The organism is Candidatus Latescibacterota bacterium, from assembly GCA_020633725.1.
GTDB lineage: Bacteria > Krumholzibacteriota > Krumholzibacteriia > JACNKJ01 > JACNKJ01 > VGXI01.
Genome location: JACKDC010000001.1, coordinates 1 through 57,671, shown reverse-complemented (window position 1 = coordinate 57,671; position 57,671 = coordinate 1). Strand labels below are relative to the sequence as shown.

Below are 57,671 nucleotides of genomic sequence, written 5' to 3'. Positions count from 1 at the left end.
GATGTGCCCCGCGTCGCGGAAGGTGGCGGTCACGCCGGGACGCACGGCGAAGGGCGTGCGGTAGCGCTGCGGCTCGACGAGCTTCAGGCAGCGCTCCACGTCGCGCAGCGCGTAGAGGGGCTCGACCTTCTCCTGCCCCCGCTTCCGCCGCTTGTTCAGCCACTCGGCGTCGCGCTCCTGGATGTGCGCGCTGTCGCGCAGCATCACGCCGATGAGATCGGCCGTGGCCGGCGTGCAGTGGATCTTGCCGCGGAAGCCGCGCTTGACCAGCGTGGGCAGGTTGCCCGCGTGATCCATGTGCGCGTGGCTCAGCACGACGGCAGCGATGTCCTTGGCCCTGAAGGGCAGTTCGCGGTTCTGCTGGTTGGCCTCCGCCCGGCGCCCCTGGAAGAGCCCGCAGTCGAGGAGCAGCTGCTCGCCGTTCGCGTGGAGCAGGTGGCGGCTGCCGGTGACGTTCCGTGCAGCGCCCCAGAAGGTGAGGGTCGGCTGGTCCATCGGGGTCCTTTCCACTAGCTGTCCAGCGCCGGCAGGCGGTAGCAGATCACGCTCATGGGCACGGCGTCCTCGAGGTCTTCCTCCGCATCCTCGCCGTCGCCGCCGCGCATGGCGCGCATCGCCGAGTCGAACTCCTTGAGCACGAGGAGGCGGTCGCCGGCCAGCACGAAGCGGTCGGCGTCGATGTCGCCGTCGCCGGCGAGGCGCAGCCGGTGCAGGAGCCGGCCGCTGGCGTCGAAGACGTCGAAGGCGCCCAGGTGCGTCGCGTCCTGCGCCTTGGCCCCACGCCCCGAGAGCACCCAGAGGCGGCCGGCGGCGTCCACGTCCATCCAGCGCACGCCGGGCTCGCGCGGCTCCACCTGCACCTGGATGTCCATGTTGCGCCGCCCGCGGAAGCGCATGCCGCCCTGGAGGCGCTCCTTCACGGCGGCGAGCTCGTCGCCGCTGCGCGCGAGGTCGGGGTAGTCCACGGTGACGACCCGCTCGAGCGCGCCGTCCGCGCCCCAGAGCCGAAGCCGATAGTCGAAGGTCTCGGCCGCGGCCACGCGGCCGCCGGGCAGCAGGACCCACTGCAGGTACTCGTCGAGCTCGCTGCGCTCGGGCTTCGCGAAGTCGAACTGCGTGCTGTGGGACAGCAGCTCCTTCGTCTCGCCCTGGCCGTCGGCCGGCATGAGCACCAGGCGCTGCGTCCGCTCGCCGCCGGTGTCCCCGCGGCGGAACTCCATGCCCTGCAGGGCCAGGGTGTTGCCGCGCGCGTCGGCGCGCTGGACGAAGCGGAAGCCGCCGTCCTCGGGCGTCGGCAGGACGAGATCGCCGGCCGGCGTGCCGTCCGTGTGAAAGAGCACCACGCGCGCGGGACGTCCCTGCAGCACGCCGAGGCGGCCGTCGTCCATGAGGAAGAGCGCGGTGGGGAAGCGGAACTCGCCCGGCCCCTCGCCCTCGCGGCCGATCGTGCCGAGGAACTCGCCGTCGGCCGAGTAGCGCTTCACCTCCACCAGCTGGCTGTCGAGCAGGTAGACGTCCCCGGCGGCGTCCACCACGGCATCGGAGATCACGCCGAAGAAGTCCTCCGCCTCCTCGTCGTCGCCGGCGCGCCAGAGCTCGTCGAGGACGAGCTCCTGCTCGGCGTCCGCGGGCGCCGCGGGGTTCTGCACCTGCTGCACGCCGTCCAGCATCTCCGTGCGGCCCTGCCAGGGAGCGGCGGCGGCGAGGGTCGGCATGAGCAGGGCGATCGAGAGGGCGACCCGGCGGAGTCTCGGCATTGGGCTCTCCTTGCGTTGGCGCGGCATTCAGGTCCCGAGGTCCAGGCGCAGGCCGAGCTGGACGCTGCGGCCCGGTTCCACGAGACCGGTCTGGGATTCCACCACGCTGTCGAAGACGTTGTCCACTCGGATGCGCAGCTCCAGGCTGCGCAGGCTGCCCGCGCCGAGGTAGCGGCGCCAAGCGGCCAGCAGCGCGAGGCGGCCCTGCGTGGGCAGCGGGCGCAGGCCGTCCACGTCGTCGGTGGCGTCGGCGCTGAAGCGAGCTCCCAACACCCCGGTCTCCGCGCCGAGTTCCAGCCCTCGCGGGCCGCGCCAGTTCAGGGAGAGGGCGCCCACGGCGGCGGGTCTGTCCTCGACGCGCCCCGTGTAGTCCCCCGCGATCCGCCGCCGCGCGTGCAGCTGCAGCCAGTGCGCGCTCGCGCTGACGCCCCCGCCCGCCTCGACGCGCAGCTCCAGCTCGGCCCCCAGGCTGCGGATGGCGTCGACGTTCGCGCGGCGGAAGGTTTCGTCGGCGTCGCTGACCACTTCCTTCTCGATGCCGCCGTCGAGCCAGGCCGCGAAGACGTCGGCCTCCAGGCCCAGGCGGCCCCGCTCGCTGCGAAGACCCAGTTCCACCAGGGTCTGGCGCTCCGGCTCCAGCGCGGGGTTGGGGATGAACTGGCCCAGCGCCCCCGAGTAGAGCTCGCGGAGCGCGGGGAAGCGCGAGCGCTGCGACAGCGACAGCTCGAGGCGGCCGCGCCCGGCGAAGTCCCGCCCCAGGCCGGCGAGCCAGTCCCAGGCGACATCGGGATCGCGGGGGGGCTTGTCGCCGCTGGAGGGCGTGCTCGCCCGCAGCCAGGCCAGGCCGCCGCGCAGGCTCCATCCCGCGCCGAAGGGCAGGTCCAGCTCCAGGGTCTCGACGACGCGGCGCTGGGCGTAGTCGAGCGTCGGGTCGTCCAGCGCCAGGGCCTCGCGATGGCGCGCGTCGCGCAGCTCGCTGGCCAGGCTGAGCCGCGCGGCGCCGAGCTGGCGGGCCAGGAGGGCGCGCAGGTGCAGGGTGCGGTCGTCGTCGGTCTCGTGCTCCACGCCGGGGACGAGCGCGGGGCCGCTGTAGCTGGCGTCGTCGAAGACGCGGATCTCCGTGTGCGACAGATCCGCCGCCGCGGTGACGCCGAGGCGCCAGCGGCCATCCGCGTCGAGGGGCTGGTCGAGGCCGGCGCCGAAGAGCGCGCGGCGGCTGTCGGGATAGCGCCAGAACCGCGCCTTGCTGCGATAGGTCTCCGGCGGCACGCCCTTGTCGACGTGGCTGCCGCCCGCGTGCAGCGAGAGCCGTCCGCCGCGCGGCAGGTCGCGCCCCAGGGTGAGGAAGGCGCTGCGCCGGGTGAGGTCGCTGTTCAATCGCAACCTGGAATCCGGCTGGTGATGCGGATCGTCTGCGGCGGCAGGACGCAGCCAGCCGTCGCGCTCCTGCTGGGCGAGGCTGAGCAGGAGCCCCCAGCGGCCGAGCCGACGCGCGTGAAGCAGCGTGCCGCGGCGGGCGCCGGCCTCGCCGACGCCGAGGTCCACGAGGCTCTCGGCCCCGCTCGCCGGCGCCGCGCGCGAGGAGAGCTCCACCGTCCCCGCCAGCGCGCCCGTGCCGGCGAGGAGCGTCGGCACGCCGCGCCGCGCGCGCACCGCCCCCAGCGCCTCGGCGGGCTGCAGCTCGAGGTCGCTGCGCTCGTCCCAGGCGAGGTTGAGCGGGATGCCGTCCTGGCTCACGAGCAGGTGACGCTCCGAGGCGCCACGCAGCATGAACTGCGCCTCGCCGCGGGAGTTCAGCGCGAGACGCACCGAGGGCAGCAGGGGGGCGAGCGCGGCGGCGTCCGGCTGGCTGCGCACGCGCAACGCGGCGCCGGTGACGACCCGCTCGCGCGGCGACACCGGCGGCGTCGCCGGCTCCGCGGTGACCACCACCGGCGGCAGGCTGTAGATCTCGAGGCTGTCGGGCGCCCCGGCCTCGGCGGCCCGCAGGGGGGCGGCGCTCCCGCCCAGAGCCACAGCGATGACGAGCAGCCAGGCGCCTCGGGGGATCGCGGGTGTCGAAGGCATGCTGCTGCTCCCCGGCTGCGGACAGGGCCGCGGCGGGCTGCCGCGACCCCGTCAGGCTAGCACGGAGCGCCGGTGGACGCCACCGTCGAACGCCCTAGGCGCCCTGCTGCAGCGCCTTGCGGTAGAACGTCTTGCGCAGGATGTCCTGCATCAGGCACCAGCCCGTGAAGGCGCTCTGGATCAGATTGACGCCCACGAAGGCGGTGAAGAGCAGCCACCACGGACTCACCCAGGTGGCGAGCGCGAGGCTCAGCAGGACGAAACCGCCCGCGATGGCGCGGATGGCGGCTTCCATTGGCAGCGGGTGCATGGCGTCCTCCTAGAAGCTGTAGCGCAGGCGCGCGTAGACGAGATCGTTGCCGGCGAACTGGCCGAACTGGGTCCAGGCGTGGTCACCGTCCAGCAGGCTCGCGCCCAGCGTGAGCTTCACGGCTTCGGTCAGCTTGTGCGAGAGGCTCGGCCGGAGGTGCCACTCGCCGTCAGTGACGCCGGCGTAGGCGAAGAGCGAGAGCACGAGCCGCTGATCGAGCGCCATCTTGGTGAGGCGGAAGGTGAGCGTATGGCGCAGCGCGTCGACGGTGGGTCCGCCCGGCATCACGCCCTCGAGGTAGGCGTCGTGGTTCATCATGCCGATGGCGAACCACTGGGCGCCCAGCATCCAGTCGCCGCCGAGGGAGCGCTCCACGCCCGCGATGCCGCGCAGCTCGGAGTTGGGCAGGGTGGGATCGTCGCCGGCGCCGTCGTCCAGCGAGGCATAGTAGGCCGACTCCAGGCTGACGAGCCAGGCCCCCACCGGACCGCGGAGGCTGGCGCCGCCCGAGGCCAGGCGCGGGTAGCCCAGCGCCGGCGCCGACTCGGCGTCCGCGGGCATGAGCACGGCCTGCGGCGTGGGCCAGAAGCCCTTGTAGCCGTAGAGCGCCCACTCGAGGCTGCCTCGCGTGCCGTAGAGGCGGCCGAAGATCTCGCCGTGCCTCAGTCCGGGCGCGGGCCGACGGACTTCCGGCATCGCGCCGGCCGCGGCCGCCTCGCCGAGGAAGGGGTTGTAGACGGCCAGGCGCGTGCCGTCGGGCAGGTTGTCGGGCGTGAAATCCGGCGACAGCGCGAGCTCGGCGGTAGCGCCGCCCAGGTAGGCGCTCAGGCGGAGCAGGTCCTGCGGCGGCTTGAGGTAGGCGTCGTCGAGGCCGGTGAAGAAAGCCTGCCAGTCCTTGGCGAAGAGGTCGTTGGCGAAGACGAGATCGCCCGTGCCCCAGGTGGCCACCTGGCGGCCGGCCTTGATGTCCAGCCAGTCCGTCAAGTAGAGCTTCACGTAGGCCTCGCGCAGGTCGAGCTGGGTTCGCTCGGACGCGCGCGCGTCACTGACGAGGTCGAAGCGGAGGAAGACGTCCGCGTCGCCCATGCCGTCCTGCAGCGTGAGCTGGCCGCGCAGCTCGTCGCGCGGGTAAGCGCGCTCGATGAAGCCCAGCTCGCTGCCCGCGCCGTCGAGCGCGGGATTCTGCTGCGTGCGCACGGCCCAGGCCCCCTCGACGAATCCGCCGAGGAGGGGTTCGGCCTGGGCCGTCGCCGCCGCGGCCCCGATCGCCAGGGCCAGGATCAGTTTCCGCATCCTCATCACCTCGTGTATTCGCGCGGGGGGTTCTTGAGCAGGCGCTCGGTGAAGTCGTCCGGCTTCATGTTCAGCGTGTAGCTGATCTCGTCGAAGCGGATGGTGCTGTGCTTGCCGCGCTTCTCGTCGCGCATGCTGCGCACCGTGGCGGTGGGGAAGCCGTCGACCGTCTCGATGGCGTCCACCGTGAAGACCCGCTGCAGCGCGCCGCCCTTGTAGTACTCCTCGCGGAGGGGCAGCTTGCTGTCCTGGTCGATCCAGGTGAGCTTGCGGTCCCAGTCGGCCGTGCCGGCGTCCTTCGGCGCGCTCTCGATCTTCCAGGCCTTGCGGTCCATCACGGTGTCCTCGCCGACGAGCGTGTGCGCGTCCAGCGCGGGCAGGCGGCCGGAGACGTCCTCGTAGCTGAAGTCCGAGCCCACGAAGCTGCTGCCGCGGTCGTCAGCGGCGATGCGCTTCACCAGGTCGAGCGCGGGAATGTAGAGCCAGCGGTCGTCGTTCCCATCCGCGTGCTTGTGGACGAGGAAGCCCGTCTTGCGCACGTCGGCCGGCGTGATGAAGTAGGTGTAGTAGTTCTGATCGCCCATGTCGGCGATGTCCGCGCGCAGCATCCAGAACTCGCGCTCGCGCTCGCGGCCCTGCTTGTCGGTCAGGACCATGTGGACCTTGGCGCTGCCGCCGTCGCCGGCGTAATAGTAGGCCGCATGGGCGGCGTTCATGAGCGCGGCGGCGTCCTCGGCCGCGGCGGCGCCGGCGCTCCCCAGCGTGAGGACGACGGCGGTCGCGAAGAGCAGGGACAGGGTTTTCATCGGCTAGCCTCCTTGGCCAGATCGTTGTTGATGGACACGGCCGGGGCACCCTTGCGGGCGCCCCAGGGCATGAACGCGGCCTCGCCGCGCAGGCGGATGAGGCCGGGCAGGATCAGGAAGGTGGCGCTGCCGGACAGCGCCATGATGGCGAGGAAGAAGACGCCCACGGTGACGTAGGGCACCAGGGCGGCGAAGAGCAGGGGCACGAAGCCCAGCGCGATCACCACGATGTTGCGGCTGATGGCCCGCGCCGGCTCCTGGAACAGCTCCTCCATCGCGGCGGCGATCGAACCGTGGCTGCGGTGGAGTTCCTGCCCGCGCTTGAGGAAGTGGATCGCGAAGTCCACTGAGAGCCCGAGGGTGAGAGAACTCAGGACCGCGATCGGCATGTCGTAGGCCTTGCCGCTGAGACCGACGAAGCCGTAGACCATGGCGATGGTCACCGTCAGCGGGATCATGGAGATCAGGCCCATGAACACCGAGCGCAGCAGGAAGATCATCATCAGCAGGACGACGACGAAGGAGCCGAGCAGAGCGTTTCGCATGCCGGCGACCATCTTGTCCTGCCAGACGACGTTGATGTAGGTGAGCCCGCCCCAGTCGAAGGTCATGCCCATGGGTACGGCGCTCGCGGCCATGTAGCTGGAGGCCGCCTCGACCGTCTCCAGCACGGCCTGGTTGTCGCCGTCCTTGAGCTGGATCCAGAGCACCGCCTTGTCGCCGTCGGGCGTGATGAAGCGGTAGAGGTCGTCGGGGTCGCCGCCGGCGATCTCGTAGAGGAAGAGCTCCTGTGAGATCTCGTTCGCGTCATCGGGCAGCGCGTAGCGCGCGGAGTCGCCGTCGCTGAGCTCGAAGCGCACCTTCTTGACGATGTCCGTGATCCCCGTCGTCGCCCCCACCTGCGGCAGGGCCGCCAGGCGCTGCTGCAGGCCCTCCATCAGGCGCAGCGTCGCGGGGGTTTTCACGCTGCCGTCCTCGGTCTGGCCGGCGTCGAACTCCAGGTAGGCCATGTAGGTGCCCGCGAGCTTGCTGCCCAGCTCGCGCTCGGCCACGCGGATGGGGTGGTCCGGCTTGAACCACTTGGTGGGGTTGTCGTTCACGACGATGCGGCTGATCCCGATCGCGCTGATCGCCAGCAGGACGGTGGTGACCGCCAGCACCGGCCAGCGCAGATTCACGGCCGCGCGGCCCAGGCGGGGCAGGAAGCGGCCGAGCGGGCCGTGGGCGTCGTCCTGGCGTCCGAAGTTGGCCAGGCTGCGCTCGGGCAGCAGCATGGCGTAGGCCGGGTTGAAGGTGACCGAGAGCAGCCAGGCCACCGCGACGCCCGCGGCCACGAAGGCGCCGAAGACGCGCACCGGCGGGATCGACGCGCTCATCAGCGAACCGAAGCCCACCACCGTGGTCGCGGTGGTGAAGATCATCGGCTTGAACAGCTCGTCCATGGCGTCGGTCATCGCCGCGCCGCGCGAGTGCGAGGTCTGGTAGCGCTCGTGGAACTCCGACAGGATGTGGATGGAGTTCAGCACCGCGATCGGCAGCAGGAAGATCGGGATCATCGAGCTCATGATGTGCACGGTGAAGCCCATGGCGATCAGCGCGCCCATGGTGATCGTCACCGTCATCACGGCGATGATCATCGGCGCGGCCACCACCGGCATCTTGCGGAAGAAGAGCAGCATGAGCAGGAAGATCAGCAGGCCGGCCAGCGGCGCGGAGATGCCCATCTGCTTGAACATCTCGCCGCCGAAGGTGTCCTGCGCCACGGGCAACCCGGTGATGTGGTAGTCGCCGAAGCCGCCGATCCTCGCCATCTTGCCCTCGATGGCCTCGGCCACCGCGCTGGCGTAGCGCTTCTCGCTCAAGGGGATGTAGACGGCCACCACCTTCCCGTCGGCGGAGGCCAGCTTGCCGCGCAGCATGGGGTTGGCGTCGATCTTCTCGGCCACGCCGGGCTGCGCGTCCCAGCCCGTGCGCGCCTCGTCGAGGCCGCTGACCACCAGCGAGCCGTCCGGCGTGCGGTAGATGTCGTCCACCGTGGAAGGCGCGAGGATGTCGTCGCCGATCACGCCCTCCATGGACTCGATGTTCGTCACCAGCTCCCCGAGGCGGGCGGTGAAGTCGGGCGTGAGCAGGTTGCTGTCGCCCGTGAAGCCCAGCACCAGGTAGTCCGACAGGCCGAACTCCTCCTTGATGCGCGAGTGGCTCACCCGCACCGGCTCGTCGGCCTGCAGCATGTTCTCGGGGTCCGTGTCGATGACGGCGCGGGGAATGAAGGCCCCCATCGCCACCGTCACCAGGATCGCCAGCGTCACCACCCAGCGCGGGTGCTTGATGGCGAAGTTCACCAGGGCGTGCTTGGACGTTTGCATCCTCACCTCTCGTCGAGTGTCGCGTTTCGTGACGGGTCAGCTGGCGCGCGGCGCCTAGGATTCGACCGCGTGACCGAGCTCGGCCCACTCCAGCGGTCCTTCCGCGAGTCGTCTCGCCTGCACGCCGCGCTCGCGCAGGGCGCGCACGGCTTCGTCGGCGAGGACGCAGAAGGGACCGCGGCAGTAGGCCACGAGTTCGCGGTCGCGCGGCAGGTCGGCGAGCCGGTCCACCAGGTGGTCCAGGGGCACCGAGATGGCCCCCGGCAGATGGCCGGCCCTGAACTCGGCCTCGGGCCTCACGTCGATCAGGCAGACGGTGCCGGCGTCGAGGCGCCGCTGCAGGTCCTCGGCGTCGATCGCCTCGGACCCCTCGACGCCCTCGTGCTGGGCGCGCAGCAGTTCGCGCACCTCGGCCATGCGCCCCAGCGCGAGCTTGCGGAAGCCGTTCCAGAACGCCGCCACCTCCGGGTCCGCCACGTGGTAGCGGACGTGGAGGCCGTCCTTGGTGAAGTCCACCAGGTGGCAGGACTTCAGGACGCGGAGATGCTGGGAGACGTTCGAGGCCCCCAGGCCCGTCTCCTGGGCCAGCTCGTCCACGCCGCGTTCGGCCTGGCAGAGCAGGTCAAGGAGCTGCAGCCGGCGGGGGCTCGACAGCGCCCGGCCCAGGAGGCCGAACTGGTCGAAGAGCTTGTCCCGGTACTCGGTCAGCGCTTGAGGGTCGGGGTGCATGACGGCTCCTGCCTTAGTATTTGCGTAACTGCGCAGATACTAACAAAGGCGTCACGTTCGCGCAAGCCCTTTTCTCCGACTCGGGTTTGGCCTTGCATCCCGTTGCCATGCTGGTGCTTACTCGATCGCCCCCCCTCCAGGAGCGCGCGTGCCGCCCGATCCGCACACCCCGAACCGGTCCCTCGGCTGCCCCAACTGCGGCGCGGCGGGCGGGAGCGACTTCTGTCCGGACTGCGGTCAGGACAACCGGCGGGGCCGTCTCGACGGCCGCCATCTCCTCGGGGAGTTCCTGCAGAACCTGGCCGACCTGGACACCTCGCTGCTGCGCACCCTGCGCGGGCTGGTCCGCTCGCCGGGCGGCCTCGCCGCGGACTACGTCGCCGGCCGGCGCGCGCGCTACGTGAGCCCGCTGCGCTTCTTCCTCGGCGCGACGGCCCTCTTCCTCCTGGTGCACCGCCTCACGGGACTGGACCTGGACGCGGGACTCGGCATGGGCGTCTCGATCACGGGAGGGCCGGGCGACGCCGCCGGCAGGGCGGAGGCGGCGCGGGGGTTCATCGCCTCGCACCTGGACGCGGTCGTGGTGATCGCCCTGCCGGTGATCGCGGCCTTCCAGCGCCTCCTCTTCCGGGGCTTCGACCGCAACTACGCCGAGACGCTCGTCTACCTGTTCTTCGTGCAGGGACAGCTCTTCCTCTACGACATCGCGCTGCTGAGCGTGGGCTTCTGGAGGCAGGAAGCGGTGGTGCCGGCGCGGCTGGCCCTGCACCTGCTGATGCTGTGCACGGCCAACCGCGCGTTCTACGGCGCGAGCTGGCCGCGCAGCGTGACGCTGGGACTGCTGGGAACGGCGGGCTACCTGCTCATCATGGGCATCGTGGCCGGCCTGGTGGTCGCCCTCACCCTCTTCTTCGCCTAGGCGCGGCGGAAGGGACGCAGCACCGCCTTGGCCCGCCGCAGCATCCACGCCTTGGTCGGGTCGATGGTGGAGTACATCACCGGCACCACGACGAGGGTGAGGAAGGTGGCCACGGTCAGGCCCCAGATCACCGCGAGGCCCATGGGGCCCCACCACTGGCTCGACTCGCCGCCGATGGTGACGGCATGGCTGAAGTCGCCGGTGAAGATCCCCTCGAAGTTCACCGAGAAGCCCGTGGTCAGCGGGATCAGGCCCAGCACCGTTGTGACCGCGGTCAGGATCACCGGGCGGAAGCGGGTCTTGCCGGCCTCGACGATCGCCTCGATGGGCTCCATCCCCTCTTCGCGCAGCTTGAGGATGTAATCGAGCAGCACGATGGCGTTGTTCACCACCACGCCCGCCAGGGAGATCACGCCGACGCCGGTCATGATGATGCCGAAGGGCGTGCGGTGCACCATGAGCCCGGTGAAGACGCCGATGAAGGACAGGATCACGCTGGACATGATCACGAAGGGCACCGTCAGGCTCGTGAACTGCGAGATCAGGACCAGCAGGATCAGCATGAGCACGATGGGGAAGCTCCGCTTGAAGAGGAAGGTGTTGCTCTCCTCCTGGTCCTCGCTCTCGCCGGTGAAGGCCAGATGATAGCCCGGCGGCAGCTCGAAGCCGTCGAGCCGCTGCTGGACCTGGGCCAGGATCGCGTTGCCGTTGTAGCCCTCGCCCACGTCGGCCGACACGGTGACCACGCGCTCGGCGTCCTTGCGCGTGATCGCGCCCAGACCGGTCTCGAAACGGATGTCCGCGAAGGCGGCCAGCGGGATGTACTTGCCCTCGTAGAAGAGCGTCAGGTTCTCCAGGTCCTCCACGTTCTTGCGCGAGGGCTCCGCGAAGCGGACGACGATGTCGTACTCGTCCTCCCCCACCCGGTACTCGCCGACGTCGTCGCCATGGATCGCCGTGCGCAGGGTGCTGGCCAGGTCCATGGTGCGCAGGCCCAGCCGCGCCGCCTTCTCGGGATCGGGGATGATCCGCAGCTCCGGGCGGCCGCGGTCGTAGTCGTCCTCCAGGTCCACGAGCCCGGGGAGATCGCGGATGCGCTCGGTCACGGTCTCGGCCAGGTCGCCCAGGGTGGCGAAGTCGTCGCCCGAGATCTCGATGTTCACCGGCGCGCCCGTGGGCGGCCCCTCCTCCTGCTTGTCGATGCGCAGCTCGGCGCCAGTGAAGCCGGCCAGGCGCTCGCGCAGCTTGGTCATGCTGTCGCGGGAGTTCACGGTGCGGTCCTCGGCCTTGATGAACTCCATGCTCACGGTGGCCAGGTTGCCGCCGCCGCCGCTGCCGCCGAACATCTCGCCGCCGGTGCTGCCCACTTCCGTCCAGTAGGCCACCAGCTCGGGCACCTTGGCCACCTCGACCTCCACCTGGCGGGCGTAGGCGTCGCTCTGCTCGAGCCGGGTGCCGCTGGGTGCCTCGATGTTCACGTAGGCGAAGGTGGGATCGGTGTCGGGGAACAGCTCGACGCCCGCGTTGAAGCGTCCGAAGAGCACCAGCACGAGGATCAGCAGCGCGAACATGCCGAAGAGCGTCAGGGCGCGATGCCGAAGCGCCCAGCGGACCGTGGGCTCGTAGGTGCGCAGGCCGAGCTGGAAGAGCTTGTCGCCCAGGCGTTCGCGCCCGGGAGCGCGGGGCGTGGGCACCTTCATGAACGTGGAGCAGAGCACCGGGTTGAAGACCAGCGCCACGAAGAGCGAGGCCACCAGGGTGACGATCACGGTGATGGGCAGGTACTTCATGAACTCGCCCATGATGCCGGGCCAGAAGACCAGGGGGCCGAAGGCGCAGATCGTCGTCAGCGTGGAGGCGATCACGGGCGCCGTCACCTGGCTCGTGCCCTGCAGCGCCGCCTCGGTGCGGCTCATGCCCATGCCGCGGTGCCGGAAGATGTTCTCGACCACCACGATCGCGTTGTCCACCAGCATGCCCAGCGCCAGGATCAGCGAGAAGAGCACCACCATGTTCAGCGTGATGCCCATCGCGCGCAGCACGATGAAGCTGAGCAGCATCGAGAAGGGGATCGCCGAGCCCACGAAGAGCGAGTTCGTCCAGCCGAGGAAGAGGAAGAGCACGGCCACCACGAGAATCAGGCCGCTCAGGATGTTGTTCTCCAGCTCGCGCACCATGTCGCGGATGTAGACCGACTGGTCGCCGGTCATGGTGAGCTGGGTGCCCGCCGGCAGGTTCGCCCGCTCGGCCTCCACGATGCGCTTGATCTCGTCCGCGATGCGGATGATGTTCTCGCCGCTCCGCTTCGTCACCGACAGGCTCACCGAGGCCACGCCGTTGAGGCGCGACTCGGTCGCGCGGTCGGCCAGGTCGAGGCGCACGCTGGCGACGTCGCCCAGGCTCACCGGTTCGTCGGCGGCCGGATTGAGCACGATGCGCGGGATCTCCTCCAGCGAGCTGAACTCGCCGGGCACGCGCACCTGGTAGTCGTAGGTGCCGAGGCCCAGCTCGCCGCCCGGGATGTTGACGTTCTCCAGACGCAGCGCGTCCATCACGTCACCGAGACCCAGGCCGTAGTAGCGCAATCGCTCCGGATCCACGTCGACCCGGACCTCCTGCTCCACCGCGCCGCTGATGCCCACGGAGAGCACGCCCTCGACGCGCTCGATCTCCTCCTGCAGGTCCTCGGCCACCTTCTTCAGGCGCACCGGGTCGTAGTCCGCCGAGAGCAGGATCTGGAGGATCGGCCAGTCGCTCGAGCTGAGCTCCTGGATCACCAGGTCGTCGCGGACGTCGTCCGGCAGGTCGGGCTTCGCCATCTCCACCGCGTCGCGCACCTTCTGCAGGGCGTCGCTCATCTCGACGTCCGTGCTGAACTCCAGCGAGATCTGCGACGCCCCCTCGAGCGAGCTGCTGATCATCTCCTCGAGATCGGGGATGCCCTTCAGCTGCTGCTCGAGCTTGCGCGTGACGAGGTGCTCCATGTCCGCCGGGCTCGTGCCCACATAGGGCGCGACGACCATGACGTAGGGAATCTTCACGTCCGGCGACGACTCGCGCGGCAGGCCGAGATAGGACGCCACGCCCACGATCAGCGTGATCGCCATGAGGGTGAAGACCGTCAGCGAGCGGTGAACCGAGATCTCGGTGATCTTCATCGGCCGCCGCCCCCCGCCGACGCCGCCGCGCCGAACTCCGCGGGATCGCCGGCCAGGCTGCCATCCGGCCGCTCGGTGGTCTCGGTGACGTTGACCGGCCCGCCGGCCACCAGCTCACGCTGACCGCGCACCACCAGGCGCTCCCCCGCGCTCAGACCGCGGGTGACCACCACCATGAGTCCCTGGTCGGCGCCGAGCTCCAGGTCGCGCTCGACCGCGCGGCCGTCCTGCACCACGAAGGCGGCGGGGCCGCCGCCGCGCTGCAGCACCGCGTCCCGCGGGATGCTGATCACGTTCTCGTGCCGCGCCTTCAGCAGCAGCGCCCGCCCCATCACGCCCGGCCGCAGGGCCAGGTCGGGGTTGTCCACGCGGATCTCCACGGGGAACTTGCCGCTCATCGGGTCCGCTTCGAGGCCCACCCAGTGCACGCGGCCCTGGGAGCGCGGGCCGTCGACGCCGAACTGCACGTCGGCGCGCTTGCCCTTCTCGAGCAGCGCCACGTCGCGGTCGCTCACCGAGCATTCGAGCTTCAGCACGCTGGGGTCCACCACGCGCGCCACCGGCATCCCGGGGCTGATGAGCTGTCCCAGTTCCACGTAGCGCTCGGTCACCACGCCCGCGAAGGGCGCGGGAATGCGCGCCCGCTCGTGCCGCAGCGTGGCGACGTCCAGCGCGGCCTCGGCCTGACGCAGCTGGGTGCGCGCCGCGCGCGCCTCCCACTCGCTCACCATGTTCTCGGCCAGCAGCGACTCCTGGCGCGCCGCCTCGAAGGCCGCGAGGTCGCGGGCCGCGCTCGCCGACTCGAGCTCGGCCGCCAGCAGCCGGCGGTCCAGCGCCACCAGCGTGCCGCCCGCGTCGACGCGGCTGCCCTTGCCGGCCGGCAGCGACTCGACGCGCCCGCCCTCCTCGGCGCTCACGTCGGTGCCCCGCACGGGCGCGGCGCGCCCGGTCAACTCGAGGTACTCCTCTAGCGGCGTGGGGCCGAGCACGAGGACGCGCACGTTGCGCGGCTTCTCGGAGGCTGGCACGTCGGCGTCGGCCTGGGCGTCCGCCTTGCCGCCGCAGCCCGCGGCGAGGCCGAGGCCCACCAGGCCCAGGGCGAGCAGCCAGGCCGCCGGCCGCGCGAGCCGCGCGCGAGTGTTGGATCCCATGGGTTACCTCCCGGAGGCCGCTGCGTCGGCAGCGGGCAAGGCGTCGAGCACGGCGCCGAGCGCTTCGCGGGGATCGTGCCCCAGCAGTCGCTTGACGGTGGCGGTGAGGCCGAGCACCTGGCTGCGCGCGGCGATGCCGTTCTGGCGCGCGAGACGGTGCTGGGTCTGGGCATCGAGGACGCTGAGATAGTCGGCCTTGCCCAGGCCATAGCGCTGCTGCGTCTGGGCGAGGGCCTCTGCGGCCGCCTGCTCGTTCAGCGACGCGGCGAGCAGGGTCTCCCGCGCCGCCGCGAGCGCGCCCAGCGTGGACTCCAGCTCGAGTTCCGCCTGCCGCAGCGCGTCGCGGTACTCGATGCCCGTGCGCCGGATCGACGCCTCGGTCTCCGTCACCTTGCCGCGCGTGGAGAGGCCGTCGAAGAGCGGCACCGTGAGCGTCACGCTCGCGCTCCAGAAGTCGTGCCCGGTGTCGAAGAGCTGGTCGAACTCGCTGGTGACGTAGCCGTAGGACGCGTCGGCGGACAGATAGGGCCGGTGCTGGGCCTTCTGCGCCCCGCGATTCTTGCGCAGGATCGACTGCAGCAGCTCGATCTGCCGCAGGTCGGACCGGGCCGCCACCGCCGCCGCCGGCACCCGCGCGGGCAGCGGATCCAGCTCCACGGCCTGCTCGCCGGTGACCGTCAGCGGCGTCAGAGGCTCGCGCCCCATGGCCAGGTTGAGACGCGCCCCGGCGTCGCGCAGGTTCTGCGCCGCGTTGCGGCGCTCCGGCTCGAGGTTGGCCAGGGCGACGGCCGCGCGCAGCGTGTCCAGCGGCGTGGAAAGGCCCAGCGCCTGACGCTTGCGCGTGACGCTCAGGAACTCCCGCTTGGCGGCGAGGTCCGCGTCGAGGGCGGCCAGGTTCTCCGCCTGGGCGACCAGCGCGTGGTAGGAGGTCATCACGGTCTCCACGGCGCGGTGCTCGGCCCCGCGCACCGCCGCGTCCTGGCGCTCGATGCCAAGGCCCGCGGCGCCCACCGCGTTGAAGACCAGGCCCGGCCGCAGCTCCCAGCGGGCGTTCAGGCTGCTGCGCCAGAAGGTCTGGGCGGCGATGTCCTCCGGCGCCGGAATGAAGCTGAAGCCGGCGAGAAGGCTGTCCAGGGTGGCGTTGCCGGTGCCGCCGGCGTCGACGCCGTCGCCGCCGAAGGTCGAGTTGAAGGCGAAGCTGGGGTCGCGGCCGCGGCTCCAGGTGCCGGAGAGATCCAGGGTGGGCAGGCCGGTGGCGCGGGCCTGGCCCATCTGGCCGTCCAGTTCCCGGCGGCGCTCGCGCTCGGCGCGCAGGGCGGCGTTGCCCTCGACCCCCAGGGCGAGGTCGATGCACTGCTCCAGGCTCAGGTGCTGGGCGGACGTGACTTCAGTGCCGGGGATGGCCGTCACCGCCTCCGCGCGGAGGGTCGACGGCCGCCCGAGCAGCGCCAGACCGACCGCGAGCAGCAGCGCGGGCAGGCGCCGCATGCACCGCGAGGGCACGCGAGTTGGGCGTTGTCTCGAACTGCGGATTGTCATCATACTCCAGGGAGTTCGGCGCGGGGGCCGAGGGTGGCGGCAGGGTCCGGGCAGTCTACGACGTCGCGCCCCAAGGTTTCAAGATTTCGTACCCACCGCCAGCCCCTGGCGGCGGAGCCGAGGAGATTTGTTGAACGCTTCACAGCGCCGCGTCGTGACCAGCGCCTGCCCGCGCAACTGCTACTCCACCTGCGGCCTCAGCCTGCAGGTGGAGGGCGGGCGCCTGACCGCCGTGGAGCCGCTCGCCGCCAACCGCGCCACCGCGGGCGGGCCCTGCCTCAAGGGGCTCGCCTACGTGGAGCGCGTGGCGTCTCCCGACCGGCTACTCCACCCGCTGCGCCGGCAGCCAGGCGGCGGCTTCGCGCCCATTCGCTGGGACGACGCCCTGGACGCGATCGCCGAGCAACTCGAGGAGGCGCGGCGGCGCCACGGGCCGCGGAGCGTCCTCTACTATTCAGCCAGCGGCACCAAGGGCCTGCTGAACGGCGCCGGCGAGGCCTTCTGGCGACTCTTCGGCGGCGCGACCACCACCTACGGCGACCTCTGCTGGCCCGCGGGGCTGGAGGCCGGGCGCCTGACGCTGGGCGCGAACGTCCACAACGCGCCCTGGGACCTGCCCAACGCGCGGCTGATCGTGCTGTGGGGCAAGAACCCCGCCGAGACGAACCTGCACCAGATGGGCTTCATCGAGGCGGCGCGCACGCGCGGCGCGGCCGTGGTGGTGGTCGATCCCCGCCGCACCGAGAGCGCGGAGCGCGCGGACCTGTTCCTCCGCCCGCGGCCGGGCAGCGACGGCGCCCTGGCCCTCGCGGTGGCGGGTCAGCTGATCCGCGAGGGCAGGGTCGCCCGCGACTTCGTCGACGCGCACGTGCACGGCTTCGACGACTTCGCCAGGCTCGCCGCCACGTGGACCCCCGTGCGTGCCAGTGAGGTTTGCGACATCCCCGCCGCGCAGATCGAAGCCTTCGCCGCGCTCTGGGGCGAGCGCCGCCCGGCGACGCTCATCGCCGGCTACGGCATGCAGCGCTACGCCAACAGCGGGCAGACGCTGCGCGCGCTCATCGCCCTGCCCGCGCTGACGGGCGACATCGGCCGCCCGGGCGGCGGCTGGCAGTTCGCGAATCTGCAGAGCCACGTCTTCGGCCCCCACGACCCGCTGCCGCTCTATCCCGAGTACCGGCCTGAGCAAGGGAGTGACGACTTGCTGCGCCCCACGATCGCCACCGCGCGACTCGGCGCCGACATGCTCGCCGCCGACCCGCCGCTGGCCGTCGCCTGGGTCGAGCGCGGCAATCCGCTCAGCCAGAATCCCGACAGCGGCCGCGTGCGGCAGGCGTTTCGTGCGCTCGACTTCCGTGTGGTCGTCGACCAGTTCCTCACGGACAGCGCGCGCGAGGCGGACATCGTGCTGCCGGCCAAGAGCTTCCTCGAGCAGGCGGACGTCCTCACCGCCTACTGGCACCCCTACCTCCAGTACCGCGCCAAGGTGATGGACCCGCCCGGCGAGGTGCGCACCGAGACGTCGATCTACCGCGCGCTGGCCGCGCGCCTGGGTTTCGATCCCGCGGCGGTCGACGCGGCCATCCCGGGGCCCGACGACCAAACGGTCGAGCGCTGGCTCGCCGCCCGCGTGGCGGCGCTGGGCCTCGACCTCGAGACGCTCAAGGCCGGCCCCGTTCTCTCCCCCGACTTCGCGGAGGTGGCCTTCGCCGATCGCGTCTTCCCCACGCCCTCGGGCCGCATCGAGCTGCGCTCGGAGGAGGCGGCCGCGCGCTGGGGCGCGAATCCGCTGCCGGAGTTCAGCGAGCCGCTGGAGGCGGGCCGTCGCGATCCGCAGCTCGCCGCGCGCTATCCGCTGTTGCTCATGACGCCCAACACCAAGAACCGCATCCACTCGCAGTTCGGAAACCTGGCGATGATCCGCGCGCTGGACCCCGCGCCCACGCTGCAGGCGCACCCCGACGACGCCGCCGCGCGCGGGCTCGTCCACGGCGAGCGCGTGCGCGTCTTCAACGATCGCGGCGAGCTCACGCTGCCGCTGGCGCTCACCTCCGCGCTGAAGCCGGGCTGCGTGCTCGCGCACAACGGCTGGTGGGAGAGCGAGGGCGGGGGCGTCAACCGGCTGTCGGCGGGGCGCGAAACGGACATGGGCCACGGCGCCGCCTTCCACGAGAATCGCGTCCAGATCGAGCGGGCCGCGCAATGACGATGAGGGCCGGCTTCCACCTCGATCTCTCGCGCTGCACGGGTTGCCAGGCCTGTCAGCTCGCCTGCGGCATCGAGAACGCGCTGCCCTGGGGCGAGAGCTGGCGCCGGGTGGAGACCTTCAACCCGGGCGCCCTGGCCGGCGCGCCCCGCTACCACCTGTCGCTGGCCTGCATGCACTGCGCGGACGCCCCCTGCGCCATCGCCTGCCCCGCCGACGCCTACGCCCGCGACGCCACCACCGGCGCGCTGATCCTCGATCCCGCGCGCTGCATCGGCTGCCGCTACTGCAGCTGGGCCTGTCCCTACGACGCCCCCCGCTTCGACGCGCGCGCCGGCACCATGAGCAAGTGCACGCTCTGTCAGCCGCGCCTCGCTGAGGGCCGCGAGCCCGCCTGCGTCGCGCTCTGCCCCACCGACGCGCTGAACCTCCTCGACCTCGACGCCCCCGCCGCCGCGCTCCACGCGCGCGAGGTGCCGGGCTTCGATGCGTCGCAGGTGCGTCCCGCGCTGCGCTTCACGCCGCTGCCGCCGGGAGCGGACGGGCCCGAAGGTCCCCCACCCGGCGGGGGCGGCGCCGCCCCGCCCGGCAGCGGCGACGGCGGCGGCCGCCGCCTTTCATTGAGAGACGAGTGGCCGCTGCTGCTCTTCAGCACCGCGCTGCCCCTGCTCGTGGCGATGCGCCTGGACACGCTGCCGCCCTGCCGGCTGGACCGTCCGCTGCCGATTCTCTGGGGCGGCCTGGCGGCCATGGCGCTGAGCACGGCGCACCTGGGCAAGCCCTGGCGCGCGTGGCGCGCGCTGCTGGGGATCCGTCACTCCTGGCTGAGCCGGGAGATCGCGGCCACGGGGGCGTTCGTGCTGCTCGCGGGCGCGCTGCCGCTGCTCCTCGCGCCGAACCTGCTGCTGTCGCTGGCCGGGGGCATGGCGGGTTTCGCGGCGCTCTACGCGATGGACCGGCTCTACGAAGTGGCGGACGTGCCGCGGGGCAGCGTCGGCGTGCACAGCGCGGAGGCGGTGCCCAACGCCATCGTCTACACGCTCGCGTTCAGGGGCTGGGCCTGGCCGCTGGCGGGCGCGCTGCTGCTGCTGGCGCTGCTGTGGCTGGGACGCTACCGCGGCGGCGCGCGGCCCGTCGGGTGGGTCGGCGGCCTGCGCGCGGCGGCGCTGATCGCCGCGGGCATCGCCGTGGCCGCGGGCGCGGCGCCGGCGGGGCTGCCGGTGATGGGCCTGATGGTCGTCGGCGCGCTGCTCGACCGCGCGGCGTTCTATCGCGAACTGCGGTTGCCGTCGCCACGGCGGACGCTCGACCGGGCGCTGGCGACGCGTCTCGGCCCGCGCTAGTCGCCCCGCAGCGCCTCCACGGGGTCGACGCGCGCCGCGCGCCCCGCGGGCAGGGTGCCGGCGAGCAGGCTGAGCGCGAGTCCGAAGCCGAAGGCGCCGGCCACCAGCCAGAGCGGCGTGGCGAAGAGTTCAAGGGCGGGCATGTCCTGGCGCGCCATCACGATCTTCGCCACCGCGGACGCCGCGCGCGCGACACCCCAGCCCAGCAGGATACCCCCCGCCGCCCCCAGCGCGCCCATCAGCGCCGACTCGGCGAGGAAGAGCCCGCGGATCTCGCGCTCGTCCGCGCCGAGGGCCTTGAGCACGCCGATCTCGCGGCGCCGCTCGCTGATGGACATCAGCAGCGTGTTCACGATGCCGAGCGCGGCCGTCACCAGCGCGACCAGGGCGATGGCCAGCAGCCCCAGGTCGAAGATGAGGAAGGCGCGACGGATCTCACCCAGCTGATCAGCGAAGCTGAAGGTGTGATAGCCCAGGGCGCGCAGGCTGTCGCGGACGCTCTCGTAGGGCGAGAACGGATCGAGGTCCAGCGTCACCTGCGGGTACTGCTGCGCGCTGTCGGCGGCGGCGACGTCGAAGAGGCTGCCGGCCTCGAGCGCTCGAAACAGCGCCAGCGGCTCGGCCGGCGGGCCGGCGCTGGCGAAGCGCAGGGCGTCGGCGGGGCGCAGGATGAGGGGCCGGGTGCGCGCGCTGCGCCCGCGGGGGACGTCCAGCACGCCGCGGATTCGCAGCGTGTCGGCGACGACGCGCCCCTTCAGCAGTCCGTCCAGGAAGCGCTGGGCCGCCTCGCCGAACTCGTCGGCGGCGACGCGCCGGCGATAGTCGGGACTCCCGAGGGAGTCCGGGCGCAGACTGCGCGAGAGCGCGGCGAAGCGGCCCTCCACCGTGCCCAGCACGCGCGCGAGCCCGCTGTCCACGCTCGCCACGGTGAGGCTGACGAACAGCGTGTCGCCGATCACGTCTTCGGGTCGATTGACGGCGAGCCCCATCTCCTCGAGGAAGCGCTCCGTGACCAGCGCCTCGCCGGGCGCGCCGCGCAGGGTTTCGCCCGCGCGCAGCTGCGAGAAGAGCTTCGTGGACAGCGCGGCCTCCGGCAGCGCCTGCGCCTCGACCGTCTGGCTGCGGCCCCGAAAGCCGACCGTGAGCGTGAGCGCGTCCAGCGGATAGGCGAGCCGCACGCCGGGCAGGCGCTGGAAGCGCGCGACGGCGGCGGCGTCCAGCGGCGGCGACTGGAGGCTGTCCTCGGGCGTCGAGGGCGTCACCTGAATTGTGTTGAGCAGGCCCAGGCTCTCGGCGCGCTCGGTGATGAGCCGGTGATTGCCCGCGCCGAAGCTCAGCATGGCCACCATCGCCCCGATGGCGATGACCACGCCGGCCACGGTCAGCCCGGCCCGCAGCTTCATGCGGCGCAGGTTCGCGCCGGCGATGCCCAGCGCGTCGAGCAGGGTCATGGCGCCACCTTGCCGTAGTCGAGACGCAGCACGCGGGTCGCCGTCTCGGCGGCGAGTTCGCGGTCGTGGGTCGCCAGCAGCACGGTGACGCCCGCGGCGGCCTGCTCCGCGAGCAGCGCCGCGATGGCGCGGCTGTTCTCGCGGTCCAGGTTGCCGGTGGGTTCGTCGGCGAAGAGCAGCTCGGGGCCCTTCACCAGGGCGCGCGCCACGGCCACGCGCTGCTGCTCGCCGCCGGAGAGATCGCCCGGGCGATGCTCGAGGCGATCGGCGAGCCCCACGCGCTCGAGCATGGCGCGGGCGGCGCTGCGGCGCTCGCGGCGGGGACGTCCCTCCAGCGTGAGCGCCAGCTCCACGTTCTCGAGGGCGCTGCAGTGCGGCAGCAGATTGAAGGCCTGGAAGATCATCCCGGCGCGCCGTGCGCGGTAGGCCGCCAGCTCGCGCCGCGACAGCGTGTCGAGACGGCGGCCTTCCAGCGCGATGCTCCCGCCGCTCGGCGTGTCCAGACCCGCGAGCAGGTTGAGCAGGGTGGACTTGCCCGAGCCCGAGGCCCCCACCAGGGCGAGGCATTCGCCGCGGGCGACGTCCAGGTCCACGCCGTCCAGGGCCCGCACCGTGTGCGGGCCCCGGCGATAGTGGCGGGTGAGTCCGCGGCAGCTCAGCCAGGCCTCGCTCACGCGTCGTCGTTCTCCTGATTGGGGTTCGCGTCCGGGCCGCCCTTGCCCTGCTTCCGCTCCCTTACCGCGCGCTGCAGGAGGAATTCGATCTGGGCGTTCACGCTGCGCAGCTCGTCGGCGGCCCAGCGCTGCAGATCGTCCCACAGCGGGTCGGGAATGCGGAGCAGGAAGCGCTTGCGGGCGGCCACGGTCGCTCCGATCAGTAGAGCGAGCCGGCGTTGACCACGGGCGACGCGGAGGACTCGCTGCAGAGGACGACCATCAGGTTGCTCACCATGCTGGCCTTGCGCTCCTCATCCAGATCCACCACGTGCTTGGCGGCCAGGCGCTCCAGCGCCATCTCCACCATGCTCACCGCGCCTTCGACGATCTGCGCCCGCGCGGCCACCACGGCCGTGGCCTGCTGGCGTCGCAGCATGGCCTCGGCGATCTCGGGGGCGTAGGCCAGGTGGCTGATGCGCGCCTCGATCACCTTGATGCCCGCGCGGCTGAAGCGCTCGTGAAGCTCCTTCTCCAGCACGTCGGCCACCTCGTCCTTGCCGGCGCGGAGGGTGAGGCCCTGGTCGTCGTCGTCGTTGAAGGTGTCGTAGGGATAGGCGCCGGCCATGTGACGCACCGCGGCCTCGCTCTGGACCACCACGTAGTGCTCGTAGTCGTCCACCTCGAAGCTCGCCTTGTAGGTGTCGGCCACCTGCCAGACCACCACCGCCGCGATCTCGATGGGGTTGCCCGCCGCGTCGTTCACCTTGAGCTTCTCGCCGTTGAGGTTGCGGGCGCGCAGGGTGATCTTCTGCTTGCTGTAGAAGGGGTTGGCCCAGAAGAAGCCGTTCGTCTTGACGGTGCCCTTGTAGGTGCCGAAGAGCACCAGCACGCGGGCGTCGTTGGGGTTCACCACGAAGAAGCCGGCGAGGCCGAGGATGGTCAGCAGCAGGCCCGGGAAGAAGCCCACGAGCCCGATGGGCGCCTCGTTGCGGATCGTCCAGATCAGGAGCCACGTGGTCAGGGCCAGCAGCACAAGCTCAACCAGCAGCATGGGATAGCCGGATGCGGCGCTGCGCGTGCGTTCGGTCGTCATCATCTCCTCCTCAATCGGCCTGGGGGGCCCGGGCGCGGGGTGGCCGGCCGGGTGATTACAGTGTGATATCACATGGATATCTCGTCAAGGGGGATCTACCGATGGAGGAGGGGGCGATTCGAGGAAATCGTCAGCGCCCGGGCGGGGCGAACTCCACGGCGAAGAGGCTCGGCCAGAGCTTGCCGGTGACGAAGAAGCGCTGCCCGGCCGGATCCCAGGCGATGCCGTTCAGCACGGCGCCCGGCGCCAGGCCCGCGGGACGGATGCTGGCGCAGTCGATCCAGGCCGTGACGGCGCCGGTCTCGGGGTTGATCTGGGCGATGCGGTTCGTCGGCCAGACGTTCGCGTAGAGCGAGCCGCCGCCGAACTCCAGCTCGTTGAGACGGTAGACGGGCTGCCCGCCGTCGCGCACGGTGACGCGATCGCGCTCGGCGAAGGTCACCGGGTCGAGCCAGCGGAGGGTGGCCGTGCCGTCGCTCATGACGAGCTGGTCGCCGGCGGCGTCGTAGGCCAGGCCCCAGCCCTCTCCGGGGTAGCTGAAGGTGGCCAGTTCGTCGAAGCTGGCCGCGTCGTAGACGAAACCCAGGTTGCTGGTCCAGGTCAGCTGCACGATGCGGTCCCCCACCAGGGCCACGCCCTCGCCGAAGTACTGACTGTCGAGCTGGATGCCGTCGAGGACGGCGCCGGTGGCCAGCTCGACGCGGCGCAGGGTGGACTGCCCCCGCAGGCCCGTCCCCTCGATCAGCACGCTGTCGGCCCAGACCAGGCCCTGGGTGAAGGCGGCGGAGTCGTGGGGATAGGTGGCCAGCACCTGGGGCGTCCAGACCGGCGCGGTCGTGGAGGGATCGCCGGTGACGTCCTCGGCGCAGGAGCACATGGGCAGCGCCAGCAGGAGGATGCCGACCCGGGCCGCTCGGGAGAAGCTCTTCATGGACCGTCCTGGGACATTGGGTCCACCACTATAGGCCCGAGCCGGGGCCAGGTGCCAAGCAAAAGCCCGCAGCCGCCTAGTACCGCGCGCCGGACGTCTCCCGCGGCAGCCGCTCCCGGATCGCGGCCAGCTCCGCGGCGCTGAACTGCACCTTCCACGCGCCCAGGTTCTCCTCGAGCCTCTCGATGCGCCGCGTGCCCGGGATCGTGAAGACGTCCTCGCCCTGCGCCAGTACCCAGGCCAGCGCCACCTGCGCCTCGGTGGCGCCCTTGTCCGCGGCGATGTCGCGGATCAGCGAGAGGAAGCGCGCGTTCTCGGCCAGCGCCTCGTCGGTGAAGCGCGGATTGTTCAGCCGCCAGTCGCTGGCGTCGAGCGCCTCGCGATTGGGAATCGCGCCGGTCAGGAAGCCACGGCCCAGCGGCGAGTAGGCGACGAAGGCGATGCCCAGCTCACGACAGGTCGCCAGGATGCCGTTGCCTTCCACGTCGCGGGACCAGAGCGAGTACTCGGTCTGCAGCGCCGTGATCGGATGCACCGCATGGGCGGCGCGAATCTGCTCGGCGGAGAACTCGCTCACGCCGACGAAGCGCACCTTCCCCGCCTCCACCAGCTCCTTCATCGCGCCCATACTCTCCGCCACCGGCACGTTCGGATCCGGACGATGCTGGTAGTACAGATCGATGGTCTCCACGCCGAGCCGCTTCAGGCTCTTCTCGCAGGCCTCCTTCACGTACTCCGGCCGCCCGCTGAGGCCCAGCCACTCGCCCTTGGGGCCGCGCTGCATGCCGAACTTCGTGGCGACGGTCACCCGGTCCCAGCGATCGGCGAAGGCCTTGGCGAGGAGTGTCTCGTTGTGCCCGGCGCCGTACATGTCGGCCGTGTCGAAGTGGTTGATGCCGAGCTCGATGGCCGCATGCAGGGTCTTGATGTGGGCAGCCTCGTCGCGGCTGCCGCCGTAGAACTCCGACATGCCCATGCAGCCGAGTCCGATGCGGCCGAGGCGAAGGGTGCTGTTGCCGAGGGTCGTGGGAGTGTTGGCCATGGGACGTCTCCTGTTGAGGGTGCCGGCTGGGGTCGGGGCGAGTATAGGCGGCCTGGAGGGTCGGCACAAATAAAAGGCCGCAGCGTGTCCTGGAACGCGCTGCGGCCTGGCCGCTCGGAATCATCTCTTACTCTCAAGGCGAGAGGTGGAGGCGGCGGGAATCGAACCCGCGTCCGAAGAAACCTCCCCCGCGGCGTCTACGTGTGTAGTCCACAGCTTTGAGTCTCACCGCGCGCGAGGACGGCGGACGATCCGTCGCGCGGCCAGCCCGGATTGTCTCGCCCTCTGCTCCCGGGCGCGGCAGAGGACCAGTCGGCGGTGTTTGATGCCCGGCCCTCACCCCCGCGACGCGAGTGAGGCGGACAGGCTACCTAACTAAGTTAAGCGGCCAGGGCCAAGTTATCGTTGGCAATTGTGTTTTCTCGACCTTGATAACGGGGCTGAGCCGAGAAATCCCCGACACGCGGCTGCGGCTTTGCGAATCCCCGTCGAAACCTGGTCGCCCCCGGTTTCGCCGATGCACTCAATGTAGGCCCGTCCCGAGGCGATGTCAATTCGCCCGCCCGGATTGCCCTCGCGCCCGCCGGCTCCTATGCTACACTCGCGTTGTGCGCGCACGGTGTGGGAGGGACGATGGGACGCTTCTTCGGCGCGTTGCTGCTGCTGCTCGCCGCCCCCACGGCGCGGGCCGACGCCACTCTGACCCCGCTGCTGACCGCTCTCTACCCCGCCCTCGGAGACGGCGCGCCCGTCATCCCCGCCGAGCACCTGCCGCCCGATCGCCCGCTCGTCCTGGTGCTCTGGAACACCGACTGCGAGGACTGCCTCGCCAACGTCGAGCAGCTCGCCGCGCTTCGCCGCCGCCAGCCGCAGCTTCCACTGCTCGGTGCGGTGGAAGCCGTCGAGCCCTGGGACGCCCTCGGCTTTGCCCTCGACCAGGACCTCGGCTTCCCCCAGTTCCACGACCCCACGCTCGCCTTCGCCGCCGCCCTCGACGCCGAAGGCGCCAGCTTCGCCTTCGCGCTCGTGAACCGCGCCGGCGACGTCCTCGCCCGGCACGTCGGCGCCGTGCCCGACGCCGCGGCCGCGCTCGAGGACGCCCTCGCCCGCACGCCGGCTACAGCGCCCCCAGCCATCGACTTCCCCCGCGTCAGCACGAGCGGACGCGTGCGTCTGCTCTGGCTGGGCGTCGGCGTGGCGGACCATCTCGACGACGGCCCCTGCGACACGGCTCCCGGCCTCTGCGCCTGCGCGCTGGGCGGCGCCTACGGCGAGGCGCTCTATCCCGTGGTGGATCTCGTCTACCGGCTGCGTGTCGACATGACCGTCCTGCTGTCGCCGCGGCTCCGCGCGGGCGGACGCCTCCGCCTCAGCAACGAGCCCGCCGCCGTACTCGCCCAGGGCCCGCAGTACCTGGCGAACGCGCGGGGCAGCGCCTTCGCGGAGTTCGTCGCGCCGCGGGCCAGCGCGCGGCTGGGCTTCTTCGAGACCGTCTTCACGCCGCTGACGCTGCAGCGCTGGGACGCCGCGGACAACCCGCCGGTCGCCGGCTCGGGCGGGGCTGGCGGCTGCGGCAGCTGCGGCACCAGCACCCACGGCCTGGCGCTGGAGTCGCTGGACGACCTCGCGCCGCCCCTCACCTTCGAGGGCGCGCGCCTGGCCGCCGCGCCCCGGCCCTGGCTGCGCGCCGAGGCCTTCTACGCCGTGCCGCGGCGCGCCCACGCCTTCGACGCAAACGCCGATCCCGTCTTCGCCTACCGCCAGGACCTGCTCGCCGGACGCATGGAACTGCGGCGGACGCTCGGCGGCGCCACCCCCGCCTCGCTCGTCCTCGCCTGGGTGGCCGCCAACGAGAACCCCGAATCGGCCGACTGGCCGCTCTACGCGGGTGATCCCGCGAGCTTCGTCCAGCGCGGCGAGGTGACGAGCCTCGCGCTCACCGCGCCGCTTCCCGCCACGCTCACCCTCGACGCCGAGGCCGCCCGCAGCCGCCAGCGCGTTGACCGCGTGGACGCGTCCGGGCAGGCGGTGAGCGACTGGGCCGCCCGCGCCGCCCTGCGCGTCACCCCGGCCGCGGGGCTCGTCCTCGCCGCCGGCTGGCTGCACCTGGGCCGTGACTACGGCGCCGAGTATCGCGCGCTCTCCTACCTGCCCGACACCGAGGGCTGGCGCGCGTCGGCGTCCTACCGGCGACCGCGCTGGGGCCTCGCGCTCTTTCACAAGCAGCTCCAGCGCGTCGAGGCGTTCCGCGACGGCGGCAGCGACCTGGCGCGCAGCCGGCTGACGAGCGCGCTCGTCTCGCTGGCGCCATGCGCCGGCACCCATCTCGACCTCAGCGCCACGCTGGGCGAGGACCGCCTCGAGGGCGAGAGCGCGGACTGCAGCTGCCGCCGCGACTGCCAGAAGCTCACCCTTGGCGCCGTGCTGAAGCAGACGCTGGCGCCCCGCGTCAGCGCGAGTCTCGAGTACGTCGCCATCGCCCTGGACAGCGACCTCGCGGGCGGCACGGCCCGGGCGGACATCGGTCGGCTGCTCGTCACTGCGGACTTCTAGCCGCGCAAGGAGGATCCATGCGCCTCGCACTCTGCCTCGTGCTCGCGATCGCCGCGTTGCAGATCACTCCCGTGGCCGCGCCGGCCGAGGACGTGATCCTCGTCGAGGGCGAGACCTACGTGGCGAGCCACGATCTCGGGGGCTACTCCATCCACGTGACCTACTGCAGCAGCGCCAGCGGCGGCTACGCGGCCGACGGCCTGGACATCCCCGGCGAGTGGATCGAGCTGGACGTCACGCTCGCAGAGGCGCACGCCTACCGCGCGCGCCTGGCGCTGCAGGGCTGGCCGGACGAGAGCAGCACGCTGCGTCTCACGCTCACCCCCCAAGCCGGCGGCGACGCCCCGAGCGCGGACTTCGCGCACGAGGGCTCGGGGATCGGCTGCGAGGTGCCCTACACCTGGGCCGAGGGCGACGCCCTGCTGCAGGCAGGCGCCGGCGACTACCGCGCGCGCATCACGTTGCTCGCCGGCTCGCTGACCCGCGTCGATCTGCTGGAGTTGAGCTGGGACGATAGCGCGACGGCGCCCCAGAACTGGAGCGCCGTCAAGAGCCTGTACCGCTAGTCGCCTCGCTTCAGCGCAGGAGCAGCAACCGCTCCGTGGCGCGCGCGTCCGCCGACTCCAGCCTCACCAGGTAGAGGCCGGACGGCTGGGCGCGGCCGGCGTCGTCGAGCCCCCGCCACACGCGCTGATGCCGCCCCTCGTCCTCGAACCCGTCGAGCAAGGTCGCCACGTGGCGGCCCTGCGCGTCGTGGACGCTGAGCGTCACGAAAGCCGCGCGCTCGAGCGAGTAGGTCAGGGTCGTCGCGGGGTTGGCGGGGTTGGGCCAGGGCGTCTCCAGGCGCAGCGGGGCCAGGGCCACCGGCGGCGCGGCCACGACGACCGGCTCACCGAGGAAGCGGTGCACGTGGCCCAGGTTGGAGCCCACCAGCAGGTCGGGCGCCGCATCGCCGTCCCAGTCGCAGACGAAGGGGCGCGCCCTGCCCGAATCCGCCAGGTGGATCGGGACGCTGAGGCTCTCGCAGCGATAGCCCGCGCTGAAGGTGGGCGCGGCGTTCGTGCCGTTGTTCCGGTAGTAGTAGAGGTTGCCGTCGGCGTTGCCGACGACGAGATCCTTGGCGCCGTCCAGGTCGAAGTCGGCCATGGCCGGGCTCGAATAGCCGAGCGGCACGGTGAGGTTGCCGCTGCCGTCGCCGATGTAGATGGTGTGACGGAAGTCCGGCGGCAGTCCCCCGCCCTCGTTGTAGTAGAGGCGCAGCTGGCCGTCGAGGGCGCCCACCAGCAGGTCGTAGAGGCCGTCCTCGTTCCAGTCCACCACGCAGGGCGTGGCGCGCTCGCCCACGTTGATGTCCACCTTGTTGTCGAAGACCCCCACCTGCACGCGCGCGCCCGTGTCGAAAAGCGGCGCCGTGGGCGTGCCCACGTTGAGGTGGATGTACAGGTAGCCATCGCTCGTGCCGAGAATCAGGTCGGGCAGGTCGTCGTTGTTCCACCGCGCGACGCGCGGGAAGAGGCCGAGGCATCACCCGCCGGGGTAGCTGAGCTCCCCTTCGGTGGTTTCGACGTAGGTCCAGTCGCCGAAGCTTGGCGGCCCGGGCAGGCCTTCGTTCAGGTAGAGCCGCACCCGGCCGGGGAAGAGGCCGCTCCCCTCGCCGACCAGCAGGTCGAGCTCACCGTCGTCATTCATGTCGGCGAGGCAGGGGACGGAATGCCCGTCCACCGCGATGGTCTCGCTGTGCGCGGGCAGGCTGAACTCGGCGTCGAACTGGAGCGAGGCAACCGCCGGCGAGGCGACGAGCAGCGCTCCCAGGGCCAGAAAGGCGCGCCCCGTGGGCATCCGGGCTCCTTTCGTCAGGGGAAGGAGACTCGTTATTATAGCAGCTCGGGCGGCGGTGAGCGACCGCTTCCCTACTTCAGCAGCAGCACTTTCTGGCTACGGGCGAAGTCTCCCGCCGTGAGGCGCGCGAAGTAGACGCCGCTGGGCAAGGCGGTTCCGCGATCGTCGTGGCCGTCCCAGACCGCCTCGTGCTCGGCGGCGGGCAGCTCGGCGTCCACCAGGCTTCGCACGCGACGGCCCGCGAGGTCGTAGACGTAAAGCCGCGCGTGCGCCGGCGCCGCCAGCGCGAAGCGCAGCGTGGTGGACGGGTTGAAGGGGTTGGGATAGGCGCCGTCGAAGGCCGTGCGCGCGGGCACGGGGTCGGCGGCGATGGGATCGCCCAAGACCCCGAAGAGCCGTTCGAGCACGTCGTCCACCATGCGGCGCACGTAGCCGGGGTAGTGGTCTACCTCGAAGCCGGTGTCCTGCGCGAGCTGGTAGCTGAAGGGCGTGAAGACGGTCCGGTTGGCGAAGCCGGTCGGGCTGGTGAGTTCACCGTCGCCGTCCGGATCGGGATTGAAGACGCTCGCCACGGCGCCCACGCCGCCGTCGTTCTCGTACTCCATGACCGCCCGTGCGAACGCGCTCGACGGCTCGAGGCCCACCAGATCGAGCGGCTGGGGGGTCGGGCAGCCGGCCATCACCGCGAAGTAGGGCGTCTGGCCGAACACCTCGAGCAGCGGATCGGTCACGTTCACGCGCGGGACCATGATGCCCGTGAGCGCGTCGTAGCTCTCGCCCGGCAGGAGCAGCCGCGCGCCGAGCACGTCGTTGAGGAACCCCGGCGCGTCGTCGAGGTCGCTCGCGACGCCGTTGCCGAGCACCCAGAGGCCGGTGTCGTGCTGGCTGCCGTTGAGCCAGGACTCGAGGAGCGCGTCGTCGAAGACGAGGTCCTCGGGCAGCGCGTTGCTGATCGTGAATTGCTGCAGCGCGCCGCTGTCCCAGATGATCATCCGGTACTGCGCGAGGTCCCCGGGCTCCGCGCGCCCCGCGAGCCCGTTGTTCAATCCCGAGCTGGGCGCCTGGGTCTTGTAGACGTCCCACTCGCCCTGCCCGTTCATCACGAAGGCCTCGCGCCAGACCGTCTGCAGCCAGTACTCGGGAAAGTCGCTGGTGCTGCCGCCGTCCTCCACGAAGAGCCGCTCGACGCCGGCCGTCGGCAGACAGCGGAGCGTGTAGTGGATGCGCAGGAAGGGATCGGCGGACTCCGCCCACTGCGGGTGCGTCGAGGTCGCGCCGCCGTCCGACGCGGCCCTGTAGTAGAACTCGATCACATCCCCGGGTTCGAAGTAGTCCTCGGCGAAGTCGAAGGCCCAGTTGTTCGGGCTATCGTGGCCCTGCCAGCGGGCCGTGTCGGCGATCGCCACGTTCCAGGTTTCGCCGAGCACGGTCGTCGTGCCGATCCAGGGGGACCAGATGCCGTCGCTCCGGTCCGGATCCCCCATCGCCGGGTCCGTGCTGCCGGTGTGCGGGCCGTCGATCACGCGCGCGTAGAGGTAGAGCTGTGGGCGCTGCTCGCCCGGCACGCTGGCGTAGTCGGTGGCGATGCCGCCGTCGCCGTCCATGTTGAGCCGGACGCAGGCGGAGTCGCCGATCGCAAGCGTGGCGCTGCCCGACGGCTGGATGTCGTTGGCCGCGTCGATCCGCACCTTCCCGGTGCCGGCCTCCGGGAAGTTGTCCTGAAAGCGGTTGGTCACCCTGGCATCCCAGGCAGCCACGGGTCCACCGTTCACCACCATGAGCTGCACGTTGTCGAAGAACGGCGCCCAGGTGTGGCCGACGCCGTCGCCCCAGACGTTGCACCAGACGGAGCACATGTCCACGGCGCCGAGCCTCACGACCAGGCCCGTGGCGCCGTTGCCCTCCGCGGACGCCGTCAGGTCGAGCGTCGTGTCGAGCGTGTAGCTGTCCCAGCGCTTGCTCGTGCCGTTGTAGACCGTGTTGTCGTTGGCCCAGGGGCCGAGGCAGGGCTGCGCGGGGGTCTCCGCCGCCAGCGCGTACTCGAAGAAGACCAGCGCGTTGAGCGGCAGATCCCGGTAGACCAGCCAGCGCAGGAGCAGCTGGCTGTCGGAGGCCAGCACCTCCTCGAGCGGCGCCCCCGCGGCCTCGCCCAGCGCGTGCGCGCGGCTCAGCACCGGGCTCTCGATGCCGTTGTCGAAGTAGGGCGGGCCGTAGGGCGTCGACGGCAGCGGGACGTCGGGGTTGGTGGTGTGAAGGTAGTCGAAGAAGGCCCACGCGTTGGTCGGATTCAGGAAGCAGGGGTCCTCGGCGAAGAGATTGGCGTAGAGCGCGCCCCAGGCGCCCGCCGCCTTCGGCGTCGCGGCGTGCAGCGCGGGGTAGTCCGCCTCGATGCCGCTCTCGAAGTCCCAGGCGATGTCCGGCGCGCCGTCGTAGTCCACCACCAGGTTGTCGATCCAGACCGCGCCGATGTCCGTGCTGAACCAACCCTCCTGGTCGGACCAGGCGTGGTCGGAGTGGAAGGCGAGGACCAGCGAGTCCACGTCGCCGAAGGCCAGGGGGCCGACGTGCAGCACGGTCTGTTCGCCCGACACGCGATTCTCCATGAGCGCGTCGAAGACGCCAGCGGTCGCGGCATAGAGCGTGAAGTGGTCGTAGTCGTCGCCCTCGAAATCGCCGACGTAGTCGAACGCGATCGTGCCACCGGTGGCGCCCGGCGGGACGTCGAGCACCAGGTACTGGTCCCAGTTGTTGCCGTAGCCCGCGGCGTTCACCCAGCCGCAGACGTTCTCGACCCCGCACCACCAGGCGAAGTCGTTGCCGGCGGTGGGGCCGCCGTCGGCGAAGTCGTCGGCGCTGGAAAAGTCAGTGCCGTGACCGTTGCTCAGAGTGAGCGCCTGCAGATGCCAGAAGGCGCCGAGCTGCGCGCTGGCGTCATAGAGCGACCAGCCCGCCGTGGCGGGGCCGCCGGCGCCGTCGTCGAAGGTGTAGCCGCGGTCGTCGGTGCCCGGCGCGCCCCAGGCGCCGGAGCCCGAGGCCGCGAAGAGGAAGAGCGTGTCGGCGCGCTCGGAGTAAGCTGGCGGCGCCTCGGCCCGCGGGACTTCGGCGCTGAAATAGGTCCGCAAGGGCGCCTGCGCCTCCCGCGCGTGCGCCGTTGCGGCAACCGCCAGGAGCGGCAGAAGTAGCAGCAGGGGTCTCGTCTTCATCGCTTGCCTCATTCGTCCGGGGTAACGTGGGGCGCGCTATTTCAGGAGCATCAGCTTCTGACTCGAACGGAAGCCTCCCGCAGTCAGCCGCGCGAAGTAGACGCCGCTGGGCAGGACGCTGCCGCGATCGTCGCGGCCGTCCCAGACCGCCTCGTGCTCGGCGGCCGGCAGGTCGGCGTCCACGAGGGTGCGCAGGCGACGGCCCGCGAGATCGTAGACATCGAGCCGCGCGTGCTCCGGGGTCGCCAGTGCGAAGCGCAGCGTGGTCGACGGGTTGAAGGGATTCGGATACGCGCCGTCGAAGGCCGTGTGGGCGGGCACGGGGTCGGCGGCGTCGGGGATGTCCTCCGGCCAGGTGCCGAAGAGCCCGGCGAGCACGCTCCCCACCAGGTAGCGGGCGTAGTCGATGCCGAGGTCGTCCCCGAACCCGACGTTGCGCAGCTCCGGATAGGTGAAGGGGCAGAACAGCGTCCGGTTGGCGTAGCCGGCGGGACTCGTGGCCGTGCCGTCTCCGTCGGGATCGTGGTTCAGCACACCCGCGACGGCCCCGCCACTGGGATCCACGCCCCAGTCGAAGACCCCCTCGGCCAAGGGGTTCCCCGGCAGCGGTCGCACGAGGTTCAGTTGCTCGAGCTCGGGACAGCCGGCGGCGAGTTCGAAGTAGGGCATCTGCCCGGCCACCTCGAGCGCCGGGTGCGTGACGAGCACGCGCGGGGTGCGGATGCCGGTGAGATCCTCGTAGCCGGCGCCAGGGAAGACCAGCTCGGCCCCGAGCGCGGCATTGAGAAAGCTGGGCTCGTCGTTGAGATCGCTGGCCACCTGCGTACCCAGGACCCAGAGCCCGGTGTCGTGCTCGCTGCCGTTCAGCCAGTCCGCGAGCAGCAGGGTGTCGAAGGCGAGGTCGTCGGGCAGGGCGTTCTGGAGCGTGTAGCTCGGCAGGTCGGCGCTGTCCCAGAGGATCATCCGGTACTGGTCCAGGTCGCCGGGCTCCGCCCTCCCCCCGAGGCCGTTGTTCAGCCCGGAGCTCGGCGCCTGGGTGGTGTAGACGTCCACCGCGTAGGCGCCGTTGTAGCGGAAGGCCTCGAGCCAGTAGGTGAGCAGCCGCTGGTCGGGGTCGGTCGTGCGGGGGCCGCCGTCCTCCACGAAGAGCAGATCCGCGCCGGCCGTCGGCAGGCAGCGCACGGTGTAGCGCCGGCGGAGCAGCGGATCCGCGCTCTCGGCCCAGAGCGGCTGCGTCTCGGTGACGCCCTCCACGGCCGTGGCCTTGTAGTAGAACTGGATGACGTCCCCGGGCTCGAAGTAGTCGTCGGCGAAGTCGAAGGCCCAGGCGCCGGGATCCGGCGCGCCCTGCTCACGCGCCGTGTCGGCCACGGCGACGTTCCAGGTCTCGCCGTTCACCGCCGCCGTGCCGATCCAGGGGGACCAGATGCCGTCGCCGGCGTCGGGGTCGCCCATCGCGGGATCGGTGCTGCCGGCGTGGGGACCGGCGATTACGCGAGAATGGAGGTAGAGCTGCGGGCGGATCTCTCCGGGCACACTGGTGAGGTCCGTGGCGACGCCGCCGGCGCCCTCCATGTTCAGGGCGATCGTCGTGGAGTCGCCGATCACCAGGGTCGTGCTGGTCGACGGCTGGATGTCGAGCGCACTGTCGATCCGCACCTTCCCGGTGCCGGCCTCGGGGAAGTTGTCCTGGAAGCGGTGGTAGGGATCCACGTCCCAGACCACCGGCGAGACGTCGTTGACCAGCATCGCCTGCACGTTGTCGAAGTAGGGCGCCGGCGTGTGCTCGATGCCATCGCCGTAGACATTGCACCAGACGTCGCACTGGTCCATCACGCGGAGCGTGTAGTCAACGCCCGTGACGTCGCCGCCCCAGGAGGCGAGTTCCACGGTCAGGCTGCAGTCGACGAACATGTCCCGCCAGCGCTTCTGCGTGCCGTAGTACAGGGCGTTCTCGACGACCACGACGCCGTTGCAGTCGGACTGCAGCGTCTGCGTGCCGACGTCCACGGTGTAGAACACCAGCGCGTTCAGCGGCAGATCGCAGTAGGCCATGAAGCGCAGCAGGTAGCGGCTGTTGCCGTCGGTGGCGTCGAGCAGCGGCGTGCCCGTCGCCTCACCGAGCGCGTGGGCCTCGTCCAGCAGCGGGCTGCGGATGCCGTTGTCGAAGTAAGGAGGGCCGTAGGGGGTGACGGGGATGGGATACTCGGCGTTGAGGGTGCCCGGATCGAAGAAGGCCCAGGCGTAGGAGGCGTTGACGATGCAGGGGTCCTCGGCGAAGAGCCCGCGATAGAGCGCGCCGTAGGCCCCCGCGCCGGCGGGGATCGCCGCGTGCAGCGCGGGGTAGTCCGCCTCGATGCCGCTCTCGAAGTCCCAGGCGATGTCCGTCGCGCCGTCGTAGTCCACCACCAGGTTGTCGATCCACACGGCGCCGATGTCGCTGAGGTAGCTGCCGTCCTGGTCGGACCAGCCGCCGTCGGAGTGGAAGGCGAAGACCAGCGAGTCCACGTCGCCGAAGGCCAGCGGCCCGACGTGCAGCACGGCCTGCTCGCCCTGGACGTGGTTGTCGGTCAGCACGTCGAGCACGCCGCCGGCCGCGGCATAGAGCGTGAAGTAGTCGAAGCTCTGACCTTCGAAGTCGCCGACGTAGTCGAACGCGATCGTGCCCCCGGTGGCGCCGGGCGGAACGTCGAGAACGAGATACTGATCCCAGTGCGTGCCGTAGCCGGCCTCCCCCACCCAGCCGCAGGCGCCTTCGACCCCGCACCACCAGGCGAAGTCGTTGCCGGCCGTGGGGCCGCCGTCGGCGAAGTCGTCGGCGCTGGAGAAGTCCGTGCCGTGGCCGTTGCTCAGCGTGAGCGCCTGCAGGTGCCAGAAGAGGTCGTGCTGGGCCGTGTTGTCCCAGAGCGTCCAGCCCGCCGTGGCGGGGCCGCCGGCGCCGTCGTCGAAGGTGTAGCCGCGGGCGTCGGTGCCCGGCGCGCCCCAGGCGCCGGGGCCCGAGGCCGCGAAGAGGAAGAGGGTGTCCGCGCGGGTGACGGACTCCGGCGACTCGCCGGGCCGCGGGATCTCGGCCGTGACGAAGCGGCGCGAGGCCTCGGAGCTCTCGCGGGCGATGGCGGTCGCGCTGGTCAGGGAGATCGTCAGGATAGCGAGCAGCAGGGGTCTGAGCGACATCACTTGCCCTCACTTGGCAGGAGTAGCGCCGGAGACGGCCCCGGGGACAGGGCCGCCCTACGATGACACGCGTGTGGGGCAGTTTACAGATAATACTATAGCTGGGCGGAGACGCTTTTGTCCACTAACTCCCGTCGGCTCCCGTGGAAATCGGCAGCGCCTGGACCAGCACGACGCTCCGCTCCCCCACCCGGTAGGCCCCGCCCGGCACCGCCGGCGCCGCGGGCGGCAGGAGCAGGTCGTCGCCGGGCTCGCGGGCGGTGTCCAGCACGCGGTGCCAGGACTGGCCCGGCGGCGGGGGCGGCAACTGGAAGGTCAGCGCCTTCGTCCAGCCGTTCACGCAGACGTGGATCAGCTCCCCGTCCTGCGGACGTGACAGCGTGAAGGCCACCGTGTGCGAGTTGCCGGACCAGTCGGGCTTGCCCAGCTTCACGCCGTGCCAGCCGAGCCGCGTGTCGGCGGCCTCCTGCCAGAAGCGTTCGTCGCGAAAGATCGCCAGCCGCGCGGTGTAGGTGGCCAGCCCCCGGACGAAGCCGTGCAGGGCGCGGTTCGACTTCAGGAGCGACCAGTCCATCCAGGCGAGGTCGTTGTCCTGGCAGTAGGCGTTGTTGTTGCCGCGCTGGGTGCGGCCGAGCTCGTCGCCCATGCTCAGCATGGGCGTGCCCTGGGCGAGGAGCAGCAGCGCCAGGGCGTTGCGCATCTGCCGGGAGCGGAGGGCGAGGACGGCGGGGTCGTCGCTCTCGCCCTCGACGCCGCAGTTCATGGAGTAGTTCTGGTCGCTGCCGTCGCGGTTCTCCTCGCCGTTGGCCGCGTTGTGCTTGGTCTCGTAGCGGAAGAGGTCGGCCAGGGTGAAGCCGTCGTGGCAGGTGACGAAGTTCACGCTGCGCATGGCCTCCTGCGCCGGGTTCGCGTAGAGGTCGGGGCTGCCCGAGAGCCGCAGGGCCAGCGGGCGCACGAGGCCCTCGTCGCCGCGCAGGAAGCGGCGTAGGTCGTCGCGAAAGGGGCCGTTCCACTCGGCGAAGCGCTCGCCGGTGAAGGAGCCCACCTGGTAGAGGCCGCCCGCGTCCCAGGCCTCGGCGATGAGCTTGCTGCCGGCCAGCACGGGATCCGAGTCGATGGACCACAGGATCGGCGCGTTCTCGCGCGGCTTGCCCTTGCCGTCGCGGCTGAGGACGGACGCCAGGTCGAAGCGGAAGCCGTCCACGTGCATCTCGGCGGTCCAGTGGCGCAGGCAGTCGAGGATGAGGTGGCGCATCACCGAGTGGTTCGCGTTGACGGTGTTGCCGCAGCCGCTGAAGTTCGCGTAGCGCGACGGATCCTCGCCGGGGATGTAGTAGGCGCCGTTCTCCAGCCCGCGGAAGGAGAGCGTGGGGCCGCGCTCGTCGCCTTCGGCCGTGTGGTTGAAGACGACGTCGAGGATCACCTCGATGCCCGCGCGGTGGAGCGCCTTCACCATGTCGCGGAACTCGTCCACGGGGCCCAGCGGGTCGCGGCGCGAGCTGTAGGGCCCGTGCGGGGCGAAGAAGGCCAGCGGGCTGTAGCCCCAGTAGTTCACGCGGCCGAGCGGCGCGTCCAGCGGATCGAAGTGCTGCACTGGTAGCAGCTCGACGGCGGTGACGCCCAGGTCCTGGAGGTAGGGGATCTTCTCCACCAGCCCGGCGTAGGTGCCGCGCAGCTCGGGCTTCACGCCCGACGACGGATCCCGCGTGAAGCCCCCCACGTGCAGCTCGTAGATGATCGTCTCGCCGTAGGGCCGGTGCAGCGGCCGGTCGCCTTCCCAGTCGTAGCCGCGCGCGTCCACCACCACGCCGCGCAGCGCGCTGGCGCAGTTGTCGCCCGGCAGCGTGGCCGCCTTGCGGTCGTAGCGCTCCCCCATGACGACGGCGCGCGCGTAGGGGTCGAGCAGCACCTTCTCGCCGTCGAAGCGCAGGCCGCGCTCCGGCGCCAGCGGGCCGTGCGCCCGCCAGGCGTAGAGCTGCCCCGCGCCCAGTCCCTGCACCAGCACGTGCCAGTAGTCCGCGGTCCGGTGCCGCCCGGGCTCCAGGCGGATGACGCGCGCGGGCGCGGCGTCCTCGGGCGCGTCGAAGAGCAGCAGCTCGAGGCAGGTGGCGTGGCGGGAGTAGATGGCGAAGTTGACGCCGCCAGACTGCAGGGTGGCGCCCAGGGGATGCGTGCTGCCGGGGAGGACGTCGCTGAGCACCGTGCACCGCCGCGTTGAGGTCCGTCTCGCGGGCACAGTAGCAGGGAACGCGCCGCCTGGCGAGGGATTCGAGCGGCTAGCCGCCGGCGGCGAAGATCTCGCTGCGCACGCTCGCGCTGCGTCCCCCGAAGCCGGCCATGCGCCGGAGCAGTTCCTCCGAGCGGCCGGTGAGGTCGCCCAGCAGGCCCGAGCGGCCGCCGTCCTCGCCGGCGACCCAGCGCTCCAGCGCGGCCAGCTCCTCGTCGCTCACCGGTTCGAGGCGCGCCTCCAGTTCGAGGACGAAGCGGCGGTCCGCGGGCAGCGGACCGGGCAGCGCGAGGTGCAGGGGCCGTGGCGCGCCGAGTGCGTCCTCGAGCGCGGCCAGGTCGGCGCAGACGGCCGCTCGCCGGCCCCGCGCGTCGAAGAGCGTGTAGCTCCCCTCGAGCAGGTCGCAGTAGACGCGCTCGCTGAGCAGCCCGGCCGCCAGCTCGCGGTCCCACCAGTTCTCGCGCGACTCGAAAAGCCGCCAGCGCAGGAACAGGGTGACGGGCAGGCCCGCGCTGAGGGACTCGCGCAGCTCGTCGTCGAGGAATCCGCGCAGCGCGATGTCCACGCGCAGGCCCTCCCCCCACGGCTCGGGCACGCCCATGCGCAGAGACGGCGCGGCGGCCGCCGTGGCGGCCGCCAGGCAGAGCGCCAGCAGCGCGGCCGCCACGCGGCGGGTCCATTGCAGGGGCGAGGACATCAGAAGGCGTGCTCCACGCGGAGCTCCCAGACCAGGTCGGCGTCCTCGTCCAGCGGGCGCATGACGTTGATGCGCAGCTGGTCGTCGTCGAAGCCGATGCCGAGGCCCGCGCTGTCGCGAAGGTCGTTCAGGTGGACGTCCGCGTCGCGGTCCGCCCAGGCCAGGCCCGTGTCGTAGAGGCCGTAGAGCGTGACGTCGCTGTCCACCTCGAAGCCGTACTCCAGGTTGGCCAGCAGCATGCGCTCGCCGCCGTAGCGCGCCGGCTCGAGGCCGGAGTCGGCCGGATCGGGCACGACCAGCGACTGGTAGTCGAAGCCGCGCACGGTGCCGAGCCCGCCGGGCAGGTAGCGTCGCTGCAGCGGCAGCGTGCCGCGCAGATTGCTGCCGCCGGCGACGCGCAGGTCCAGGCGCTGGCGCGGTCCCATGGGCAGACGGCTGCGCCAGGTGGCCTCGGCCAGCGAGAAATCGAAGTCGCCGCCGAGGACGTCGTCGCCCGCGCGCTCCCAGCCCAGTTCCAGGTAGTTGTGGCTGCTGCCCAGGCGCAGCACGCTGTAGACACTGCGCAGCGTGCCCTCGTCCACCGGCAGGTTGGGACGGAAGCTTCCCCTGCGCACCGACCAGGTGGCCGTGTTGGCCAGCGAGGCGTGGTCCTCGCTGCGCAGGCCGACCTCCGCGCGCAGCCAGGGCAGCGCGCGCGTCACCACGCTGAACGACGCGCCCTCGCGCTCGTAGTAGTCGCGGTAGTCCTCGCGGAAGAATACCGCCGCCAGGGTGTTCTCGCCGTCGCCGATCCCCGTGCGCTGCGCGTAGCCCGTGCCCGTGTACGCCCGCGCCTTGAACCAGGCTCGGTTGCGCGGCGCCAGCGGCTGGAGCAGCGTGACGCCCAGGGTCCAGCGCTCGCTCTCGAAGCCGTAGGCCACCTGCCCCTTCACCGAGGGCTCGAAGTCGGTGCTGCCGATGTAGTCCGGCATGAAGCCGAGGACGAGCCCGTCCACGCGCTGATAGGACAGCCCCGCGTCCTCGTCGCCGTAGTCCACCTCGAACTCGCGGTTGATGCGCCAGCGCTCCCGGCGCTCGTCGCGCACGTGGAGACGGATGCCGCGGTTGCCCATCTCCAGGACGCTCACCCAGCCGCGATCGTCCAGGCGGGTGGCGCCGCCGCCCTCGGGGTCGATGGCCTCCCACTCGCCCTCGCCGTCGCTGACGATGAAGCGGTAGTAGTGCCGCCCCGGGCCGACGTCCACGGAGGCCTCCCAGAGGCCGGCCTCCTCGTCGAAGGCGAGCGGTACGGTCCCCCACTCGATCCAGTCGCCGGTGAGCTCGACGGCCGTGTAGCCGGCGTCGCGGTAGCGGAAGCGGACGGTGCCGGCCGCGGCGCTGGGGCCGTCGAAGGCCCAGTCGTCGTCCTCCTCCTGGAGCCAGGGGTCCTCGTGGCGGTCGCGGGACCAGGCGTCCTCCCAGGCGCGATCCCACTCATCCTTGACCTCGGCCCACCAGGGCGGGCTGACGTCGGGCTCGTCGACCACGCGGACGGCGTGGGCCAGGGGGGCGGCCAGGGTGACCAGCATCAGGGCGAGGGCGAGTCGGGCGAGGCGTCTCATGATCGGACTCCCGGGTGGTGGGTGGCGAGTGCGTCTCCACCTTCCCCAGGGCAAGCGGCGCGCCGTGCCGCACGACCGTTCGGACGATCGCTCAAGCGATGCATTGCCAGCATGTTATCGCCGACATTGAAAGTGACAACACCGGTTGCCACGCCCCCACGGCGTGTGCCGCGCACATCGCCCCGATGTTTCCGGAACACACTCACGGCTTCAGCCCGAGCCGCTGCAGCCGCCGGTGCAGGTTCCCGCGGTCCACGCCCAGGGCGCGGGCCGCGGCGGCTACGTTGCCCCCCGCGGCGTCGAGCGCGGCGCGGATCTGCGCGCGCTCGAAGTCCTCCAGGCGCACGGCCAGACTGCCGTCGCCTCCGCCGCCGGGCGCGCTCTCGCCCAGCAGCCCCGCGAGATGGGCCAGTTCCAGGCGCTCGGCGTCCACCATGATGACGAGCCGCTCCATCAGATTGCGCAGCTCGCGCACGTTGCCGGGCCAGCCGTGGGCCGCCAGCGCGGCCAGGGCGTCGGGCGCGAGGCTGCGCGGCCGGCGCCCGTACTGCGCGCGGAAGTGCTCCAGGAAGTGCCGCGCAAGGAGGGCGACGTCCTCGGCGTGTTCCCGCAGCGGCGGCACCTGGATCGGAATCACCTTCAAGCGATGGTAGAGGTCCTGTCGAAAAGCCCCACTCGCCATGAGCGCTTCCAGGTCGCGATTCGTGGAAGCCAGGACGCGCACGTCCAGGGCCACCGGCTGCTCGCCGCCGAGCCGCTCCAGCTCGCCCTCCTCCAGCACGCGCAGCAGCTTGGCCTGGGTGCCGGCGGCGAGGTCGCCGATCTCGTCCAGCAGCAGGGTGCCCCCCTGCGCCCGCTCGAACTTGCCCCGCCGCCGGGCCACCGCCCCCGTGAAGGCCCCCTTCTCGTGGCCGAAGAGCTCGCTCTCCAGCAGCTCGCCCGGGATCGCCGCGCAGTTGACCTTCACGAAGGGCCGGGCGCGTCGCGCCGAGCCCGCGTGCAGCGCCCGGGCCACCAGTTCCTTGCCGGTGCCGTTCTCGCCGGTGACGAGCACCCGCGCCTCGCTGGCGGCGCTTCTCGCCACGGTCTCGCGCAGCCGCCGCATCACGGGGCTGTCGCCGAGGATCTCGCCCGTGGCGCCGAGGGCCGCGCGCAGGCCGGCGTTCTCGTCGCGCAGGCGCTGCCGGTCCAGCGCGCTGGCGATGGACACCAGCAGCCGGCCCGGCTGCAGCGGCTTCTCGATGAAGTCCAGCGCCCCCAGGCGCACGGCCTCGAGCGCGGTCTGGATGGTCCCGTGGCCGCTCATCATGATGACGGGCGGGTGGTCGCCGGCCTCCGCCAGCTCGGCGAGCAGGGCGAGGCCGTCGGCGTCGGGAAGCTGGACGTCCAGCAGCAGCAGCTCCACGGGCTCGGCGGCCAGCCGGGCGCGGGCGCCGGCCACGTCGGGCGCGCCGGTCACGGCGTAGCCCTCGTCCTCCAGCACGCCCGCGAGCAGCTTGCGGATGTTGGGCTCGTCGTCCACCACCAGGATGAGGGCCTTGGCCATCGCGCTCCTAGGCTGCGGGTTCGCCGCGCGGCAGCTCGACGCGCAGGCGCGCGCCGTGGGCGGGCGGGTCCAGGGACGCCGCGCTCAGCCGCCCGCCATGATCTTCCACGATCTTGCGCGCCACGGCCAGCCCCAGCCCGGTGCCCGTGGCCTTGTGGGTGACGTAGGGCTCGAAGAGACGTTCGGGGTCGCCCTCGAGGCCGGGGCCTTCGTCCTCGAGATCGATGCGGTGGACGTCCGCGAGCGGCGCGTAGCGCAGGGTCAGCGCGCCGCCGGCCCCCATCGCCTCCGCGGCGTTCTTGACCAGGTTGCCCAGGGCCTGCCGCAGCTGCCCCGGATCGCCGCTGACGCGCAGCGTCTCCGGCCACCCCTCCCAGCGCGCTCGGCAGCGCTCCGCCGGGAGGTAGAGCTCCACCACGCCGGCCAGGAGCGCGCGCAGGTCCACGGGCTCGGGCGCCGGAGCGGGCAGGCGCGCGAACTGCGAGAACTCGTCGGCGAGGCGCTGCAGGTTGGCCGTCTCCTCGAGCACCGCGGCGATGCTCTCGCGCACGGCGGGGTCCTCGCTGCGGCGCTCGATGCGGTGCATGGCGAGGGTGATCGGCGTGAGCGGGTTCTTGATCTCGTGCGCCAGCCGGCGCGCCACGCCCTGCCAAGCGGCCACGCGCTCGGCGCGCAAGCGCTCGTCGCGGCTGCGCTGGAGCTGCTCGCCCATGCCGTTGAAGGCGCGCACCAGCTCGGCGAGCTCGTCCTTGGCGGGGGCCGTCACGCGGTGTTCCAGATCGCCCGCGGCGATGCGCTCCGTCCCGCGCACGAGCTCGGCCAGCGGCGCCGCGAGCTGGCGCGCCAGGCGACGGGAGAGCCAGAGCGCGAGAATCAGCAGGGCCGCGCCGAGCACGATCAGCGTGAGCACGGCGTCGCTGCGCAGGAACTGGCGATAGACGCCCCGGAGCTGCCGCTGCCGCCCGCTGCCGGCGGCTACGCGGGCCAGGGCGTCCGCAAGGGCAGGATCCAGCGGCTCGAGGAGCAGCAGCGCGCCCTCGCCCGCGCCGGCGGCCGCCAGCAGATAGCGGCGCCCCCCGAGCTCCAGGCTCGCCACCTGCCCCGGCGCGGGCGACTCGGCGGGCCCCAGGCCGGCGAGCAGCGTCGCCAGGGAATCCGGGCCCTCCACCGGGCCGCCCGGCAGACGCCAGGCGGCGCCGGGCTCGAGCGCCGGCGCGAGACCCGCGGCGCGGGCCGCCGCCATGGCCTGCGCCCTGGCCAGGGCGCCCGCCTTCTCGCGCTCCAGGGTGGAGCGCGCCAGGCCGAGCGCGCTCTCGGTGGCCTGGGCCATCCCCGGGCTGTCCAGCGTGTCCAGGAGGCGCTGGCTCATGCGCCAGTTCACGCCCAGGAGCGCCAGGGCCGGCAGGAAGGACAGGAGGAGAAAGAGCAGGAAGAGGCGGCGCTGCACGCGAACCCCCGAGGCTGGACCGCCGGCAGCCTAGCACAGGCCCGGTGGCCGGGCCAGGGGCGGGCTTGACGCCGCGCCGAACCGAGACCACATTACGCCGCTCGCCCACGAACCAGGAAAGCGCCATGACCGCGATCAGCACGAGTTCGATCCGCAACGTCGCCATCATCGCCCACGTCGACCACGGCAAGACCACCCTCGTCGACCAGGTGCTGAAGCAGTGCCACGTGTTCCGCGAGGGACAGGAGGTGGTCGAGCGACTGCTCGACTCGGGGGACCTGGAGCGCGAGCGCGGGATCACGATCCGCTCCAAGAACATCGCCGTGAACTGGGGCGGGCTGCGCATCAACCTGATCGACACGCCGGGCCACGCGGACTTCGGCGGCGAGGTCGAGCGCGTGCTGAAGATGGCCGACGGCGTGCTGCTCCTCGTGGACGCCTTCGAGGGACCGATGCCGCAGACGCGCTTCGTGCTGCAGAAGGCGCTGCAGCTGGGGCTGGCGCCGATCGTCGTCATCAACAAGGTCGACCGCCCGAACGCGCGGCCGCTGGAAGTGCACGACGAGGTGCTCGAGCTCTTCATGGAGCTGGACGCGGCCGAGGATCAGCTCGACTTCCCCGCCGTCTACGCCGCCGGGCGCGACGGCTGGGCCGTGGCGGAGCTGGACGACCCCCGCGAGGACCTGACGCCGCTGCTCGAGATGATCGCGAAGAAGCTCCCGGCGCCACCCCAGGTGGACGGCCCCGCCCAGATGCTGGTGACGGCCCTCGACCACAGCGACTACGTGGGGCGCATCGGCATCGGCCGCGTGTTCCGCGGGCGCCTGGTGGCCGAGCGGCCACTGGCGGTGATCAAGCGCGACGGCACCCAGCAGACCGCGCCGGTGAAGCAGCTCTTCGTCTTCGACGGCCTGGGCCGCCGGCAGGTGAATGCCGTCGACTGCGGGGACGTCTGCGCCGTGGTGGGCCTGCCCGACGTGGACATCGGCGACACGCTGGCCGACCCGGCGCAGCCCGAGCCGCTGCCGCTCATCGCGATCGACGAGCCCACGCTCTCCATGAACTTCATGGTCAACACCAGCCCGGGCTACGGGCAGGAGGGCCGCTACTCGAGCAGCCGGCAGCTGCGCGAGCGGCTCTACAAGGAGACCGAGCGCGACATGGCGCTGCGGGTGGAGGACACGCCGAGCCCGGACACCCTGCGCGTGGCGGGCCGGGGCATCCTGCACCTGTCGATCCTCATGGAGAACATGCGCCGCGAGGGCTACGAGTTCATGGTCGGCCAGCCGCGCGTGATCTACAAGGAGATCAACGGGCGCAAGGCGGAGCCGGTGGAGGTGCTGACGGTGGACGTCGCCGCCGAGCACGGCGGCACGGTGATCGAGTACCTGGGCACGCGGCGCGCCGAGCTGCTGCGCATGGAGGCCAAGGACGGGCGCAGCCGCCTGGAGTTCCACGTGCCGAGCCGCGGGCTCATCGGCTTCCGCAGCCGCATGCTCAAGGCCACGAGCGGCGAGATCGTCCTCAACCACCGCTTCTTCCAGTACGAGTACTTCAAGGGGTCCATCCCCCAGCGGCAGACGGGCAGCATCCTCGCCATGACCGCGGGCGAGGCGGAGGCCTACGCGCTCGACGCGCTGCAGGACCGCGGCCGCTTCTTCGTGGAGCCGGGCGAGAGGGTCTACGTGGGGCAGGTGATCGGCGAGAGCGCCCGCGAGGGCGACATGCTGGTGAACCCCCAGCGCTCCAAGAAGCTCACCAACATGCGCGCCGCGGCCTCGGACCGCGCGCTCAAGCTGGCGCCCGCGGTGAAGATGAGCCTCGAGGAGTGCCTCGAGTACCTGAACGCCGACGAACTGGTGGAGCTGACGCCGAAGAGCATCCGCCTGCGCAAGACCGTGCTGGACGAGAACGCGCGCCGGCGGGCGCAGAAGGCGGCCATGGAGGACGCCTAGCCGCCGCGCTAGACGACCACGTGCGGCACTTCCATGAGGCCGCGCTGGAAGGCGGCGCGGAAGGCCGTCACCACGGCGGGGTCGAAGTCGCTGCCCGCGCCCTTCTCGATGATCTCCTTCGCCTCGAAGGGCGACATCGCCTTGCGGTAGGGCCGGTCGCTGGTGAGCGAGTCGAAGACATCCGCCACCGCGATGATCCGCGCCTCCAGCGGGATCTCCTGCTCCTTCGTCGGCCGGTAGCCCGATCCATCGAAGCGGTCGTGATGCGCCAGGATGATGGGAATCACCCGCTGCAGCGAGCCCCCCACCGGCTGGAGGAAGTCCACGCCGCGGTCGAGGTGGGTTTTCATCTCCTCGTACTCGTCCGCCGTGAGCTTGCTGGCCTTGTAGAGCAGCTCGCGGCTCAGCTCCAGCTTGCCGATGTCGTGCAGCAGCGCGGCCGCGCGCAGATCCTCCACGCGATGCGCCGGCAGGCCCATCTGCATGGCGATGTTCGCGCCGTAGACGGAGACCCTGTAGCTGTGGTTCTCCGTGAAGGTGTCCTTGGCGACGAACTGCCGCAGGATGAGCAGCAGGCCCTGGTAGGTCTCGCGCAGCTCGACCATGCGCCGCGCGTGCTTCTCGTGCAGCGTGCCCATGGCGTAGGCGGTGAGCACCAGGATCCCGCCCCAGGCCAGGAGCTGCAGGGTCTCCCCGCTCACGGCCAGCGAGCTGGGCGTCTCGGCGAAGAGCGCCGGGTTGAGGCGCGCCATCAGCGCGACGAGGAAGGCGCTCGCCACCGCCGTCAGCACCGCGTGGCGTCGGCCGAAGTGATACGCCGAGTAGAGCGTGGGCAGGGTGTAGAGGCCGAGGAGCATCTGCCGTCCGGTGAGCAGCAGATTGATCGCGCCCGCCAGCACCAGCAGGGTGAGCAGGATCCAGAGCTCCTTGTTCACTTCTTCCAGACGCGCGCGCAGGTTGCCCGCGCGCGGCGACGGGCGCCCGGGGCTCGGGGACTCGCGCGGGAGGCTGTCCGGAGCAGGCGGCGGGACGGCAAGGTCGGGCTCGGCGAGGTCCGCCACGGCCGCGTCGATCCGGCGCTCGACCTGGCGCCGATCCTCGGTGAGGACGCCCAGGCTTCCGCCGTCCTCGCCGGGTCGACGGCCCGATCGATCGTTGGGATCGTGCATGCAGACGCCTCCGCGGTTCGCGCACGCTGCGCGTTGTTTAGGTGGTCGGTTGGGGGGAGGCGGCGCTTGAGGGGAATCCCCGATATCCCAGATCTGTCACACGATTGTTGCGCTTTCGGGGGAGGCCACGAACGCGCGTGTTCCGCTGCGTGAGGCGAACCTTGTGCCGCCGAAATTGTGTCTTGAGCACCTAAGCGCCGCAGCAGAGCACGGAGCTACTGCATTCGGGGTGTAGACGTCGTTCACACCCCAAGATCTGGGTAGCGAAAGCTGAGGCACAATCTCGGCGGCACAAGGTGAGGCGAAGGCATGGCCCTTGCGATCTCGTCCACCATGGCCACAAAACACCGTGATCCCCGATGCAATCGCCCGGCGCGCTCCTCGCGCGGGCGGCAAATCCTGCCGGGTCTGGCAGCCTTCGCCGCGGCGCTGCTGGTCGCGGGCCAGGCCGGCGCCGCCAGCCTGAGCGGTCACGTCACCCTGGGCGTCGCCGCGCCACCCGAGGAGGCCGGCTTCAGCCCCTACCCCGGGGAGATCGGCTCGGCGACCTCCGCCCACGACGGCCACGCGACGCACGGCGGGGACGGCCCCCAGGACCTCGTGCTCTACATCGAGGCGCCGCCGGGGCTCGAGCTCGCGGCGCCGCCGGAAGCCACCCCCCAGCTCGCGCAGATCGATCGCAGCTTCCGGCCGCACGTGCTGGGGGTGAGCGTGGGGACGTCGGTGGAGTTCCCCAACGAGGACGTCGTCTTCCACAACGTCTTCTCCTATTCGAAGACGAAGCGCTTCGACCTGGGCTACTACGGCAAGGGCAAGTCCAAGAGCGTGCGCTTCGACGAGCCTGGCCTGGTGAAGGTCTTCTGCGACATCCACGCGAGCATGAGCGCCTACATCCTGGTGGTGGCGTCGCCCTTCGTGACGCAGCCGGACGCGACGGGCAACTACAGCTTTCGCGGTCTGCCGCCGGGCGACTACACGCTGCACCTCTGGCATCCCGAGCTGGGCGGCAGCAAGCGGCGCGTGCACCTGGGCGACGGCGACACCCGCCTCGACCTGAGCCTCTAGGCGGCGGGAGCGGCCATGCTGCGCTTCGGAAGCCTGCGCGCCCGCATCGTCCTCTTCACGACGGTCCCGCTGATCACGCTGCTGGCCGTCTTCCTCGTCAGCACGCTGGTCACCGCCACGCGCGCCGTGCGCAGCAACGTGCGCAAGAGTCTGGCCGACGCGGGCTCGGTGGTCGTGCAGCTCGTGAGCACCCGCAAGGGCGAGCTGGCCACCATGGCCCGGGTGACCGCCCGCGATCCGCGCTTCTTCGCCCCGTTCTCGATCCCCCTGGAGGAGCGCGGGCCCGAGTTCGGGCCGACGCTCGAGGAGCTGGCGCGCGACTTCCTGCGCATCACCGGAGCGGACTTCCTGGAGATCGTCGACGCCGGCGGACATCCCGTCGCCCGGGTCGGTCGCGCGGGCGAGCCCGCGCCCCCCGACGCCGCCGACGGCGCGGCCGGCCTGCGCGAGGCGCTGACGGGCAGCGCGGTGACGGACTTCTACGTCGCCGGGCGGCGCCTGGTGGTGGCGGCCGCCGTCCCCGTGGTCGTGAACGGGCGACAGGAGGCGGTGCTGCGGATCGGGGCCTGGCTCGACGAGAGCTTCGTCCACGAGGTCAAGCGCCTCACCGGCGCGGAGCTGAGCCTCGTGCACGACGGCCGCGAGCTGGTCAGCACGCTGCCGCCCCTGCAGGCGGCGCCGGCGACGCTGGCCGCCGCCGCGCCGCGTTCGACGGGCGCCCAGGAGTCGGTGGCGCAGAGCGAGGCGTTCACGCTGCGGCGCGGGGACACCGAGTACTTGAGCTTGCGGATCCAGGTCAGCGGCGTGGAGCCCGACGCGGGCTTCGACGCGATCGTCGCGCGCGAGCTGCGCGCCCAGCTCGCGCCGATCCTGACACTGGAGAAGCGGCTGGCGCTGGGTGGGCTGGCGGGCGTGCTGCTCACGCTGCTCGTGGGCTACGCCGTCGCGCGCAGCATCACGGGGCCGCTGTCCAGCCTGGTGCAGGCGGCGGGCGCCATCGAGCGCGGCGACTACGACGCGCCCGTCGACGTCGCCGGCCACGACGAGGTGGCCGCCCTCGGCCGCAGCGTGGAGTCCATGCGGCGTTCCCTCGGCGACCACATCCGCCACCTCAAGAACATCGATCAGACCAAGAGCAACTTCATCGCGCTGGCCGGCCACGAGCTGAAGACGCCGCTCACGATCATCTCCGGCTTCAACGATCTCATCGGCAGCGGCGCGCTAGGCGAGATCCCGGCGAGTATCCAGGAGACCAGCCAGTGCATCAAGGGGCACCTGATGGACCTCAACCAGCAGGTGCAGAACATGCTCGACCTCTCGGCCTTCGAGCAGGGCCTGCAGGACTTCGACTTCGCCGCGGTGGAACTGGGCGCCCTGGCGCGAAGCGCCGCGGCCCTGCGGGAGCGCGTGCTCGGCGAGCGCAAGCTGACGCTCGAGCTGGAACTGGCGGGCGCGCCCGTCCATGCGCGCGCCGATCGCGAGCGGCTGGAGCAGGCGTTCCTTTGCCTGCTCGACAACGCCATCCGCTTCACCCCCGACGGCGGCCGCATCCGCGTGCACGTGGGACGCGGCGACGGCCTCGCCCTGCTCGGCGTGGAGGACAGCGGCGTCGGCATCCCGCCAGGCGAGCTGCAGTGGATCTTCCAGAAGCTCTACGAGGCCGGGGACATCATGCACCACAGCTCGGGGAAGCACGCCTTCGGCTCACGGGGTTTCGGGCTGGGCCTGGCCCTCTGCAAGGCCATCGTCGATCTGCACGGCGGCCGCATCGACGTGAGGAGCGCCCCCGGCCGTGGCAGCCACTTCACGCTGGCGCTGCCGGGCGCCGCGCAGCCGGCGCAGGACAGCAAGGACGTCGAACCGGAGGAGGTTCTGCTATGAAGGGCGCGATCACCCTGACCCTGGCGGCGGTGCTCGTCGCGGCGGCCACGTACGCCCGGGCCCTCGACGCCGGCAGCCTGCGCGTGCGCGGCCTGGCCGATATCGTCATCGCCGACGACGCCCCCACGACCCGGGCGCTCAACACCACCAACCTGGGTGACACCAACTTCGACCCGCTGCGCGTGCGGCTGTTCATCGAGGGCGGGTCGTCCAGCACCCAGGTCTTCCTGCAGTACCTCTACTCGCAGGAGAGCGCGGCGAAGGACCGCCTCTTCGGCGCCTACGTGCTGCACAAGCCGCTGGAGGGCCGAGAGCTCTACGTGGAGGCCGGCAAGGTGCCCGTTCACGACGGCATCTGGGCCGCCCACACCTACTCCAACCGCAATCCCCTGGTGAGCGTGCCGCTGGCCTACACCTGGCGTTCCACGCTGCCCAGCCATCAGCTGCCGGTGGACCTGGACCAGCTCCTGGCCAGCCGCGGCACGGGCCAGCTGACGCCCGAGTACCGCGAGGGCGGCGAGCTGCGCGGCGCGGACTACCCCACCATGCCGCTGCTCTACGACAACTGCTGGAACTACGGCCTCTACCTGCTCGGCACGCAGGGCTCGCTGCAGTACGTGCTGGGCGCCACCACGGGCAGCCCGTCGGCGCCGGTGGCCGCCCTCGACACCAACGAGGACACCGCGCTGCACGCCAAGCTCGGCTACGGCATCACGCCCGGCTTCAAGCTCTACCTGTCCTGGGCGCGGGGCGCTTATCTCTCGCGTGACGTGGCGCCCTTCCTGCCCGCCGGGCAGTCCATCAACGACTACCGGCAGACGCTCTGGGGCCTCAGCCTCGACTGGCAGTGGCGGCGGCTGGCCGCGATCGGCGAGTTCATCCACAATCGCTACGAGACGCCGCTGCGCGCGGACGGGCTCGCCAACAACGCGTTCTACCTGCAGGGGCTCTACAAGCTGTTCCCCGGCTGGAACCTCGCCCTGCGCTACGACACCCTGCGCTACGCCACGCTTGCCGAGGCGGATGGCGAGAGCTGGGACGAGGACGTCCAGCGCCTCGAGGGCGGCGTGAACTACCACGTGAACCGGGACTTGGTGATCAAGGCCGTGCTGCAGGCCACGGACGTGGGCGAGGGCTGGGAGAGTGAGTACCTGATGCCCGCGCTCCAGGCATCCTTCGCGTTCTAGAGGGCGGCCACCACGACAAAGGCCCGGCCCCTCGCGGGGGCCGGGCCTTTTCGATGCGTCTAGGTCGCGGCCTAGTACAGCGACTTCACCGCGGAGAAGGTCGCCTCCTCGGCGGCCGTCACGGTGTAGCCCAGGCAGTACGCCAGGTCGTAGGGATAGCCGTAGGCGGCGGCGGAGTACCAGCGGGGGTAGCCCCAGTAGTCGCCGGCCCAGTAGGCCGAGCCGCAGCCGGTGGTGGTGGCGCCGAGCGCGCAGCCGACGTAGGGCGCATTCTGGCCCCAGCTGATCTCAGCGACGAAACCGACGGACATGCCGGCCTCGATGGTGATCACGTCCGGCAGCATGGCCTCGAAGTAGTAGGTGTCGAAGCCACCCTGCGGGTCGTACTGCGTGAACATGTCGCCCCAGGCGAAGTAGTAGCTGTAGGCGGGCGCCAGGTCCGGAGGGCACTCGCCGTTGTAGATGTTGATCGTCACGCCGGTGGGGTTCATCCAGGTACCGCTCCACTCCAGAACCCAGCCGCCGACCACGTTGAACGCCTGACCGGCCATGCCGTCGGGCATGTCGTCCGACAGCTCGGCGTCGAAGGCGGAGCTGGCGTTCATGGCCGAACCCTGCGGGCTCTGGCAGTAGATCATGTCGCGATCCACGCAGCTATTGGAGTCGATGCTGCCGCTGCTGATGTCAGAGGATGCGCCGAAGGCCGGGACGGCCAGCGCCATGATGCCGAGAAGAACCAGTAGCTTTTTCATGGATAGAGACTCCTCCCAGAGTTGAGACAACGCTGTGTGGTCGCCCTACAGCCCTTGGAAGGGACACTGCACATGGGAGAATCCGGTATCAGCTACCTGTGGCAAGATAATTACAGCATGGAGAGGACGGCGGCGTCAACAACTTCCCGCAGGCAGGGCGGCTGCGGCCCCCCGGGGCCCGGCTACTCGTAGCCCAGGGCGTCGACGGGGTCCAGCCGCGCCGCACGCACGGCCGGCAGGAGCCCGAACCCGATGCCCACGGCCGAGCAGAAGAGCAGCCCGTAGACGGCCCACTGGAGCGGCACCACGCCCGCGAAGTCGGTGAAGAGGGTGATGACGTTGCCCAGCCCGAAGCCCAGCGCCACCCCGATCACGCCCCCGACGTTGCAGAGGATCACCGCCTCGAGCAGGAACTGCGAGAGGATGTACCGCGGCCTGGCCCCCAGGGACTTGCGAATGCCGATCTCCTTGGTGCGCTCGGTCACCGAGACCAGCATGATGTTCATGATGCCGATGCCCGCCACCACCAGCGCGATGATCCCGATCACGAAGGCCGCCAGCTTGACCCCGCGGCTCATGGTGTTGAACTGCGTGATCAGGCTTTGGCTGCTGAAGAAGTGGAAGTTGTCCTCCTCGTTCGCCTTCAGGCCCCGCTCACGGCGCAGCAGCTGCCGCACCTGCTCCTGGGCGTCGGCGGCCAGCTCGGGGGTCTTGGCGCGCACGGTGATGTTGACCGAGCGCGTGAAGCCGTCGCGTCCGCGCAGGCCGTAGAGCTTGAGGTAGGTGCTGATCGGCATGAGGAGATACTGGTCGAAGCCGCCGCCGAAAGCGGACTTCTTCTGGTCGAAGACGCCGATCACGCGGAACTTGCGGCCGTCGACGCGGATCGTCTTGCCCACGGGATCGGTGAAGGGGAAGAGCTTCTGCCCGATCGCGTAGCCGATGACCGCCACCTGGGTGCCCGCCTTGATGTCCACCGGCGAGATGTTGCGGCCAAGACCCACGTAGTGCGTGTTGTTGGCCGGGTACTCCGGCGTGCCGCCGCAGAGCGTGACGTTGTCGTTCGTGCTGTCGCCCCGATAGGACGCGGTGTGGCCGAAGTCCCAGAGCTCCGCCCCCACCAGGTCCACGGTGTCCACCTGCTCGCGGATGAGGTTGGCGTGCTCCACCGTCAGCGGCGGGAAGCGCATGGCCTTGCGGCGCTCCTCCTGGGAGCTGAAGCCTCCCGCCGGCCACTTCTGCACCTGGAAGACCTGCGCGCCGAGCACGCTCATCTCCGCTTCCATGGTGCTCTGGATGATGGACACGGCCGTCATCACGGCGATGATCGAGGCGATGCCCGCGACGATGCCCACCAGGGTGAGCACCGCGCGCAGCTTGTTGCCGAGGATGGCCTGGAAGGACATCGCGAGGGCGTCGAGGGGGCGCATGCCGCGCTGTCTACTCATAGCGGAGCGCCTCGATCGGGTCGAGCCGTGCGCCCCGGTAGGCCGGGACCATCCCCGCCAGCGCGCCAACGGCTACCGAGACCCCGATGGCCGCGAGCAGGATGGGCAGCGAGATGCGCGCGGGCATGAGCGTCGCGTTCAGCACCGCGGTGAGCCCGGCGGCGATGCCGATGCCGATCACCCCCCCCAGCAGACAGATCGCCGAGGATTCGAAGAGGAACTGCAGCAGGATGTTGCGCTTCTTCGCGCCGATGGCCTTGCGGATGCCGATCTCGCGCGTGCGTTCGGTCACGGACACGAACATGATGTTCATCACGCCGACGCCGCCAACGAAGAGCGAGATGCTCGTCACCAGGAGCCCCACCAGCAGCACGATGCCCATCATGTTGTTGAAGGCCGCGACCAGCGTGTCGAGCTGGTTGATGGAGAAGTCGTCGCCCTCGGCCGGCCGCAGCCGGCGGATCTTGCGCATCTCGCCGATCACCGCGTACTGCAGCGCGTCGACCGCCTCCTGGCTCGAGGCCTTCACGGCGACGTTCACCTCCTGCCGGCCGTGCTGGCCGCCGAAGGACTTCACGTAGCTGCTGATGGGCACGTAGACCATGCGGTCGAAGTTCGGCCCGTCGAAGCTGTTGCCGCCCTGCTCTTCCATGACGCCGATGACGCGGAAGTCGCTGCGGCCGACCTTCATCAGCTTGTTGAGCGGATCGACGTCCCCGAAGAGTCCCTTGCGGATCTCGGCGCCGATCACGCAGACCTGCTTCTTGTGCTGCACGTCGAAGGCGCTGAGGAAGCGGCCTTCGGCGGGCACCGCGTTCGAGACCAGCATCTGCTTCTCGGTGGTGCCGAAGATGGTGACGCCCTCGATCACCTCGGAGCGGTACTTGATGTCGCGATCGCCGTTCATGGAGGGGTTCACGATGGCGCGGCCCGTCATCTTCTCCTCCAGGGCCTGCGCCTGGCGCAGCTCGAGCGGCGGGCGGTTCCGGTAGAGGAAGAAGTCGTCCATCATGACCCAGGGCATGCGCGAGACGTAGATCACGTCGGAGCCGACGGCGGAGAGGCTCTGGCGGAAGGTCTGCTGCAGGCCGTTGGCGGCGGTCATGGTGAGGACCACCGCCACGATGCCGATGATGATGCCCAGCGTCGTGAGCGCGCCGCGGCCCTTGTTGGCGGCGATCGCGCGAAAGGCGATGCGCAGCGACTCCAGCATGTCCGAGGTGAGCAGTCTCATCGCGGCCTCCTGCGCGGATCGCGCTCAGGCGTCGTCGGCACGGTCCTTCGACGCGCTCACGGTCACCGCCGCGCCATTCTCGAGCTCCTTGGAGAGCGCCCGGTAGCTGCCGGTGACGATCGTCTCGCCCTCGTCGACACCGGTCAGGATCTCGATGTACTCGTCGCTCTGAATGCCCGTCGTGACCTGGCGGGCGACGGCCAGTCCATCGTCGACGCAGAAGACGATCTCCACGAAGCCGTCGCGGTCGGGCGTGTAGCGCGCCTCGGCGTCGGCGCGCGACTCGCCGGGCCGCGTGAGCTGGTCGAGCGTGCGCACGGCGACGCTCTGGATCGGCACGCTGAGCGCGCTGTCGTTGCTGTGCGTGGCGACGTCGGCGCTGGCCGTCATGCCCGGGCGGAGCGAGGCCGGCGGATCGACGATGCCGATCTTGATCGCGAACTCGGTCTTCTGCGTGTTGCCGCCGCCGGCGAGGTTGTTCGCGCTGTTGGCGATCTCCTGGACGACGCCGGTCAGGACCTGGTCCGTCAGCGCGTCCACCTCGATCTCGGCGGACTGGCCGATCGCCACGGCGACGATGTCGTTCTCGTCCACGTTGACCTGGGCCTCCATCTCCGAGAGGTCCGCGATCACCAGGATGACGTCTTCCTGGAACTGCGAGCCGAGGACGATCTCACCCTGTTCCTTGTTGAGGGCGCTGACGGTGCCGGCCATGGGTGCGTAGATCGTGGTCTTGGCGAGGTCGTCGCGCGCCTGCTTGAGCTGGGCCTGCGCCTGCTCCACCTGGCTCGCGGCGGCCTCGGCCCGCGCCACCTCCACCTGGTAGGCGGCCTGGTCGGCCTCGAACTCCGCGTCGGACTTGAGCCCGGCCGCGCTGAGTTCCTTGGTGCGGGCGAACTCCTTCTGCGTGCGCATGAGATTCTGCTGCACGAGGCTGGCGTTCGCCTGCGCCGAGCGGACGCTCGCCTCGGCGCTCTCCACCGCCGCGAGGTAGCGCTCTCGATCGAGCTCGACGAGGAACGCACCCTTCTCGACCCATTGCCCCTCCACCACCGCCAGCCGCGTGATCTTGGCGCTGACGTCCGCGCTCACCTTGACCTGGGTCTTGGGCTGGATCATGCCCGTGGCGCTGACCTTCTGGACGATCTCGCGGCGCGCCACCGGGGCCGTCTCGACGCTGAGCAGCTTGTCGCCGCGGCTGCGCATCGCCATGGTGCCACCCACGGCCGCCGCCACGAGGACGATTCCGCCGATCCACAGGGCCCGTTTCCTCATGCCCTCGCCTCCAAACGCTTGCTGCGCAGTGAAATGGGGTAGCTTCGAACGTGGGGCTGTTACGGAGGCGGCGTTGCCGGGTTTCGGGGCGCGCGCGGACGGCCGCGCGAGCGGGATGCAAAAGGGCCCGCCGAACGGCGGGCCCTCGATGCGGCTCAGCAGCCAGGTACGCCACCAGGGACTCGAACCCCGAACCACCTGATTAAGAGTCAGATGCTCTGCCAGTTGAGCTAGTGGCGCATGCGGACAGCAGGGTAGTCATCCCGAGGGTCCCTGTCAAGCCCGCCCGGCGCATGGACTTGCGCTCGCGCTACGGCCCGCCGCAGGCCGGCCGCCGGGTCCGGCCGACCCGGCTAGCGGCCCTCTTCCGCGGCCAGGCGCGCCCGCCAGGCCGCGAGGGTGGAGTCGTCCACGGCGCCGGGCTCGGCCTCCCGCCAGGCCTCGAGCCGCGCCACCACGTCGCGCAGGATGTCGCGGGTCCCGGCGTCGTCCGTAGGCAGGTTGCCCACGGACGCGTCCCAGAGCGCGAAAGCCTCGGCGTAATGCCCCTGCGCGGCCAGCGCCTGCCCCAGGTGGGCGGACACCAGCGTGCGGCCGAAGTCGTCCTGGGGGTGCTTGGTGACGTAGGTGTCGAGCACTCGACGCAGCATGGCCACGGCCTCGTCCGTGCGGCCCTGCTGGAGACGCACCGTGGCCAGGATGTCCTCGGCATCCAGCACGCCCGGGTGGTCGGGGCCCTGGGTGCGGGAGAAGGCGTCGCGCACCTCGGTGGCCAGGGCGGCCGCCTCGTCGAGACGGCCCAGCTTGCCCAGGCAGAACGCGAGCGCCGACTTGGAGTCGAGCGTGCGGTAGTGCTCGGGTCCGAGCACGCGCATGCGGGCGGCGATCACCTCGCGCTGCCCCGCCACCGCCTCGTCGTAGTGGCCCAGCACGCCCGCCGCCTCCGCCAGGTTGCTGCGCGTGTTGAGCGTGCTCGGGTGGTCCTCGCCCAGAACGCGCAGCTTGAGCGCCAGCGAGCGCTTCCACAGCCCGATGGCCTCTTCCATGCGGCCCATGTTGCCGTAGATGTTCGCCAGGTTGTTGAGCGAGTGGACGAGCGCGATGCTGTCCGGGTGTGCCTGCCCCTCGCGGACGGCGAGCACCTGCTCCTCCAGTTCGAGCGCGGGCTCGAACTTGCCGAGCTCCTGGTAGAGGCTCGCGAGCGTTCCCATGGCGGTGAGAGTCGGTCCAGCCGTATCGCCGAAGAGGCGGCGGTTGTCCTCCAGCGCCTGCCGCATCAGCGGCTCGGCCTCGCTGCCCCGTCCCGCCCGGTTGAGCGTGCGCGCCAGCGAGGTGGTCCAGATGAGCGCGTTGCCGTCCTCCGGTCCCTCGATCGGCCCCCAGATCGCGAGCGCCTTGCGCAGGTGCTCCTCGGCGACGTCGTAGCGGCTCAGCTCCTCCTCCAGCAGCGCCTGGTTGGCCAGCGCCTGCGCGAGATCGCGCCGCCGCGGACCGGGATGCTGTTCGTAGAGCCGCAGCGCCGCCTCGAGGTGAGGCTCCGCGGCCTCGTATTCGCCCAGCCGATCGTAGGTCCTCCCCAACGTGGTCCGCACGGCCGCCTCCACGCGCGGCATGTCCGCCAGGCGGCCACCGGGCGCGGACGCCTCGGCGATGCGCGCGGCGGCCGCGTCCAGCACCTCACGCATGGGCACGTCGCGGCCCTGCCCGCGCGCCGTGGAAGGCGCCACCGCCGCCAGCAGGTCCTGGTTGAGGAACGCGTTCACCGCCTGCGCGATCTCGGCTTCCTCGGCCGCGCGATGCTCGGCGCGCACCGCGCGCAGCATGCCCCAGCTGGTGCCCGCCACGGCCGCCACCAGCGCCACGAAGACCGCGCAGACCGCCGCGAAAGCCCCGCGATTGCGGCGGATCAGCTTGCCCATGCGGTAGCCGGCGCTCGGCGGCCCCGCCACCACCGGCTCGTTGGCCAGATGGCGCCTGATGTCCGCGGCCAGGCCGTTGGCCGTCTCGTAACGGCGGCTGCGATCCTTCTCCAGCGCCTTCATGACGATCCAGTCCAGGTCGCCGCGGACCTGCCGCTGCAGCTCGGCCGGCTTGGCGCGCCGCCGCGCGGCGATCTCTTCCAGCTCGGCGCGGAGCGAGGACAGCCGCGTGGACGGCGTGGCCGGATCCACGTCGCGGATCGTGTGGCGCAGCCCGTCGAAGCCGCCCGCGCGCAGCGCCTTCGCCTCGAAGGGCAGCGCCCCCACCAGCAGCTCGTAGAGGATCACGCCCAGCGAGTAGATGTCGCTGCGCGTGTCGATGTCCTCCGCCGTCAGGTCCGCCTGCTCGGGGCTCATGTACTCGGGCGTGCCGAGCAGCTGGCCCAGCTCGGTGAACATGGTCTGTTCGGTGAGCCGGAAGGCCGTGGCCTTGGCCAGACCGAAGTCGATGATCTTGGGCCGGGCGTGGCCGTCCACCTCGGTGACGAGCACGTTGCCCGGCTTCAGGTCGCGGTGGATCACGGCCTTCTGGTGCGCGTGCTGCACGCCGGCGCAGGCCAGGGTGAAGAGCTCGAGCCGCTGCGCGGTCGAGAGCTGGTGACGGTCGCAGTACTCCGTG

At 71.3% G+C, this 57,671-nt stretch carries 41 protein-coding genes, 1 tRNA gene and 1 other RNA gene (1 of these 43 running past the window's edge); 9 read left to right on the top strand and 34 right to left on the bottom strand.

Annotated elements, in window-relative coordinates:
* The 8 genes from H6693_00215 to H6693_00180 form a co-directional block, all read right to left on the bottom strand.
* A protein-coding gene (locus tag H6693_00215; protein MCB9514601.1) for an MBL fold metallo-hydrolase crosses the window boundary here: on the bottom strand, positions 1–495 show its 5' portion. 915 nt of this gene lie to the left of the window's left edge; 495 of the gene's 1,410 nt are visible here — the first part of the coding sequence; its start codon is at positions 493–495; its stop codon lies off the left edge, out of view.
* Between the two features lie 14 nt (positions 496–509).
* Positions 510–1,757 (bottom strand): hypothetical protein, encoded by a 1,248-nt coding sequence (locus H6693_00210; protein MCB9514600.1) that lies wholly within the window; start codon positions 1,755–1,757, stop codon positions 510–512.
* Positions 1,758–1,784: 27 nt separating this feature from the next.
* Positions 1,785–3,824, bottom strand: a complete 2,040-nt coding sequence (locus H6693_00205; GenBank protein ID MCB9514599.1) for a TonB-dependent receptor — start codon at positions 3,822–3,824, stop codon at positions 1,785–1,787.
* Positions 3,825–3,918: 94 nt separating this feature from the next.
* Positions 3,919–4,125 (bottom strand): DUF2892 domain-containing protein, encoded by a 207-nt coding sequence (locus tag H6693_00200; GenBank protein MCB9514598.1) that lies wholly within the window; start codon positions 4,123–4,125, stop codon positions 3,919–3,921.
* Between the two features lie 18 nt (positions 4,126–4,143).
* The gene (locus H6693_00195; protein MCB9514597.1) at positions 4,144–5,427 is read right to left on the bottom strand and encodes a hypothetical protein; all 1,284 of its coding nucleotides are present in this window, start codon (positions 5,425–5,427) and stop codon (positions 4,144–4,146) included.
* 5 nt (positions 5,428–5,432) lie between these two features.
* Positions 5,433–6,233 carry an outer membrane lipoprotein-sorting protein gene (locus H6693_00190; protein ID MCB9514596.1) on the bottom strand — a complete coding sequence of 267 codons (801 nt, stop codon included), beginning with the start codon at positions 6,231–6,233 and terminating at the stop codon, positions 5,433–5,435.
* On the bottom strand, positions 6,230–8,602 hold the full coding sequence (locus H6693_00185) for an MMPL family transporter (GenBank protein MCB9514595.1): 2,373 nt from the start codon (positions 8,600–8,602) through the stop codon (positions 6,230–6,232). The genes H6693_00190 and H6693_00185 overlap by 4 nt, the downstream gene beginning before the upstream one ends.
* A 54-nt stretch (positions 8,603–8,656) precedes the next feature.
* Positions 8,657–9,331, bottom strand: coding sequence for a metalloregulator ArsR/SmtB family transcription factor (locus tag H6693_00180; protein ID MCB9514594.1), 675 nt, complete (start codon positions 9,329–9,331; stop codon positions 8,657–8,659).
* 148 nt (positions 9,332–9,479) lie between these two features.
* Here H6693_00180 and H6693_00175 point away from each other — a divergent pair, with 148 nt between their 5' ends.
* Positions 9,480–10,250, top strand: a complete 771-nt coding sequence (locus H6693_00175) for a DUF3667 domain-containing protein (GenBank protein MCB9514593.1) — start codon at positions 9,480–9,482, stop codon at positions 10,248–10,250.
* Here H6693_00175 and H6693_00170 read toward each other — a convergent pair.
* Genes H6693_00170 through H6693_00160 form a run of 3 tightly spaced genes read right to left on the bottom strand, consistent with a single transcriptional unit; the run spans position 10,247 to position 16,047 of the window.
* Positions 10,247–13,408, bottom strand: coding sequence for an efflux RND transporter permease subunit (locus tag H6693_00170; GenBank protein MCB9514592.1), 3,162 nt, complete (start codon positions 13,406–13,408; stop codon positions 10,247–10,249). The two genes, H6693_00175 and H6693_00170, sit on opposite strands and share 4 nt — an antisense overlap.
* Positions 13,405–14,559: an efflux RND transporter periplasmic adaptor subunit gene (locus H6693_00165; GenBank protein ID MCB9514591.1), complete on the bottom strand. Its 1,155-nt coding sequence runs from the start codon at positions 14,557–14,559 to the stop codon at positions 13,405–13,407. The genes H6693_00170 and H6693_00165 overlap by 4 nt, the downstream gene beginning before the upstream one ends.
* Before the next feature lie 3 nt (positions 14,560–14,562).
* A complete protein-coding gene (locus H6693_00160; GenBank protein MCB9514590.1) occupies positions 14,563–16,047 on the bottom strand; it encodes a TolC family protein in 1,485 nt (494 codons plus the stop codon).
* 181 nt (positions 16,048–16,228) lie between these two features.
* Here H6693_00160 and H6693_00155 point away from each other — a divergent pair, with 181 nt between their 5' ends.
* Both H6693_00155 and H6693_00150 read left to right on the top strand, forming a co-directional pair.
* Positions 16,229–18,304 (top strand): molybdopterin-dependent oxidoreductase, encoded by a 2,076-nt coding sequence (locus H6693_00155; protein MCB9514589.1) that lies wholly within the window; start codon positions 16,229–16,231, stop codon positions 18,302–18,304.
* The gene (locus tag H6693_00150; GenBank protein MCB9514588.1) at positions 18,301–19,647 is read left to right on the top strand and encodes a 4Fe-4S dicluster domain-containing protein; all 1,347 of its coding nucleotides are present in this window, start codon (positions 18,301–18,303) and stop codon (positions 19,645–19,647) included. The genes H6693_00155 and H6693_00150 overlap by 4 nt, the downstream gene beginning before the upstream one ends.
* Here the strand turns inward: H6693_00150 and H6693_00145 are convergent.
* The 7 genes from H6693_00145 to ssrA form a co-directional block, all read right to left on the bottom strand.
* Positions 19,644–21,098 carry an ABC transporter permease gene (locus H6693_00145; GenBank protein MCB9514587.1) on the bottom strand — a complete coding sequence of 485 codons (1,455 nt, stop codon included), beginning with the start codon at positions 21,096–21,098 and terminating at the stop codon, positions 19,644–19,646. The two genes, H6693_00150 and H6693_00145, sit on opposite strands and share 4 nt — an antisense overlap.
* On the bottom strand, positions 21,095–21,772 hold the full coding sequence (locus tag H6693_00140; protein ID MCB9514586.1) for an ABC transporter ATP-binding protein: 678 nt from the start codon (positions 21,770–21,772) through the stop codon (positions 21,095–21,097). Before H6693_00140 ends, H6693_00145 begins: the two co-directional genes overlap by 4 nt.
* The gene (locus H6693_00135; GenBank protein ID MCB9514585.1) at positions 21,769–21,960 is read right to left on the bottom strand and encodes a hypothetical protein; all 192 of its coding nucleotides are present in this window, start codon (positions 21,958–21,960) and stop codon (positions 21,769–21,771) included. The genes H6693_00140 and H6693_00135 overlap by 4 nt, the downstream gene beginning before the upstream one ends.
* Before the next feature lie 11 nt (positions 21,961–21,971).
* Positions 21,972–22,847, bottom strand: a complete 876-nt coding sequence (locus H6693_00130) for an SPFH domain-containing protein (protein ID MCB9514584.1) — start codon at positions 22,845–22,847, stop codon at positions 21,972–21,974.
* Between the two features lie 130 nt (positions 22,848–22,977).
* A complete protein-coding gene (locus tag H6693_00125) occupies positions 22,978–23,778 on the bottom strand; it encodes a glutaminyl-peptide cyclotransferase (GenBank protein MCB9514583.1) in 801 nt (266 codons plus the stop codon).
* Between the two features lie 76 nt (positions 23,779–23,854).
* Positions 23,855–24,820 (bottom strand): aldo/keto reductase, encoded by a 966-nt coding sequence (locus H6693_00120; GenBank protein ID MCB9514582.1) that lies wholly within the window; start codon positions 24,818–24,820, stop codon positions 23,855–23,857.
* 143 nt (positions 24,821–24,963) lie between these two features.
* Positions 24,964–25,327: a transfer-messenger RNA gene (ssrA, locus tag H6693_00115) on the bottom strand.
* Between the two features lie 126 nt (positions 25,328–25,453).
* Here ssrA and H6693_00110 point away from each other — a divergent pair.
* Together H6693_00110 and H6693_00105 are read left to right on the top strand one after the other, a co-directional pair.
* Positions 25,454–27,373, top strand: coding sequence for a hypothetical protein (locus tag H6693_00110; GenBank protein ID MCB9514581.1), 1,920 nt, complete (start codon positions 25,454–25,456; stop codon positions 27,371–27,373).
* A gap of 17 nt (positions 27,374–27,390) precedes the next feature.
* On the top strand, positions 27,391–27,939 hold the full coding sequence (locus H6693_00105) for a hypothetical protein (protein MCB9514580.1): 549 nt from the start codon (positions 27,391–27,393) through the stop codon (positions 27,937–27,939).
* Positions 27,940–27,949: 10 nt separating this feature from the next.
* On the opposite strand, the gene H6693_00100 is transcribed toward H6693_00105, so the two are convergent.
* The 9 genes from H6693_00100 to H6693_00060 all read right to left on the bottom strand — a co-directional run bounded on the left by H6693_00100 (position 27,950) and on the right by H6693_00060 (position 43,107).
* On the bottom strand, positions 27,950–28,798 hold the full coding sequence (locus H6693_00100) for a VCBS repeat-containing protein (GenBank protein MCB9514579.1): 849 nt from the start codon (positions 28,796–28,798) through the stop codon (positions 27,950–27,952).
* 99 nt (positions 28,799–28,897) lie between these two features.
* Complete coding sequence (locus tag H6693_00095) at positions 28,898–29,212, bottom strand: hypothetical protein (GenBank protein MCB9514578.1); 315 nt, start codon at positions 29,210–29,212, stop codon at positions 28,898–28,900.
* A 71-nt stretch (positions 29,213–29,283) separates the two neighbouring features.
* Positions 29,284–32,415 (bottom strand): T9SS type A sorting domain-containing protein, encoded by a 3,132-nt coding sequence (locus tag H6693_00090; GenBank protein ID MCB9514577.1) that lies wholly within the window; start codon positions 32,413–32,415, stop codon positions 29,284–29,286.
* A 36-nt stretch (positions 32,416–32,451) separates the two neighbouring features.
* Positions 32,452–35,589, bottom strand: coding sequence for a T9SS type A sorting domain-containing protein (locus H6693_00085; GenBank protein ID MCB9514576.1), 3,138 nt, complete (start codon positions 35,587–35,589; stop codon positions 32,452–32,454).
* Between the two features lie 124 nt (positions 35,590–35,713).
* On the bottom strand, positions 35,714–37,789 hold the full coding sequence (gene glgX / locus H6693_00080; GenBank protein ID MCB9514575.1) for a glycogen debranching protein GlgX: 2,076 nt from the start codon (positions 37,787–37,789) through the stop codon (positions 35,714–35,716).
* A 76-nt stretch (positions 37,790–37,865) separates the two neighbouring features.
* Positions 37,866–38,513 (bottom strand): DUF4390 domain-containing protein, encoded by a 648-nt coding sequence (locus H6693_00075; GenBank protein MCB9514574.1) that lies wholly within the window; start codon positions 38,511–38,513, stop codon positions 37,866–37,868.
* A complete protein-coding gene (locus tag H6693_00070; protein MCB9514573.1) occupies positions 38,513–40,114 on the bottom strand; it encodes a BamA/TamA family outer membrane protein in 1,602 nt (533 codons plus the stop codon). Before H6693_00070 ends, H6693_00075 begins: the two co-directional genes overlap by 1 nt.
* A 202-nt stretch (positions 40,115–40,316) precedes the next feature.
* A complete protein-coding gene (locus H6693_00065) occupies positions 40,317–41,660 on the bottom strand; it encodes a sigma-54-dependent Fis family transcriptional regulator (GenBank protein ID MCB9514572.1) in 1,344 nt (447 codons plus the stop codon).
* A 7-nt stretch (positions 41,661–41,667) separates the two neighbouring features.
* Positions 41,668–43,107, bottom strand: coding sequence for a HAMP domain-containing protein (locus H6693_00060; protein ID MCB9514571.1), 1,440 nt, complete (start codon positions 43,105–43,107; stop codon positions 41,668–41,670).
* Positions 43,108–43,232: 125 nt separating this feature from the next.
* Here H6693_00060 and typA point away from each other — a divergent pair, with 125 nt between their 5' ends.
* Positions 43,233–45,062, top strand: coding sequence for a translational GTPase TypA (typA, locus tag H6693_00055; GenBank protein ID MCB9514570.1), 1,830 nt, complete (start codon positions 43,233–43,235; stop codon positions 45,060–45,062).
* An 8-nt stretch (positions 45,063–45,070) separates the two neighbouring features.
* On the opposite strand, the gene H6693_00050 is transcribed toward typA, so the two are convergent.
* Complete coding sequence (locus H6693_00050; protein ID MCB9514569.1) at positions 45,071–46,231, bottom strand: HD domain-containing protein; 1,161 nt, start codon at positions 46,229–46,231, stop codon at positions 45,071–45,073.
* Between the two features lie 309 nt (positions 46,232–46,540).
* Here H6693_00050 and H6693_00045 point away from each other — a divergent pair, with 309 nt between their 5' ends.
* From H6693_00045 to H6693_00035, 3 genes are read left to right on the top strand one after another with little or no spacing between them, the layout of a single operon-like run.
* Positions 46,541–47,296 (top strand): hypothetical protein, encoded by a 756-nt coding sequence (locus H6693_00045; protein ID MCB9514568.1) that lies wholly within the window; start codon positions 46,541–46,543, stop codon positions 47,294–47,296.
* A 15-nt stretch (positions 47,297–47,311) separates the two neighbouring features.
* Entirely contained in the window at positions 47,312–49,177 is a 1,866-nt protein-coding gene (locus H6693_00040; protein ID MCB9514567.1) for a HAMP domain-containing histidine kinase, read from the top strand.
* Positions 49,174–50,364 carry a hypothetical protein gene (locus tag H6693_00035; protein MCB9514566.1) on the top strand — a complete coding sequence of 397 codons (1,191 nt, stop codon included), beginning with the start codon at positions 49,174–49,176 and terminating at the stop codon, positions 50,362–50,364. The genes H6693_00040 and H6693_00035 overlap by 4 nt, the downstream gene beginning before the upstream one ends.
* Before the next feature lie 71 nt (positions 50,365–50,435).
* On the opposite strand, the gene H6693_00030 is transcribed toward H6693_00035, so the two are convergent.
* From H6693_00030 to H6693_00005, 6 genes are all read right to left on the bottom strand, one after another.
* Positions 50,436–51,116 carry a hypothetical protein gene (locus tag H6693_00030; protein MCB9514565.1) on the bottom strand — a complete coding sequence of 227 codons (681 nt, stop codon included), beginning with the start codon at positions 51,114–51,116 and terminating at the stop codon, positions 50,436–50,438.
* Positions 51,117–51,298: 182 nt separating this feature from the next.
* Positions 51,299–52,564 (bottom strand): ABC transporter permease, encoded by a 1,266-nt coding sequence (locus tag H6693_00025; protein MCB9514564.1) that lies wholly within the window; start codon positions 52,562–52,564, stop codon positions 51,299–51,301.
* A complete protein-coding gene (locus tag H6693_00020; protein MCB9514563.1) occupies positions 52,557–53,798 on the bottom strand; it encodes an ABC transporter permease in 1,242 nt (413 codons plus the stop codon). The genes H6693_00025 and H6693_00020 overlap by 8 nt, the downstream gene beginning before the upstream one ends.
* A gap of 24 nt (positions 53,799–53,822) precedes the next feature.
* Entirely contained in the window at positions 53,823–55,073 is a 1,251-nt protein-coding gene (locus tag H6693_00015; protein ID MCB9514562.1) for an efflux RND transporter periplasmic adaptor subunit, read from the bottom strand.
* A 167-nt stretch (positions 55,074–55,240) separates the two neighbouring features.
* Positions 55,241–55,313, bottom strand: a tRNA-Lys gene (locus H6693_00010).
* 113 nt (positions 55,314–55,426) lie between these two features.
* A partial coding sequence (locus H6693_00005) for a serine/threonine protein kinase (protein MCB9514561.1) occupies positions 55,427–57,671 on the bottom strand: 2,245 nt, incomplete at its 5' end.

What these genes read in the sequence shown, in the direction of transcription:
- H6693_00045 (MCB9514568.1), top strand. Translation starts at nt 46,541, where the DNA reads ATGGCCCTTGCGATCTCGTCCACCATGGCCACAAAACACCGTGATCCC.
- H6693_00125 (MCB9514583.1), bottom strand. Translation starts at nt 23,778, where the DNA reads ATGAAGAGCTTCTCCCGAGCGGCCCGGGTCGGCATCCTCCTGCTGGCG.
- H6693_00190 (MCB9514596.1), bottom strand. Translation starts at nt 6,233, where the DNA reads ATGAAAACCCTGTCCCTGCTCTTCGCGACCGCCGTCGTCCTCACGCTG.
- H6693_00185 (MCB9514595.1), bottom strand. Translation starts at nt 8,602, where the DNA reads ATGCAAACGTCCAAGCACGCCCTGGTGAACTTCGCCATCAAGCACCCG.
- H6693_00195 (MCB9514597.1), bottom strand. Translation starts at nt 5,427, where the DNA reads ATGCGGAAACTGATCCTGGCCCTGGCGATCGGGGCCGCGGCGGCGACG.
- H6693_00110 (MCB9514581.1), top strand. Translation starts at nt 25,454, where the DNA reads ATGGGACGCTTCTTCGGCGCGTTGCTGCTGCTGCTCGCCGCCCCCACG.
- H6693_00150 (MCB9514588.1), top strand. Translation starts at nt 18,301, where the DNA reads ATGACGATGAGGGCCGGCTTCCACCTCGATCTCTCGCGCTGCACGGGT.
- H6693_00020 (MCB9514563.1), bottom strand. Translation starts at nt 53,798, where the DNA reads ATGAGACTGCTCACCTCGGACATGCTGGAGTCGCTGCGCATCGCCTTT.
- H6693_00035 (MCB9514566.1), top strand. Translation starts at nt 49,174, where the DNA reads ATGAAGGGCGCGATCACCCTGACCCTGGCGGCGGTGCTCGTCGCGGCG.
- H6693_00205 (MCB9514599.1), bottom strand. Translation starts at nt 3,824, where the DNA reads ATGCCTTCGACACCCGCGATCCCCCGAGGCGCCTGGCTGCTCGTCATC.
- H6693_00095 (MCB9514578.1), bottom strand. Translation starts at nt 29,212, where the DNA reads ATGCCCACGGGGCGCGCCTTTCTGGCCCTGGGAGCGCTGCTCGTCGCC.
- H6693_00105 (MCB9514580.1), top strand. Translation starts at nt 27,391, where the DNA reads ATGCGCCTCGCACTCTGCCTCGTGCTCGCGATCGCCGCGTTGCAGATC.
- H6693_00145 (MCB9514587.1), bottom strand. Translation starts at nt 21,098, where the DNA reads ATGACCCTGCTCGACGCGCTGGGCATCGCCGGCGCGAACCTGCGCCGC.
- H6693_00130 (MCB9514584.1), bottom strand. Translation starts at nt 22,847, where the DNA reads ATGACGACCGAACGCACGCGCAGCGCCGCATCCGGCTATCCCATGCTG.
- H6693_00170 (MCB9514592.1), bottom strand. Translation starts at nt 13,408, where the DNA reads ATGAAGATCACCGAGATCTCGGTTCACCGCTCGCTGACGGTCTTCACC.
- H6693_00210 (MCB9514600.1), bottom strand. Translation starts at nt 1,757, where the DNA reads ATGCCGAGACTCCGCCGGGTCGCCCTCTCGATCGCCCTGCTCATGCCG.
- H6693_00160 (MCB9514590.1), bottom strand. Translation starts at nt 16,047, where the DNA reads ATGCGGCGCCTGCCCGCGCTGCTGCTCGCGGTCGGTCTGGCGCTGCTC.
- typA (MCB9514570.1), top strand. Translation starts at nt 43,233, where the DNA reads ATGACCGCGATCAGCACGAGTTCGATCCGCAACGTCGCCATCATCGCC.
- H6693_00030 (MCB9514565.1), bottom strand. Translation starts at nt 51,116, where the DNA reads ATGAAAAAGCTACTGGTTCTTCTCGGCATCATGGCGCTGGCCGTCCCG.
- H6693_00050 (MCB9514569.1), bottom strand. Translation starts at nt 46,231, where the DNA reads ATGCACGATCCCAACGATCGATCGGGCCGTCGACCCGGCGAGGACGGC.
- H6693_00015 (MCB9514562.1), bottom strand. Translation starts at nt 55,073, where the DNA reads ATGAGGAAACGGGCCCTGTGGATCGGCGGAATCGTCCTCGTGGCGGCG.
- H6693_00085 (MCB9514576.1), bottom strand. Translation starts at nt 35,589, where the DNA reads ATGTCGCTCAGACCCCTGCTGCTCGCTATCCTGACGATCTCCCTGACC.
- H6693_00075 (MCB9514574.1), bottom strand. Translation starts at nt 38,513, where the DNA reads ATGTCCTCGCCCCTGCAATGGACCCGCCGCGTGGCGGCCGCGCTGCTG.
- H6693_00070 (MCB9514573.1), bottom strand. Translation starts at nt 40,114, where the DNA reads ATGAGACGCCTCGCCCGACTCGCCCTCGCCCTGATGCTGGTCACCCTG.
- H6693_00165 (MCB9514591.1), bottom strand. Translation starts at nt 14,559, where the DNA reads ATGGGATCCAACACTCGCGCGCGGCTCGCGCGGCCGGCGGCCTGGCTG.
- H6693_00040 (MCB9514567.1), top strand. Translation starts at nt 47,312, where the DNA reads ATGCTGCGCTTCGGAAGCCTGCGCGCCCGCATCGTCCTCTTCACGACG.
- H6693_00120 (MCB9514582.1), bottom strand. Translation starts at nt 24,820, where the DNA reads ATGGCCAACACTCCCACGACCCTCGGCAACAGCACCCTTCGCCTCGGC.
- H6693_00065 (MCB9514572.1), bottom strand. Translation starts at nt 41,660, where the DNA reads ATGGCCAAGGCCCTCATCCTGGTGGTGGACGACGAGCCCAACATCCGC.
- H6693_00180 (MCB9514594.1), bottom strand. Translation starts at nt 9,331, where the DNA reads ATGCACCCCGACCCTCAAGCGCTGACCGAGTACCGGGACAAGCTCTTC.
- H6693_00090 (MCB9514577.1), bottom strand. Translation starts at nt 32,415, where the DNA reads ATGAAGACGAGACCCCTGCTGCTACTTCTGCCGCTCCTGGCGGTTGCC.
- H6693_00025 (MCB9514564.1), bottom strand. Translation starts at nt 52,564, where the DNA reads ATGAGTAGACAGCGCGGCATGCGCCCCCTCGACGCCCTCGCGATGTCC.